Source organism: Oscillospiraceae bacterium MB08-C2-2, from assembly GCA_035621215.1.
In the GTDB taxonomy this organism is placed as follows: domain Bacteria; phylum Bacillota; class Clostridia; order Oscillospirales; family Ruminococcaceae; genus WRAV01.
In genome coordinates, this window is sequence record CP141729.1 from 1,614,428 (window position 1) to 1,672,098 (window position 57,671).

The window sequence follows — 57,671 nt, forward strand, 5'->3', positions numbered from 1 at the left end:
ATGAACTTCATCACAATAGTAATATATTTTCCTATTGTTGTCAATACGTTTTATAATGTTAAACAAAATACTTCTTTATTTGCTTGTGTAGGTTCAAGTCATATTTTAATGGATTGGACTTTTTGATACATATGAAAAAGGACTTTCTGAAATCAACTTCAGAAAGTCCTTTAGGCCGTTTGCGCAAAGGCTTTGAGGGCCCTCCATACAAACTAACTATTCTTTTGGTGGAGGAGATGGAAATTGAACTGCTCCGGCTTCCATTCCACTTCATGATATCCAGCCTTGCCCTCTCACCTATTTTCCTTATTAGTGTGCCAGTTTTCTGTAGGTTATCTTCGAATGGCTACCTAATAATTCCAGACTGGTTTATAGCGTATCTTTTGGTTTGTGCAACTTTTTATGCAGCTAATTATCTCGGCCATTTTGACCAAATTTTTATAGGAACGCTTCTCCTTATAAGTACCTGAGGTATTCTGTGCAGCATGAAGGATATGAAAAATACAAATAACATTTTCTCTCTCATGAACACGAGGGTATGATCACTCTTAATAATAACTCTGGTGTAGGTTTTCCGCATATTTTGAAAAATCTATCGCATATTCAAAATGTGGTAGGTTAAGATTTGGCTTCACCTCAAAAAACTGCATATACACTTTCTGCTGTTGTTTTGGATCGGAAGGCATTGTAAAGCCGTAAATGAAAGTTATCGTAACCGCTTTAACCACAAATGCAGCAGTTCTCCTTGATTTTTTATACCGAGTTTTTTGTAGATACTGGTCTTTTGATTGGCAATCGTTTTATGGGATGAGAGCGTATAGGTATCGTTGTCGATAATAGCATCAAATACAGTACGCTCAGCGGGGGAAAGCTGTGCCAATATCAGTGAATTAATCAAATATAGCTGCGGTGTATGCCCATTTAGGGTTTTACGGATCGTTTCCGCTATAATATTAAACTGGCTTTTAAAAATATAACCCGATGCCATGCTTTTTACGCATGAATCCACCACGATGTGCGGGTTTTCATGGGATGTCAAGATAATGACTGCGGCGTCTGTCCGGCGACATATTTCACGCGAGATTTCAATGCCTTCCAATCCAGCGGTTGAAAGACACAGATCCATCAATACGATATCCGGCTGCAGCTCAGAGCAAAGCTGGAGTGCATCCTCTCTGCCGCCGGCACAGCAAACCAGCTCAAGATCCGGTTCACACTCGGCCAGGCGCCTAACCAGGAAAATGAAGTCTTGGTCATCTTCCACCAACATGAAGCGGATTTTATCGCTCATAGAATGCCCCCCATATAGAGCGCCTCTGCTTGGGAAAATACAAGGTGAATGCAGCGCCCTCGCCAATCTTGCTTTGTATATCAATATAGCCGTTGTGCTGCTTCATCACATTGAAGCAGTAGGATAGGCCAAGTCCAAAATGCTTATTGGCTGTTTTGGTGCTGAAATACGGTTCGAATATTCTGCGCAGATCCTCCTGCGGGATACCGCCCCCGGAATCTTTGATAAGAAGTGCCTGATATTTACGGGAGGCATCTCCTTTAAAAACAATGGCAATGGTTCCGCAGTGATTCATGGCGTCAATGGCGTTGTAGATAATATTATTCAGCACTTCTATTAAATGGTCCCTGTCGCACAGGACCATTTCTTCACCGCATAAAACATCGAAGATTATTTCGGGCCCGCCGTACTCCCTACAGATGTGGACAGAGCTTTCAATGATTTCTTTGGCCAGGCATAGTTTTCGATCGAGTACAATATCACTGGCATACAGCTGTGTTTTATAAACAAACTGCTTTAAATGCTCGGTAGAGCGGCCAATAATTTTCAGTTCTTCCGGCGTATCCCCGTTTAGCTGCAAGGTTAAGTACTGCATACACCATTCAATTTTAGTCAATTCATTTTTTAAAATGTGACTTGTATACCGTGCGCCCTTATCAATCTCCTGCTTGGAGATATCCCATTTGTAGGGTTCACCCCTCAGGCGAATACCCATCATTCCTTCGCGGAAAGCAGCTACAAGATAGAATACAAGGATGATACCCATCAGATAGGTGTTCCCTTGCCAAACTTTAAAAAATGCCTGTATCCGCAAAGAATGAATAACGAATATCGTTATAAGCCAGAACCATACAGGCGGCAGCACAACAAAGGAGATGCGCCGTTTTTCACGCCGACTGGCTGACCATTTTTCACCCAATACCGATTTGATCATCAGAACCGTAACCAGCACACCATAAGTAAGATTATATACAGTGACGGTGTACCAGAATATCAAACTTGTTTGCTGAAGCTCCCGTGTTCTGAGCGGTGGAAAGATCAGCATCAGTATCAGCGGAAAGCACAGCGCAACAGCTTTAAAAAGCCGAAAGCGCTTGGGCAGTATGGGATGCGCTTCATAAAAATACAGCGCAAATACAAACAGACAGGGCATGACATAGTGATACAGCACCGATGTCATAAGACTGTAGACACAGGCGGCAATGATTTCGAGACGGGGCGCACGTGTTGTGAGCATCAACTGTGGGAGAACATCGTAAAACAGAACCTCTTTCAACGTTCCCAAGCTGAAAACAAGGCCGCTGACAGCAAGCCAACGGTTTGTTTTGCTGCACCTGTCCGAAAGATATATGATCAGAGAAAGTAACCAAAGGACTGCTGTAAATGCCATATTACTCATCACTTTCATGTCGCTACATTATAGGTATCATACCATAAAAAAACACTGAAACCTACGAAAATCTTGTGCCTATATTCCTAATATTTTTAGGAACACAGCGTGGTTTAATCGTGCTATGATGGCTTCAAACAAGTCTTGGGGATGGTTTGACATGACAAGCGATTATAGGGGTATTGAGTATCGGCTACACGAAAATTTGGTGCAACTGCAAGAAATGCTCTGCACACTGGAATTTGAGCAGTGTTTGATAGACCGCATTGCCGATTGTAAAGACCTCATTAAAAGCAAACAATATAATGTGGCGGTTATGGGTGAGTTCAAGCGGGGAAAGAGCTCTCTGATTAATGCCCTGCTGGGGGCGCGGATTTTGCCTGCTGATGCAACGCCCACCACCGCAACGGTGAATCGCATTACCTACAGCCCATCTCCCCGGGCGGTGGTTACCTTTCGGGATGGTTCATCGCAAGAGATACCCATCGAAAATCTAACTGACTACGTCACCAAGCTCACGGCCGACGGGGAAGCACGGGCCATGCTTGTCCGGGATGCCACGGTATATTTGCCCGCTGTGATTTGCCAAAACCACATCGATATTATTGACACGCCAGGTTTAAACGACGAGCCGCATATGACGCAGATTACCATAGATATGATCTCCAATGTAGATGCGGTGGTGGTACCCATTCATGCGCGTATCCCATTTAGCGATACCGAAAAGAAATTTGTTTGCCAGTTGATGGAAAGTGACAGCATTCATCAACTGATCTTTGTTGTTACGTTCATGGATCAACTGGATGAGGACGACTACGAATACAGCGGGTTTATAGAATATATTCGTGAGCGCATTCAATCCGGTGTGATGGAGGAGCTTGTACAGCGGCAGAGTTCAGGAGCGGTGCAAAGCAAGGCCAAGCGAATTTTGGAGGGCCTGCATATCATCGGCATATCATCGTCCCAAGCGCTGGAGGCTTTTGTATCAGGCAATCAGAAGTTACTGGAAAAAAGCCGTTTTGAAGATTTCCGCAATATGCTTCTGCAGGTTGTCACAGCGAAGCAATTGGAAAATGCAGTACAAAAAACGGTGGATACCATGTGTTCCGTTGTTGCACAGTTCAGCGAACAGGATCTGCAGCGCAGGGCAGCTTTTGACGCTGAGAGGCTGGAAATCGAAACACATGAGGAACGGTTCCGTCGCTACAGGGCCGATGGGGCCAAGATGCTGGACGCTGTTTTTGCAGCCGATTATGATGGGCTTGTAAGTCTTGCAAACGGTTTGAACAACTACAAAAATCAGATTGTGAACGAGTTTATCACTAGCCTTTCTCAAGTACGGGAAAACAGCCACGCTGCCATACTTGCTGCGTTAAACTGCGCCGCACATAAGGCGGAACAAGATATGAATCATCGGAAAAGAATTTTACATAAAGAGATTTATGATGTGTTTTTATCGTCCTTTTCTGTTCTGCGCAAACAGGAAACAATGTATTTGGCGTCTGCCGTGGAGTTTGCGGGGATTTCGAACTGGCTTGGTTTTGCCGATGTAGGTATTTCCATGATGCGTCATGTGGAGACTGCGTTAGTCGGAACAAAGTTTTCATGGCGCACGCTGTATGTGCCCCCTGTGCAGGATTTGTCTTCATACAATGTGATAGAAACAGTCATCCATGCCGTGGATGTTCTGATTATGGATTACATCAACCAGATCCATCAGGCGACCGCGGCCATTCGTAAGAATTGGTTTGCGGAATTCTCCGTTCATACAAGAGCTTTGCTGCAGGCAGCCGCAGAGGTTATTCCCCCCAGATACGAAGCCCATGATTTGCGCCAGAAGGCCTATATACGCAACTATCAGGTGTTTTCGGATGGAGCAAGAGAAATTCTCCGTGGTTGTGAATCGATTCAAAACGAAGCAAGGTAGGGAGGGAAATTATGAACAACTGTCCAAAATGTAAAAGCGTAGTGAGCGATGATTTGTTTTTTTGCAGCAAATGTGGCGAGCGGCTTCTGTCCCCAAGTACATCTTCTGTCTCTGTGGGTGCGGATTCGAGGACTAGGCTCTTGGTTGTAACCAGAGCATCGCAGTTTCAATGTGTTATGAATACCTACCGTGTTGTTGTGGATGGCAATCTGCTGGGAAACGTAGCCTCGGGATCATCCCTTACGTCCCACGTATCCAACTGGGCAACGGTAGATATTATCTGTACCACGATAATGGTCAGTGCAAAGCGGAGGCTGGTTTTAAAGGTGGGAGAAAAGCCTATCGTTTCTTTTAAGGTGCAGTGGCCCGGGAGTATTCTGGCCTCGGTGCAGGATGCGGAAATAGTAGAGCAAAAAACAGATTGGTGAGGACGATGCGGTTCAGGAACCGTATCACCGATACCCAATTCACAGCGGGATGAACAGTGCAGTGCAGCAATTTCCAGGTTACAAGCGTTCTGCGCTGTCTGCGGTAAGCGGCAGCAAAATCGGAACGGTAACGGTGCTTTGCAGCAAAGGCAGTAGAAGGGTTTCAACATTTAAAATACAACCATTAAGGAGCGTAGAATATGGCTTTTTGTCAACAATGTGGTGCGCAATTGCCGGAAGGTTCTGCTTTTTGCGGAAATTGTGGAGCTGAAGTTTCTGGAACGCCTCAACAAAAGGTTTGCCGCAGCTGCGGGCATTGGATGCCGTTGGATATGCTTTTTTGTGATAAGTGCGGCAACCGCTATGTTTCTCAGGAACCTCAGCTGCCATTTCAATCCAGAGTGAATGAAGTCGACAGGGGTGGCATGGGGGCAAAAGACTTTTCAGGTGAAAGTATAACGGCAAACTATTTCAAGGGGATAGGCGCTTTAGGCGGAACACTGGTCTTCGATCAGACAGGTATGACTTTCTGTCCTCATCAGATTCATGTTCTGAGCGAAAAAACGCGAATCCAATATCAGGACATTTGTCATGTTGCAGCACGCAATACAATGGGACTCGTCCCAAATGGCATGTCGGTTTTCACACGGGACGGAAAAGAGCACAAATTTGTTCTTTTCAACCGTGAGAACGTCATCGCTTATTTGAATCAAAAACGGGGGTAATCAGAATAATGGTTTTTAAGTTGAGTTGGGTTCTTCCTTGGCTTCCGTATGTCATGCTGATTGTCGGACTGTATAACTTTTTTATACAAGAAGAGGATGCTGCTTGGGGATTGATTTGTGCAGTGGTCGGGGGTGTCTGGATATACTTCAGGCACCGTAAACCGCGTACTGACCAAAATGCAGACCTTACAGGCGGCAGTTCCAATGACAGTGCTGCCCAGCCCTCCACACCTGCTGCAATGCGTTGTGCTCAGTGCGGTACCACGATTTTCAACGGTCAGGCGTTCTGCTCCGGTTGCGGTATGAAGCAAGAGGAAACAATATCTTCCCATCATTGCCCATCGTGCGGAAGTCAAGTGGAGCCTCAGGTGTTGTTTTGCAGACAATGCGGTACAAAGGTTCGCTGAATGGTGCTTTCACCCTGTCTGGAAGGGCGTGTCGGCTCAATGGGGCATGGAGGCCACCGGAATCTGCTTTCTTATTTGTTCCTTGCTACCGTTATCATAGTTCCAAGTAATCGTTATTAATCGTTGGAGTAAGTGACGCAAAGAGGAGATAAATGCCATGTCAGAAGCAACGTTCAACAGCTTTTCAAACTACAACCATACCATCACCGCGCTTACAGGCGATCTTAAAAAGCTTGGTGACTACAGCCGCCGTATGCAGCTTAGCGGCAATCTTTCCGCTATTGAAGAAGTGCTGAAACGCTTAAAGGAAGACAGCTTCAACATTGCTATTGTGGGGGAGTTTAATCGCGGGAAAAGCTCGCTGATTAATGCCCTGCTGGAAAAGGATGTGCTGCCTACCGATTTGCTTCCCACCACGGCCACACTAAACCGGGTTACTTACAGTGTGACATCCTTTGTGCAATTAGAATACCATGACGGCAATATGGAAGAAATAGAGATTGACCAACTGCCCCAATACGTTACCAAACTGACGCGTGAGGGCGAGCAGAGGGCCAAATCCATTAAGATCGCCACCGTCTATTATCCTGTCAACTATTGTAAGAACGGCGTGACAATTATCGATACGCCGGGGCTGAACGATGATACGGCAATGTCTGACGTTACCTTTTCTGTTCTGCCGCAGGCAGATGCGGCGATTATGGTAATGATGGCCGGAGCTCCCTTTTCCCAATCGGAGTATGAATTTTTGGAAAACAAAATCATCACCAGTGATTTGGGCCGTGTGTTGTTTGTGCTGACCGGCATTGATCTCTACAGCGACAGCGATGTGGAGCGTCTTTTGTCTTTTATCCGGCAGAAAATCACCGAGTCGGTTCTTAATAAAGCACAAAAAGTTCATGGCAAAGGTTCCGAGGAATATATGGCTATTGAGCGCAAGCTGGGTACGGTGCGTATATACGGTCTGTCAGCAAAAAATGCACTCAAAGCTAAGAAGAAAGGCGACCATGCAGCGCTTGAGAAAAGCGGTTTTCCGGTGTTTGAAACGGCATTGGAGCGCTTCCTGACCGAGGATCGGGGTGCGATACGCCTAAACGTACCCATCAGCCGTATTAAAACATCCTCTGTCGAGCTGATGCGTGCGGTACGGCTACGTGAAAATGCGCTTGCTATGGAGCGTGAGGAATTCGATGCGCAGTATGCCAAAGCCATGAACGAGATACAAAGCATCCGCAATGAGCGTGAAGCGGAGTTCCGTGGAATCAACCATGCGTCTGAAAACGCCTACGCTACCCTTTTGCCCATTATCGAGGAGTATTGGCCCGGTATGGAGCAGGCGGCGGACAATGCCATTGATGAATATGTGATATCAGACGTGAAAGAGTTGGAGGGAGCCGCTGGTGATGCGACACAGGAGGCCATGACTAAGGCTGTAAAGGGAGCCATGGCTAAGGCCAGCCAGAATTTCGGCGAACGCATACAAGCATCCATTAATCGGTCACTGCAAAACGAAGCCGAACGTGTTTCTGATTTTGAACGTCGCTTTTTTGAAGCAACAGAGAGCATACAGAATATGTTCATTCCCAAAAGCAAAGACAGTTCTTCCGAAAGCGATATTGTAATCAGCACTTTGGCTGATGGGTTTCTGCTGTTTGGACTGGGTGGGGCCTATCAGGGGTTTCGGCAGGCGGGATGGAAGGGCGCACTGCTGGGTGGAGCCACCAGCGCAGCAACCGGCATTGCAGCGTCTTTCACATCAGGTCTGCTCATCAGCGCACTTTCCCTTCCGCTTACGTGGCCGGTTGTGCTTGTGGCTGGTCTTGGCGCAGCACTGGCGGGGGCGCTTATGGGCAAGTGGGCCTTGGGAAAGGTGTTTGCCAAAGACAAGATTGACAAGTTTAAGGAAACGTTCAGAGAGGCGATATATGTTGAAATTAAACGCATGAAGACAACGGATAATTTGAGGCAAGCCGTCAGAGGCCAGGTATCGGAAGCATTTGAAGCCCTAAAAACAAAAATCCGTACAGAGACAGAAAATATCCTGGGTGATACACAAAAGCAGTTAACTCAATTGAAAGTGGAGTTGGCGCATAAGGATAGTGAAGACGCACACACAAAGCAGGAACTTCGGGCTATGCTCGAAGATGTGCATGCCATGTGCAGGCGTTCGGATGAGATTGCCGGGCAGCTTAATCAAATTATGGAAAGGCAGGAGATGGTTTCAAAATGAATTTGGTAAACCCGACGGATGGCATTAATACAAGCTTTCCGGAATATGTTAAAAGCCGCAAGATGCTGACACAGGCCCATATGCAAGGCGGCGTGCCAGACTATGCCTATGGTGCAGACTATGTGCTGCGGCAGAAAATCAAGGCTATTCCGGGTTTTTATGCCATAGCCAAAGCCATCACCAATACCACCATTCCCCTTATTAAGCAGCAGCTGAATAGCAGCAGCTTAAAGGTGGGGCCTTCCCAGTTTCCTGATATATACGAAATTGTTGTTGACTGTGCACGGCGGCTGGGCATTGGTATCCCGGCCGTGTATATCAGAAGTAAAGCGGCGGAACTGAATGCCACTGCCTGGTGCGTTGATGATGATATGCCCTTGATTGAGATTACATCCGCCCTGCTGGAACGTTCCACACCCGGAGAGCTTAAAGCGGTGATTGGGCATGAATGCGGTCATATTCACAACAATCACGGTATATTCAATACCGCTGCACAGCTCATACTTAATGCCGCGCAAACCGCTATCCCCGGTGTGCAGCAGATACTCGCGCTGGTCACTATGCCTTTGCAGCTGGCGTTCTCCATGTGGAGCCGCGCAGGAGAGGTTACATGCGATCGTGCAGGGGTTATTTGCTCGGAGGATGCCGGCGACACCATCAGCGTGCAGAGCAATCTGCTTTATGGCGCAGCACTGAACTGCGGGAAAGCCGACATCGATGCCCTACTTAAGCAGTACGATGCGATTCGTGACAAGCCTGTGCGCTTTTTAGAATTGGATAGCACTCACCCCATTGGGGTACGCCGTATATTTGCGGTCAAGGAATTTTTTAACAGTGAGGTATTGTATGCGTGGCGTCCTGAGTGGAGAATGCCGGATATGCATCTTGTTGACAAGCAGACGCTGGACGCGCGTTGTGAAAAGTATATCAGCGTATTAAAAAGTGGAAAGAGGAGTTAGACGCCGTGGATGACAATGTTATGCAGCACCAAATCCGTTTGGATTATGAAGGCGTTTGCGGCGATATTGAGCGCATTTTAGATGATGTAGCACACCTGTGTACAGAACAATACCTCGTAAAATCGCTTGGGGAGCCGGCTGTTTCCAAGGTAAAGGACAACATCGAGGCTGTGCGCAAGCGGTTATACGGTTCGTTCCAGATTGTTGTGGTGGGGGATTTTAAACGCGGTAAATCAACGCTGATCAATGCGCTGTTGGGAGAAGCCGCTGTCCCGACTGCCGTTACGCCGGAGACGGTTACAATTAACAAGCTATCCTTCGCTGAAGTTCCCCGAATCGAAGCTGTATTAAGCAACAAAAAGCGTGTGACACTCACGCAGAGCGAGCTGGAGCGAGATGCACTTTTGGCACTTTTCAAAGGGTTGCCCGCCCCCGTTGATACCGTTGATATTCGCCTGAACAACCATTTTCTCAGAAATGTAACCATCATCGATACCCCAGGCTTAGGAGATTTGACAGAGGGGTTTGACCAGCAGGTTGCTGAATATCTTGTCAATGCTGATGCCATTGTGTATGTTACCTCTGCTCGCGCGCCTTTGTCTTTTACCGAGCAGGTGTTTTTGTCCGCCAGTGTCATGCCGCAGAGCTTCTGTAGGATATTCATGGCTGTGAATATGACTGATACGCTGGAGAGCGAGGAGAATATAGAGAAAGTGCGGGAACTGACGGAGAGTCGTGCCGGTGCTATCAGTGACCATATCTATGTATATATGTTAAGCGCCCTGGATGAGTTTTGCCGTAAGAAAGAATTTGCGCGTCCCGAACCGTTGCTGGCCAATAGCTTGGAAAATCAATTCCTGGCGTTTGAAACAGCACTTGACAGCGATGCAGTGCTGCAGAAAGATATCATTAAATCCATGCGTGGAGTGGCGCTTACCCGGCTGATGCTGGAGGCACTTGCGGGGCGTATAAGACTGGTTCAGGACTCACTCAGAACGGATATGGAAACGCTGAGCAGATCGCAGGATGTGTTCCAAGCACAGGATAACGTATTACGGGCCAACATTGAAAAACACAAAGCTTCCCTCTTGAGCAGCATGTACGACTGGGAAATTGAAGCCAAGGGATGGATGTGCGATTTTATGGATCGGCTTAAAGCTGAGATACAGCAACTGAAAGACGATGCCGATATGGGCGACATTCAACGCTATTTTCAGTTCTATATGATGGACTTAATAAAGAATGCCATGTTTGCCTGTACATGCAAGCATCAAAAAGACATTGGAGATATGCTGCAAAATAGTGTGAGAAGTATATCCGGCGAGATTTCACAAGCACTGTTTGGAGATGTTCAAGCCCGCATTGCGGATTGTATGGCGGATGTAAGCTGGACGCATGTGGATACGGCGTTATTCGCAGGGGAAGCGGTATTGAATATGACCGGACTATCTGCTGTTGTGGGACCATTTTTTTTACTGAGACAGATTATTGGCGGCGCTATTCGTCAGAAAACAGTTTCTAACAAGCAGGCGGATGTGATTGCGCCCGTTTTGCAGGAGTATGATGCCATTACACAAGGTGTGCTCCACCAGGTGGAGAAAATATACGCCCAAATAAAAAAGGATGCCCTTTCCAAGCTGGATGAACTATATCAAGCGGAAATACAGATTTCGTCGGAAGCCATACAAAATGCCCGGCAGCTGGCGTGCGATAAGAATGTGAAGATTCAGGATGTGCAGGCCTTTCTAGAACATACGCTGCATATGATTGCAAATTGTACTGAGCGCATGCGGGAATATGCGATGGATGTCCCTTTTTTATCGTAATCATAGCACAGTAAAAGTACCAATAGAACTATTAAAATAAAACGCCGCATAAACATAATGTTTATGCGGCGTTTTTTGGTGGAGGCGTGCCCTCGCTGGTCGAACTCATCAAACATTAAGTATGCTGAACAATACATAGTAAAATATTATTGATTACAAAATAAACTAAAGTGTCTGAAATAAAATATTGAAATCTATTTTCTTGTACGACCTTCCAACTTATACAATCAAACTCCACTCTTTGTGATGAAGATAATTGTGGAATAACAATAAAATTGCTTTTAGCAATTTCCTTTTTACTTCCAAGATTTAAGTAAAGTAGCCCCATGGCTATTTTATTGATGATACTTACTATCCTATCATGCTCGAAATCAAAATATACACCATTTTTATCGAGTTTGATTGACTTACAGATTCTATCTTCCAAGTTGTCGTTGTAACTAAACCTTACTTCAGCTTTTTTTCTGGTAAAGTCTCCGCCATACAATTCTATAGATAGTAGGTAATCGGACAAATACATGATAAAGTCTTCATCTTTTGAAAAACCATTATTGCATTGCAAACAAGCCGACACAGTTTTTAACTGTGCTGGATACGGTTCATCTAAAAAACACTTTGGAGGCACGTGGTCTCTTGTTTCAGCTGGTTTTCCGCAATATATACATAATTTCTTGTTCATACCATTCCTCGTACAGCAACACATTTATATATCTACATACAGCACAAACCCATAAGAGAAAACGTAAATGTTTCTCTTATGGGTTCGTACAGCGATAACGTTGGTGGAGGAGAGGGGAATTGAACCCCTGTCCGAGAACCTATTCATGCGGCTTTCTCCGAGTAAAGTTTGTCATTTGCATTCCCTTTTCCGCCCGCTGGCAAACAAGCTGACGGAATTGGTATCCCTAATACATTTACAGTGCCGTGGAACTCACCGCAAACGTTCACCACTAATTTGATGCCCTAACCGGCCCGTGGTCCCTCCGACTCGGACAGCTGCTTAATTAAGCAGCAAAAGCTAAATTATCTTCAGCGTTTAAATTTAAAAGTGTCATGTTTTAAAGAGGTCATGCTCCTCTACTCGCTTACCGGACTGCAAAATCCCCGTCGAAACCTTTACTCCCCCATATCAATATAATACTACCGGGCGTTTTCCTTCATGGCCCGGTCAATATCCCGTTTAGCGGCTTTTTTAGCGGCGTCCTCCCGCTTATCATAGAGCTTTTTACCTTGGCAGAGCCCCACCTGAACCTTAACCCGTGAGCCCTTAAAATAAAGAGATAGAGGCACCAGCGTATAGCCCTGGCGAGCCAGCAGAGAAGCCAATCGAACAATCTCCCGCCGATGCATCAGCAGCTTGCGGGAACGCATGGGGTCTTTGTTAAAAATATTTCCGTGCTCGTAGGGGCTGATGTGCATCTGCTTGACAAACAGCTCGTTATCCTGAATATCGCACCAGCTGTCCTTCAGGTTCACCGTGCCCTTGCGTAGGCTTTTTACCTCGGTGCCTACCAGCTCAATGCCAGCTTCAAAGCTTTCCTCCACAAAATAATCGTGGCGTGCCTTTTTGTTTTGGGCTATGGTTTTAAACGCTGATTTTTCCATGCTCATCCCCTCCCCTCTCTGCTATCGCTCTCATATTGTACTACAAAAACGTTTTTAGCGGAACACCCAAAGGCGGTTGATCAAAAAGTTTACAATTAAAACCAAAACAATGGTAATACCCTTGGCTGCCATTTCCACCAGGCCAAACTGTAAGGTAAAAAGGTTGATCAAAACCACACTCAGGCCCAGCATTGAAAGGCTGAGAACCAAGAACTTCACGAGCTGCGGGCTGAGGAACTTCTCCCGGGAGCGGAAGGTCCAGCTCCGATTGAGAATGTAGCTGTTCACAACTCCAGCCGAATAAGAAATCACCTGCGAAAGGGTTAAATCCCATCCCACAACGTTACGCAAAAGGGTAAACACCAAAAAATCCACCAAGGTGTTGACCACCCCAGTGATGCCGAACTTGACCAGCTTGGCAAATTCATCGCTTTTAACCAGCTTGATAATTTTATCCATAAAAATCCTATCTGAGCTAAATCTCACTGCGCCCTTCTAGAGCACGGTATAGGGTCACTTCATCGGCATATTCCAAGTTGCTGCCCACCGGCACCCCATAAGCAAGGCGGGTTACCTTAACCCCTATGGGCTTGAGAAGGCGAGCCAGATAAGCCGCCGTAGCCTCCCCCTCCACAGTGGGATTGGTGGCCATAATAACTTCCGTGACCCCGTTATCATGCAGGCGGCTTATTAGTTCCTTGATATAGAGCTGTTCCGGGCCAACACCATCCATCGGCGAGATCAGCCCATGCAGCACATGGTAAAGGCCGTGGTATTCCCGGGTACGCTCAAAAGCCAAAATATCCCGGGGGTCCTCCACCACACAGATGATGGTTTTATCCCGGTTTTCCTCACTGCAAATGGGGCAGAGCTCCTGATCGGTGAGGTTCTGGCAGATTTTGCAGCGCCGGATTTTTTCTCTGGCCTCCAAAATAGTATTGGCAAATTCCTCCGCTTTAACACGGGGCATATCCAAAACATGGAAGGCCAGCCTCTGAGCGGATTTTTTGCCGATGCCTGGCAGCCGCTCAAACTGTTCAATCAATTTGGTTAAAGGCAATACAGAGTAGCTCATCGCTTAAAACATACCCGGCATATTCATTCCGCCGGTAATTTTCTCCATTTCAGCAGAGGTAACTTCTTCAACAGTGGCCAAAGCCTGATTCATGGCGGCCACAATTAAATCCTGCAGCATATCCACATCCTCCGGGTCAATAACCTCCGGCTTGATGGTTACAGTCTTGACTCTTTTATCACCGGTCATGATGACTTCAACAGCCCCGCCGCCCACAGTCTCGGTAAATTCCCGCGTATTCAGCTCCTCTTGCTTTTCTCCAATAAGAGTCTGCATTTTCTGGGCCTGTTTGATCATAGCATTCATATTCTGGGCTCCGCCGCCCATACCCTGTGGCAATCTTGCTTTCATAAATAGAATCCTCCTATGTTATACAAGTTAAATAATTAAAATAAATGGCTAGGTTTAGCCACAGATACACTTGATAGACTAGATAATTTTCAGCTTTCTTTAACCGGCACACCCAGCTCAGAAGCCTTTTTCAGCAGCAAATCCACTGGACTGACTGCGGAGGCCTTTTCATACTTGGCCTCGTTATAAGGCCCAAGGCGGCAGGTTATACCAGTGACCGCTAAAATAGCCTGACGCAGGCTATCCTTAGCATAAGAATCCCCCCGAACCATCTGCGCAAACAGATCCCCGTTGGCCTCAACCAGCACCAAATCCCCACCCAAATAAGCGCTGGAATCGGAAAGAGCACCATAGAGTGCCTTGTTTTTCTGCTGGAGAATCTGCAAAACCTCGTTCCAGCGCTGGAAAGGCTGAACCTTAATTTTGTCAGCGGCTGTAATGGGATTGGCCTCAGCCGCAGGAACAGCAGGCTTGGCAGGTACCGGCATCTGAACCGGAGCTGTCTGGGGGATGCTCTTGGCCTTTACCTCCAGCTCCAGCTTTTCCAATCGGGTCAGCAAAGCCTCGGGGGCAGTGCTCAGGGCCGGGTCGCACAGCTTGACCAGACACAGCTCCAGCTCGGTGCGGCGCTGTGTGGTGCGGGACATTCTGCCCATGGCGTCCTGCAAGGTTCCAAGGCAAGCCAGAATCTGGCTCATAGAAAGCTTTTGTGCCTGTTCCCGGTACTGGGTCAGCTCCTCCGGCAGGCAGGCCACCAAATCCCCCGGATCATCCAAGGATTTGACCACCATCATATTGCGGTAAAAGCCGATCAGCTGCTGGCAAAGGCGCTCGTAATCCACCGATTGAGCCCAAAGCCCTTCTACCACCTGCAAAACAGCACCAATATCCCCCCCAATCACACCTTGGGAGATTTCAAAAAGATGCCCGCTTCCCGTCAGCCCGGCAGACTGGGCCACCACCTGTGGTGTAATGGAATCGCTGCGGCTCCAGCACAAATCCAGCAGAGAGAGGGCATCCCGCATGCCGCCATCCGAAAGCTTAGCGATTAGAAGGGCAGCTTCTTCCTCGAGAGCAAAGCCCTCCTGCTCCGCCACATACAGCAGACGGTCGGCAATAATCCGGCTGTCGATCCGGCGGAAATCAAACCGCTGACAACGGGATAAAATCGTGGCCGGCACCTTGTGTATCTCGGTGGTGGCCAGAATAAAAATCACATGAGCCGGCGGCTCCTCCATAATTTTCAGCAAGGCGTTGAAAGCGCCGGTGCTGAGCATATGAGCCTCGTCGATGATATAAACCCGGTATTTTGCCACAGCGGGGGTGAAGTTTGCCTCCTCCCGCAAATCCCGGATGTTATCCACACCACTGTTGCTGGCGGCATCGATCTCGGTTACATCCATAAGATTGTCCGCATCAATGCCGGTGCAGATCATGCAGTGGCCGCAGGGGTTCCCCTCATGAGGCTCTAAGCAGTTGACCGCCTTGGCAATGATTTTGGAGCAGGTAGTTTTACCTGTCCCCCGGGTTCCGGTGAACAGGTAAGCGTGAGACGGCTTGCCTGCCGCAATTTCATTTTTCAGGGTAGTGGTAATATGTTCCTGGCCCACAACATCGTCAAAGCTTTTGGGCCGCCATTTTCTGTATAAGGCTTGGTACATGCTCGCTCCCTTATTTCATAAAAACGCAGACAGTAGCATTTTCATAAAAAATGCCCGTTGTATGCTCGGTCACACGGATAAACAGGTGATCTGCGGCGCACCGGGGAAGCCGCTTAATGCTGCTCGGTTCCCCGCCTGACATGGTTCGCAGCGTCCGGTCGCACAGGACCCGCCTATCCGCATGACCGGGCACACACACCCTGCCTGCTTGAGGTTTGTCTCTCTTTGGTTAGTATACAATATTTCTGGCAAAATGTAAATACGCTGATCCCCTTTTCGCTATAATGGGTTTTGGCCGCGGTGAACACTGTCTCTGCTTTTTATTTCAGTCCAGGGTATGGTATAATAACCGCAAAGCGCTTATTATACGTTTCATTTTTATGGCCCGCCTTACGGCGATAGCCAATTATACCATTCACTGCGTTCATGATATAATAACCTTACTCTTTATCGAAACCAGAAATTTGGGTAGAACTGTGACGGACACAACCGAGAGGCAAACCTAAAATTTATATTTGGCTTCAGTTCGGATCTGGGGGGTACCAAGGGGGAGCGCCCCCTTGGCGATTCTTTGCATCCTTTCTCATCGTGGAGAAAGGATGTGCCAGCCGCACGGCATGAGTGCGGAAGTTAACAATATCAACGTTTTAAAGGTATAGAAGACCGTTTCTCATCAGAATACCGCTTCGCTTTTATATGTGAATACACAACAGTCAAGTTTGCAAGGAGGCGCACTTTCTTTGGACATGATTCCGGCTCGCCAGATTGTAACCCGGGTAAGCCACTCACAGGGGTTTTACAGCTCGGATTATAATATGAATATTTACAGAGGCTGCTGCCATGGCTGCATTTATTGCGACAGCCGCAGCAGCTGCTACCGCATCGAGAACTTTGATCTTGTGCGGGCCAAGGAAAATGCTCTTGGCATCATCGAGCGGGAGCTGGCCTCCAAGAAAAAGCCGGGGCTGATCTGCACCGGTTCCATGAGTGACCCCTACAATCCCTTTGAAACCCAGATGGAGCTGACTCGAGGCGCTTTGAAGCTGGTGGAAAAATATGGGTTCGGCATCAGTATTTTCACCAAAGGCACGCTGGTTACCCGAGATATCGACCTGCTGACCCGTATCGCCGCTCAGGCAACAGTCAGCATCCGCATCACCATTACCACTGCAGACGATAGTCTTTGCTCCCGCATCGAGCCCCATTCTCCCCCCTCCTCCCAACGTTTTGAGGCTATCAACGAACTGAGCGGGGCCGGACTTTTTGCAGGCCTAACCGCTGCCCCACTGCTCCCTTTTATCAACGACTCGGTTGAAAATGTGGAAGCTTTGGCCGCACTGGCAATCCGTCATAAAGCCCAGTTTTTCCATATGATGCCGGGAGTCACCCTGCGGGACGAGCAAAGAGAATACTTCTATAAAATGCTGGACAGGCATTTTCCCGGGCTAAGAGGCCGCTATCAGGAAACCTTTGGCCAACGGTATTATTGTTCTTCGCCAAACAGCAGAAAGCTTTACTCCGCCCTCAAAAAGGCATTGGCAGGCAGCGGCATTCCCACAGGGGACGATGCTATTCTGGCCGCCCAGCGGGATCGGAATCCACCTGCCCAGCTTTCGCTGTTTTAAATAAAAAATGCTTATCTTTGCTTGACAAAACACTCTACTGCAGGTATAATAAATGAGCTGTCGTATTTTCCTAAGACAGCAGGCGCCGTTTTTACGGCTGAAATGAGCTTTTGGCTCGGCCTGCCGAGGAAGACATATTATCAGAATAACTGTGGTGAAGGTTCTTTGCCGTTTCTGTGTATGCTCTTTCCAAGGCTTTTGGAGGGGGCAATTTTTATTGCCCGGGCATACCGCCTCTTGTGTATGCCGAAAGCACCACTATAGGAGGTGAAAATTTTGCCAAGTGAAAAAATACTTCTAGAAAAACAGCAAATCGTGGATGATCTGACCAAAAAGATTCAGGCTTCCGTTGCCGGTATTTTGGTTGATTACAAGGGTATCAACGTAGCCGATGATACCAAGCTGCGTAAGGAGCTTCGTGAAGCCGGTGTTGAATACACTGTCATCAAGAACAAGCTTCTCAAGCGTGCTTTGGAAAACGCCGATTTCGGTGATCTGACCGGTGTTCTGGCCGGAACCACTGCTCTGGCTACCCACGAGACCGATGCCGTTATCGCTGCTAAAATCCTGAGCAAGTTTGCCGAGAACAAGAAGAATTTCTTTAATCTCAAAGCAGGCTTCGTTGAAGGTAAGGCTTTGGATTCTGCCGGTGTCGAACAGCTGGCCAATCTGCCTTCCAGAGAAGAGCTGGTTGCTCAGACTCTGCGCGGGCTCAACGCTCCTATTTCCGGTTTGGTCAATGTGCTTAACGGAAATATCCGCGGCCTAGTCGTTGCGCTGAACCAAATTGCTGAAAAGCAATCCGCTTAACGTTTTTACACAAAACTATAACGAAAAAAATTGGAGGATTATTATAATGGCTTCTGAAAAAGTATTGCAGTTAATCGAAGATGTGAAAGCTCTGACCGTTTTGGAGCTGGCTGACCTTGTTAAGGCTCTTGAGGAAGAGTTCGGCGTATCCGCCGCTGCTCCTGTTGCTGTTGCTGCCGCTCCTGCTGCTGCCGCTGCTGCTGTTGAAGAGAAAACTGAATTTGACGTTATCCTGGCTGATGCCGGCGCTTCCAAAATGGGCGTTATCAAGCTGGTTAAAGAAATCACCGGCCTGGGCCTGAAAGAAGCTAAGGATCTGGTTGACACTGCTCCCAAGCCCATCAAGGAAGCCGTCTCCAAGGCTGATGCTGAAGACATGAAGAAGAAGCTGGAAGAAGCCGGCGCCAAGATCGAACTTAAGTAATTTTTTTGCTTTTATAAAAAGGAAGTACAGCTTAGTGCTGTGCTTCCTTTTTTTGCTTTAAGTTGCTTTTGGCTTTATGGAATCTCACCTGAAATATCCTTAAGATTGAGAATATGTGCCTTAAATTTCCTTGTATAACATAAATTGGTGTGCTATACTTTGATTGTGTTCTCTATTTCGACATTTTTCATCAAAATAGATTTTTGCGTTTTGATTGCAGTATGCCCGGAGGAATCCTATTATGCAGGTTTTTACAGCTCGTTCCAGCGAAACCTACGATATGGCTTTTTTATGCACAAATTTGGATAAGCAAATTCAAGAAAATGTAACCTTTGGGATAAATTCTTTGGGAATCCTGATCTGCGATTCCACCATTGACTATAAAGAAGTGGTTGCTTTGCTTTCACAAAAATATACTTTTAAGATCTATGGCTGCACCGCTCTTGCCTTTATCCACGTTGGCAAAGCAGAAGATATCAGCACCAGCTTTATGGTCATTACCGGCGATGAGGATTTGGTTGTTTCCACAGCTTTGACCCAACCGCTCAATGCCCAAAACAGTGAGGATGCGGTTTGTGCTGCTTATGAAAAGGCCCGGGAGCAGCTTCCGTAGGAACCAAGGCTCATTCTCAGCCTAATGCCTTTCAGCAGTCAAATAACCTCCGAGGATATTACCCAAACTGTTGACCGCATCTCTGCCGGCTGCCCTATTTATGGAGCAGTTGCCTCCAATGACCTCGCCACACCAGTTTCCGGGGTTTTTGCCAATGGAGAAATTCACCACGACCGCCTTCTGCTGGTTCTTTTGGCCGGACACCTTCGTCCGCTCTTTTCCACAGCACAGGCACAGCTTGCATTGCCGCTGAATCGAGCCGTTGTTACCCATTCGGAGGGGAATGTGGTCTACCGTGTGGGTGAATACACCTTTTTGGAATTTATGGCTAAAAACGGCCTGGTAACCGAGGCCAGCCATATGTTGGAAAGCTCTCTGGCCTCCTATGCCTCCAGCCCGGTGCTTACCTATGAAAAAGGCGCCCACAGGAGCCAGTGGGTAATCCGCCATATTGTCAACGTTGACTATGCCACGGGAGCGGTCACCTTTACCGGCAAGATGCCCCAAGGCTTTGAAATTGCCATTTCAGTGCTTCGCCGGGAAGATGTTATTGCCACCAACAAAGCCTGCTTTGAGGAAATGGCCAATAAAATTGCCCAAAACAACACAGATAAATATCAGTACAGCACCTTGTTTGTAGCAGCCTGTGGTGGGCGTTACCTGATTATGTCCGGTGATACCAGCGCAGAAGGTGCCTGCATTGCCAGCAGCCCCATTCTAAGCCGACTTTCAGCCTGTGGCTTTTACGCCATGGGTGAAATCAGCCCTCGCCAGACAGGCGAAGGCCCTGAAATGAAGAACTGCGCATTTAACTCTGCTATCACACTGATGGCGGTTTAATTTTGTACTGCGCTTTTATGCTACCCGGAGGTGATACCCCATGTCTCACAGACAAGTGGAGGATGCACTGCGAACCGAGCTTTCCCACCTGAAAAACCTTTACAGCGATTCGGTGCGAGAGGCCGAAAACCTCAGACGGCGCATTATCCGTTTGGAGCGTGACAAGACCTATTCTGCCTTGGTAACCGAAAATATGGAGCGCCTGCGGGATTTTAACGCTGAGGAAAAAGAACTTCAATTCTTTTATAATCAGCTCTTATTGGCTAATTGCCCGGATATGATCTTCGTTTTTGACCAGAGTCTGCGCTTTGTGCTGGGAACCGAGGCCTGCCACCAATATCTTGGCTTTTCAAGCCTTTATGACCTGACCGGGCAAACCATTCAGACCATCTTTGGGCGGAGATTCTCTCCCCAATGGGTGCAAAAAACCTTGCAGCTCTGCTGTGAATGCTATGAGAAAAAGGTTTCTAAGATTTACAAGGAGCGGCTTTCTCAAGAGGATGAACAGGTGCTGCATTTGGATGTGACCGTTTCCCCCGCCATCGATGTGGAGGGACGCTGTATGGGCATTGTGCTGGTGATGCATGATATGACCCAGCTGACCCTGCTTAAGGAGGAGGCGGAGAAATCCGCTCTGACCAAGGGCCGTTTTTTGGCTACCATGAGCCACGAGCTGCGCACCCCACTGAATGCGATTAAGGGTATGTCCGATCTTTTAAAGGCCTCTTCACTGAGTGCTGTCCAAAGAGAATACATTCAAAATATATCGGCTTCCTCCTTTTCCCTGATTCGCATTGTCAACGATCTGCTGGATTTCTCAAAAATAGAGGCCCAGCGAATGGAGCTCTCTGAGCAAAGCTACGATTTTTCTTCCCTGATTTCGGGTATCTCCAACCTGATGGGCATCAATGCGGAAAACAAAAGGCTTTTCTATACAGTTGATATTGCTCCCGACATTCCTCTCACCTTGATTGGGGATGATTTACGCCTGCGGCAGGTGCTGCTGAATCTCCTCAGCAACGCCATAAAGTATACAGAGCAGGGCTGGGTTAGACTGTCCGTTTCGGTTCAAAAGAAAGAGGCCGACTGCATTACCCTTTATTTTGTGGTGGAAGATACCGGCATAGGTATACGGGAAGAAGAAAAGGATAAGATGTTTGAGGTGTTCAGCCAGCTGGATACCATACGCAACCGGCTGCAGGAAGGCACCGGGCTGGGGCTTGCCATTTCCAAGCATATCGTGGAGCTTCTGGGCGGCAGTCTGGAGGTGTGCAGCGCGTATGAAAAAGGGAGCTGCTTTTCTTTTGCTATCCCCCAGAAATTTCATTCTCCCGCTCCGGTTGCCCCTCTTGGCACACCGGAAGATTACCATGTGCTTCTTTTGGCAGATACTACCTTTAAACAAGAGGCCTATCTCACCATATTGAATCGGCTGAAGGTGCAGGCGGAAAGCTGTTCCTCTCCCCAGTTTCTGCAAAGCTTGTCGGATCGGAACTATACCCATGTGTTGTATCTTCTGGAGCCTTGGGAAGAAGTTTTGACCGGGCACGGCGATTGGTTCCCCGGCGCACGCCGGATTCCCATTATCAATATGCTGCGGGATTCTGATTATCAGACTGATGCTTCAAATGATCTTCTCTTTGAGCCTTTGCTGGTTACACAGGTGGCCCACTGTCTGGCCAAAACCCAGCAAACTGCTGAGCAGCCCTCTCCCCCCCATTCTTTGGCGGATTTTTCCGTTCGGGCGGGTCATGTTCTGGCCGTGGACGACAACGAAATAAATTTAATAGTCTGTCAGGAAATTCTCAAGCAGTATGGCTTACAGGTGGATATTGCCTACAGCGGGCAGGAAGCCCTCAAAATGGCCGCTTCCAAAAGCTATGACATGATTTTCATTGATCACATGATGCCGGAACTGGATGGCTTGGAAACAGCCCGGTGGCTGCGTATTACACCGGGGCCTAACCAGAATACCCCTCTTATTGCCCTTTCAGCCAACGCCATAAAGGGAATGCGGGAGGTCTATTTGGAAAACGGTATGAATGATTTTGTTCCCAAGCCCATTGAAATTGCCGATATCAGCCGGGTTCTGCTGGAATTTCTCCCCCATGATAAAATTCTTCCCCACAGCCAATTGGCCCAACAGCCTTCATAAGCATATGCTTTACAGGAGCCACAAAGCCGTTGTGCTGAGTGGCTTTTCTTGACCCGGCAAACAAAGATATGCCCCAATTCCCCGGAAAACAGGGCAAAACTGGGTATTTATAGCGAAATATCTCAGACAGCACTGTGGCAGGCTCAGTTTCTCTTGTAATCTTTGATTATTGTGCTATAATTAGATAGCGAGGGTTGTTCGAGTCGTACCCTGCGACTCTTAGTCCCTTGTTTTTTAAAGCTTTAACCTGCATCTGTAGCTGTAGCCTTTTTTATGGATGCAAATAGTTTTTTAGCCAACCGATTCCCTTAATTCAGATTTTGCGGAGGTGAAACCATGGGCGACCCGGCGGACAGTCCGAGCCGAAAGCGGACAAACCGGCACAACTACAATCGGAACGGCCTGTGGATTTCTGCACGGCTGTATTAAAAGGAGAGGCGGCTCTTGATTCAATATTACAAAACCATAGAAAACCGTATTCGCCCGTTGGAGGCCTTTGAGCGGGGCTGTTGGGTATCAGCCATTAACCCCACGGCGGAAGAAATCAACTACCTGGTAGGCGATTTGGGCGTTGACCCGGATTTTATAAAATCTTCGCTGGATGAAGAAGAAACCTCCCGTGTTGAGGTGGAAGATAACCAAACCCTGATTATCGTGGATGTACCGGTTGCGGAAAAGCAGGAGGAAGAAAACACAGTCCTGTATTACACCATGCCAATTGGCTTTATCATCCTCTCCGGCTGCATTTTGACCGTAAGCCTTTCAGAAAACCCCATTCTCATTGAATTCAGCTCCGGCCTTGTTAAAAATGTGGAAACCAGCTATAAAACTCACTTTCTGCTCACTGTGCTGCTGCGCATATCCTACCGCTTCATTCAGTATCTGAAACAGATCGATAAAGTCTCCTATCTCACAGAGCGGCAGCTTCACAAATCCATGCGAAACAAGGAACTGATCCAGCTGCTGAGCCTTGAGAAATCTCTGGTCTATTTTTCCACCGCCCTGAAATCCAGCGAGGTCACACTGGAAAAAATCTTCCGTGGGCGCATCATCAAGCTCTATGAGGAAGATCAGGAGCTGCTGGAGGATGTGCTTATTGAAGTCAAGCAGGCCATCGAAACCTGTAACATTTATTCCGGCATTCTGGCTGGTACCATGGATGCTTTTGCCTCCATTATCTCCAACAACCTGAATATTGTCATGAAGGCGCTTACCTCCATCACCATCGTAATGGCCATTCCCAATATGGTTTTCAGCTTTTACGGCATGAATGTAACCAATCTGCCTTTCCCCAATATCATCACCCCTCTTGCGCTGACTGTCTGCCTGTGCGGGCTGTGTGCATGGTTTTTGTATAAGAAGGATTTCTTTTAAAAGCATTGCTGCAATCAATATAAAAAAAGCGTACAGGTCAAAGCCTGTACGCTTTTTTTTGTTTTATAGCATTATTCCAGAATAAAAACATCCACATTCTGCGCGCCGTGGCTCACACATTCCCCATAGGTTCCATAGAAAAGGTCTATTCCTACAGTACCATTGAGCAGCGATGTGCCTGTATCCGCTGCAACAGCATAGCCATAAATGAAGCTTCCATCGGAGGCCTGAATAAACAGCTTGCTGCCATAAGGGATCACATTGGGGTTAACAGCAACATGCCCCACCATCGCATCCCGGCCGCTGGCTGTCTTGGAACCGGCAGGTGCATAATAGGCTGTGGATTTGGTGCCCCGTATCACCGATTTATAGGAAACCGGCTCCACATTATCGTCAAAATCCACCTCGAAATTCAAAGGAGAAACAGGGTGGGAACCCATGCCCAGTGTAACCTCTTCGGTAACGGGCTTGCTTTGCACAACCTCTTCCACAAGCTTTTCTTCCACGACCTCGCCATCGATCAGCTTCATTTCGTATGTACGAACCCGCTTGCCGTCAGAACCTTCTTTGGTAACCTTGCGCTGGCCCCGAGGCAAATCGCCGGAGGGCACAGTTTTCACCTCATGGGCAATGGTTTCTTCATCCACCCATACCTCATGCGTAACCCGCCGCACGGTAACAACATCGTCTTCTTTAAGGCGGGTATCCAGAGCCGGTTCAAAAAGATCCTCTGTCTCTACAAAAACCTTGGCCTTATACAGCGCATCCGAAACAGTATCGCCCGTGCTCATCAAAATAGTGGAGGTTTCGCCATCGGCCACCACATGCACTGAAAAAGTGTCCGAATCTGCGAAAGCGGTTAGAGTCATGCCGCAGATCAGTGCACCAAGCAGAGCCAGCAACGCAAAAGGACGGCCGAGATGGTTACGGCGCAGAGCCTGCTGCCCTTCAATCAGACTATTCATAGAATATCTCCTTATACTCAATTTCAGCCCTGCCCTAACGGTGGCAGGAGGAATGTTCAGCCGCTAATATACAGCTAATGAAAACAACGCCATTATAAAATTCGCCCTGCTATTTGTCAAATTTTCAGGAGAGGCCCTAAATAGCCTGATTCCCCATTATTCTTCATTTTTCTCGCTTGTTTTTTAGTAAATAATAAGCATTATACCCCTAGTACAAGAATACTTTTGTAGGATTCCACAAAAATTTACAATCAGTGAGTGGAGCAGCAGTTAAAGGGTGGATTTATCCTTTCCCAATAGGCTTAATCCGCCATAATAATAAGATCTGCCGGCACCCGAGTATCCAAGCCTTGCGTATCTGTGATACAATATCTTTATAGATTGTTAGGATGATCAAGGGAGGCTTTCTTAAATGGCAGATATTTATATTGGTTATGGCAGCAACATGCAGGAAATAACCCGGCAGTTGATGGAAGAAGCGAATGTTTACAGTCAGATCGAACCTTCTATGAAAATAGGCATTAAGCCCAATCTGGTGGTTGCCAAAGAAGCCTCGGGCGGTGCCACAACGCATCCCGAAATCGTGGAGGGCATCATTCAATATTTGCAGGGCAAGGGCCATAAGAATATCACCATTTTGGAAGGTTCTTGGGTGGGCGACCGCACCAAGCGTGCCTTTGAGGTCTGCGGCTACAACCAGCTGGCGAAGCAGTATGGGGTTAAAATCGTGGATACCCAGCAGGATACCAGCCGAAAGGTCAAAGCGGGAAAAATGGAGCTGGCGATCTGCCAATCGGCGCTGGAAATGGACTATCTGATCAATGTTCCGGTGCTCAAGGCCCACTGCCAAACCGATATGACCTGCTGCCTGAAAAATATGAAGGGCTGTATACCCGACAGTGAAAAGCGGCGCTACCACACCATGGGCCTGCACGGCCCCATTGCGGCTCTGGCTACAGTGCTCAAGCCTTCACTCCACATTATCGACGGCATCTGCGGCGATCTCACCTTTGAAGAGGGTGGCAACCCTGTGGCCGCAGGCCGAATACTACTGGGCTTTGACGGTGTTCTTATGGATTCCTACTGTGCCGGCTTATTGGGGTATCACCCCGATGAAATCGGCTATTTGCAAAAGGCTCATCAGGCCGGTGCCGGTGCTTATGCAGACAGCTCCACACAGGTGCTGGAGCTAAACCCTGAGGAGCGTCCGGTGGGTCTGCCTCAGGCCAGCAACATTGCCCGCCGCCTTGCTAAACATATAGAAGAAGACAGTGCCTGTTCCGCCTGCTATGCCGCCCTGATCTTTGCCCTCAACCGGGTGGGCGACAGAGGTCTTGCTCCCGGCGAAAAAATCAAGATCGGCCAAGGTTTCCGAGGCAAAACAGCCGAGGGGCTGGGTGTGGGCAACTGCACCCGTGGCTGCACCCAGTTTGTAAAGGGCTGTCCCCCCAGCGCTGTGGATATTGCAGAGGCTCTGCAACGGCGCTAAGCCAATAACATCTCCCCTTCCTTAAACAACAAAGGCTCCCGCCATCCTGACTACACAGGAAAGCCGGGTGCCCTTTAATGTTAGCAACTATAGCGTTCCCACAACAGAATGCCAAAAAAGCGATTCTCCCCCCGCCTTCGGCGGGGGGAGAATCAATTCCTAAGCTTAATTTGGATTGCGGTAGATAATGCGTTTAAAGGCAGGGGCATGTTTCTATCGTTAAACAAATACAGGAAACAAGCTTACAGTATATTCCGGGTTATCTTTCTGCTTGATTTTCCAGCACAAACTGCACAAACAAAGCCGCCGAAATGGTCAGCGCCTCTTCGTCAATATCAAACCGCTCATGGTGATGGGGCCAGCATTTTCCCTGTTCCTCGTTGCGGCAGCCCACAAAAGCCAGAACACCCGGCTTTTTCTCCTGATAATAAGCAAAATCCTCCGCACTGGTAATGGGCGCATAGGAATAAACGCCATCGGCACCCAGCAGCTTTTCCACCGCTCCCCGTGCAATTCGGCTGGACTGCTCATCGTTGATGACAGCAGGTGTGCCCAAAATCAGCTCAAATTCCAGCTCAGCCCCATGGGTCTGGCAAACACCCCGGGCAATCTCCTCCACCCGCTTGGGCAGATGCTCTCTCAGTTCACGGTCAAAGGAACGGAAGGTGCCCAGCAGCTCCACTTCGCCGGGTATTACATTAAAGGTACTTCCGCCCTTGATGCTGCAAACGCTGACCACAGCCGGTTTCAGAGGGTCAGTCTCCCGGCTGATCAGGTGTTGGAGCTGGCTGACCACCGAGCATGCCACCGGTATGGGGTCAATGGTGTGATGGGGCATGGAGCCATGGCCGCCCTTGCCTCGAACCGCCATACGAAAAGAATCCGAAGCCGCCATACGAGGGCCTGCATCCACCGAAACCTTGCCCACCGGGATCAGGCTCCAAACATGAATCGCCATATACCGCTCCACCGCATCCAGCAGCTGTGTTTCGGAAAGAATGCGTGCCGCACCCTGTGCCACTTCCTCGGCTGGCTGAAAGATCAAAAACACTCTGCCGCCCCAATGGGCCCGGTTCTCAAAAAGGATACGGGCAGTGCCCAGCAGAATAGCGGTGTGGGCATCGTGGCCGCAGGCGTGCATAGTCCCGGGAATACAGGAAGCATAAGGTGCCTTACTTGCCTCCTGCACAGCCAATGCATCCATATCCGCCCGCAGGCCAAGGGTTGGCCCCGGCTGATCGCCCTCAATTAAAGCGATCACACCGGTTCCTGCAACCCGCCTGGGTTCAAGGCCCATTTTTTCCAGTTCTTCTTCCACCACCCGGGCTGTTTCAAGCTCCTGCCACGCCACCTCCGGGTTCCGGTGAAAATGCCGCCGCATTTCCACTATATAATCCTTATATTCCTCTGCCAACCGATAAGCATCCATATTCAAGTGTTCATCCCTTTCGCCTCTATAGCGTGATTACTGAATCAGTATACCTTATATCCCTCAGGCAGGCAACCTCACCAATCATTTTTCTAAAAAATCTGGTCACAAAACTGTGGGATTTGTTTCAAGATTGTCTTGACTTTATCTTCACTAAGCTATAAAATGTAGGTGGGTATATATTGCATTTTTATTCAATTCGCCCAGATAGAACCTTTTAAATTTAATAGCAAAGGAGGTCTAAAAAGCCTTATGAATTCACAAGCTGTCATCGCATCCCTTGTTACAGGTATTTTCGCATTTGCAATTGGAGCTGCTATCGCCTTCTTTTTAGGTGTTCAGTATAGAAAACGTGTTGCTGAATCAGAACTTGGTTCGGCCGAAGAAGAAGCAAAACGAATTGTCAGTGAAGCGATCAAATCATCTGAAAGCAAGAAAAAGGAAGCTATTGTGGAGGCTAAGGATGAAATCCACAGAATGCGCAGCGAAGCCGATAAAGACCTAAAGGATCGCCGCCAAGAGGTCCAGCGTATGGAACGCCGGGCACAGCAAAAGGAAGAAACCCTTGATAAGAAAACCGATAAGCTGGAAAGAAAAGAAGAAGACCTGCAAAGAAAGCTCACCGATGCCGAAAAAACACTGGAAGAAGCTGAGCTGATCAAGCACCACCAATTTGAGATGCTTGAGAAAATCTCCGGGTTCACCGGCGAGCAGGCCAAAGAATATCTGCTGGCTAATTTGGATAACGAACTGGTTCACGAAAAGGCTCTGCGGATTACCGGCATTGAAGCCGGCCTGCGGGAAGACGCTGACCAAAAAGCTCGTGAAATTATTGCACAGGCCATTCAGCGCTGTGCCTCGGATCATGTGGCCGAAATCACCGTTTCGGTTGTGCCCCTGCCCAACGATGAAATGAAGGGCCGCATCATTGGCCGTGAGGGCCGCAACATCCGTACATTGGAAACTCTCACCGGGGTGGATCTAATTATTGACGATACCCCCGAAGCGATTACTCTTTCAAGCCACGACGCTGTAAAGCGTGAGGTGGCCCGTATCGCTCTTGAAAGACTGATTCAGGATGGCCGTATTCACCCCTCCCGCATTGAGGAAATGGTGGAGAAGGCACAGAAGGAAGTGGATGCCAAAATCAAGCAGGACGGTGAACGTGCTGTTATGGAAACCGGCATTCATGGCATGAATTTTGAGCTGGTTCGCCTTTTGGGGCGGATGCGTTACCGCACCAGCTATGGCCAGAATGTTTTGGCTCATTCCATCGAGGTTGCCCAGCTGGCCGGTGTTATGGCTGCTGAACTGGGAGCGGATGTGGCACAGGCTAAGCGTGCCGGTCTTCTCCACGATATAGGCAAATCCATGACCCACAAGATCGAAGGCTCTCATGTGCAGATCGGTGTGGACATTGCCCGGAAATACAAGGAAAACAACCAGATCATTCACGCTATCGAGGCACATCACAACGATGTTGAGCCCCAGACCGTGGTTGCTTGTCTGGTTCAGGCGGCAGACGCCATTTCCGCTGCCCGCCCCGGCGCCCGGCGTGAAAACATTGAAAACTACATCAAACGCCTTGAAAAGCTGGAAGAAATCACCAACTCCTTTGAGGGTGTGGAAAAATCCTTTGCCATTCAGGCGGGCCGTGAGATTCGTGTTATTATCCGCCCTGAAATCATCAGCGAAGATCAGATGGTGATTACAGCCCGGGAAATTTGCAGAAAAATTGAAGCTGAGCTGGAATATCCCGGCCAGATCAAGGTTCACTGCATCCGTGAAAACCGTGCTATCGAATACGCTAAATAGTTCTGCCCCACGGGTAAACACTTTCCCTGCCTTTTATGATGAACTGCAAAATAATACGCCCTGCCTTGTAACAAAGGCGGGGCGCTTGTTATTTTCGGGGAGAAACAGCACAGCGCGGTTTTTTCAGGCTTAACCGGCTGATTTTCTTTTAAGCTGGGTGGAAACCGGGGTCAGACACCCTTCTGCATCCACAATAAAAAAACTCTTTTCCGGGAACTGCTCCCACAGCTTATAGAGAACCGATTCCGATCCGCCGGGCATGCCGGTGATGATATTTACACTATCAAACTGCCCCACGGTTTTGGTCATATGTTCCAGACGGTTGGGAGAAAACAAAAAGGTTGCGCTGGCCCTACTCTTTTTTGCACGATCATATAAATATTCAATGGCCTGAGGGTTCAGGTCATACTCTGAATCCAGAAAAGAGAGAATCACAAGTTGTGTTTCGGTTTGATCCGCAACCTCACGGGCTGCCTGAATAATACGGTCACAGCTGAATTGGTTGGTTATAAAAACAACCGTTTTCTCCACCGACTATCATCCTTTCACCTTATACTAAACAATCATTAATAGCCAAGAAGGTTCATGGCTGCGTAAAACACAAAGTTGGAGCCAAGCCCCAGCGGCACCTCACAATCAAGATGCACAACATTTCAATGGCAGATTGACTCCGCTGGAGACAGCTGCCTGAATCTGCGGCTGCGAAAAAACAGAGTCGATGACTGAGCAGCTCCGATCCCGACTCCCTGTGGCCTGCCATTGGTTTGCAGACCAATATATTTCAAAGTGTATGCCTTAAGTTTACTCGATAATTATGAACAATCTGTTATTGCAACACTAATATTTTGGCAATTAAAAACACCATATTGGCCTTGAATCCGGTGGATATTTGTATATAATAGATATTATGGGGATTTTACCCTGTTTATTTTGGAAGGATGAAACGCAATGGCAGGAAGAACCGATGCACGAAACGTCTGGTATCAGCTGGATAATGCTGCCCGGATTTTTCCGGCTGTAAGCGATGAGCGCAACACCAATGTATTTCGCCTGACCTGCGAGTTTGTGGATAACGTGGACAAGGTTCTCCTGCAAAAAGCGGTGGATCAAAGCCTTGTGCATTTCCCTTATTTTCAGGTGGTGCTGCGCCGGGGGCTTTTCTGGTATTATTTGGAGCGCACCACACAGCGGCCCCTGGTCACGCTGGAAACTCGCCGCCCCTGCGATGCCCTTTTCTATTCCGGCCAAAAAAATCTGCTTTTTTCGGTGACCTATTACCGCCGCAGAGTTAATTTGGAGGTATTCCATGCTATTTCCGACGGCAGCGGTGCCTATCAGTTCCTGCGCACCATTGCCTATAACTATATCAGAGCCACCTACCTGCTGCTCAAGGAGCCTTCCGCTTTGCCTCCGCTGGATGTAGAAGCCTCCCCGGCCCAACAGGCGGAGGATAGCTTCCAGAAATATTACGATCCCAGTGAAAAGAAAAGCTTTTTCGGGGAGAAGGCCTATCACATTGGCGGAACCCTCCTGCCCCGTGGCAGTCTGCGTATTATTGAAGGCAGTGTGGATACCAAAGAGGTCTTGGCCCTGGCCAAATCCAAGGGCGCTACCCTGACAGCCTATACCGCCGCCTTGATTATCTGTGCCATTTATGATGAGCTGATGCCCAAACGGGCGGTGAACCGGCCTATACGCGCCACCATCCCGGTGGATTTAAGGGGTCATTTCGGCTCGGCCACCAGCCGCAACTTTTTCACAGTTGTGGAGGTGGGCTATAACTTTCACGGCCAGCCTGCCGATTTCGATGCCGTTCTGCAATCGATAGTGGGCCAGATGAAAGCCGCCCTAACTCGGGAAAACTTAGCCCAGCGCTTTAACTACACCATGTCGGTGCAAAATAACATTTTTGCCCGGCCTGTTCCACTGGTGCTGAAAAACTTCGTTCTGCGCATGGCTTACAATCAGGGAGAAGCCGGCACCACTTTTGCCATATCCAATCTGGGAAGGATCACCATGCCGGAGCTTTTCTCCGATTATATCACCGGCTTTGCCACACTGCTGAACCCCACGCCCTTTCACCGGCTCAAGCTGGCTGTCACCTCTTATGGAAGCCGCCTGATTTTCAGCTTTTCCACCTCCATTGAAGAAACGCAAGTGCAGAAGAGCTTTTTCCGCCATCTGACAAAGAACGGTTTGCACGTTTGTATCACAAGCAACGAGGAGAACCGCAATGAAATACTGTAACAAATGCAAGGTGGAAGTGGATGGCATGGTGGAGCGCTGCCCCCTTTGCTATGCGCCTTTAATCCAGCAGAATAACCAGCCGGAATCCCAGCCTTATCCTGTTTTGGAGGATCTCTCTCAGCGCTACAACATTGCCGTGCGCATTGCTCTGTTGCTTTCTCTTACAGCAGGCGCTGTCTGCCTGATCATCAACATCATCACCTTCCGCACTGTGTGGTGGTCTTTTATTGTCATCAGCAACATTCTATACATCTGGGCGGCTGTTTACACCGCCTTCCGCAAGCGGGGGCGAATCGGGGTTAATATTATGACCCAGTTTGTCATTCTATCCCTTTTGCTTATTGCCATTGATCGTTCCACCGGAAGTGTTAACTGGTCACTGAACTATGTGGTGCCTCTTCTGGCGATAACTGCTTCTTTAAGCAACACCATCATCATTATTTTCAAGCGGATGGCCTTCCGGGATTTTTTTATTTATTTTTTCATTACCGCTTTGCTGGGCTTTGTCCCTATTATTTTGATGGCCTTCCAGCAGGTTTCAGTGCTGTGGCCCTCGCTGACCGCCGCCCTCTATTCCGGTATTTCACTGGTAGGGATGTTTATCCTAGCAGATAAAACCACCAAAACTGAGCTGAAAAAGCGCTTTCATATTTAGGGCCCCTGTATAGTACACAAGAAAAAGCTCCCTGCCGCATTCTCATGCGGCAGGGAGCTTTTTGAGTGCACAGCGATTAAAGGGCCAGCTGCACCTTGTATTCCTTCATCCAGCAGTTGATCTGATAAAAGTAGGCAAAAATCTGGGGGGCATTCATCAGCTGCCCATACCACGGAACGGTAAAGGCCGCCGCATCGCTTTCCAGCAGCTCCCGCAGCTGTGCGGCGCTGACTAGCTCCAGCAGAGGGGAATTTGGTTCCTCCAGAACCGCTGTCAGCATTTCTTTAACCCGGGCCAGATAAGCGGGGTTGTGGGTTTTGGGGTAAGGGCTTTTTTTGCGGTGTATGATTTCATGGGGCAATTCCTTTTCGAAGGCACTGCGCAGAAGGCCCTTTTCCCGGTCACCTAAGCTTTTCATCTGCCACGGAATATTATAGGCGTATTCTACAATTCTGTGATCGCAGAAGGGTACCCTCACCTCAAGGCCGCTGAACATACTCATGCGATCCTTCCGATCCAGGAGGGTTTGCATAAACCAGCGGAAATTCAACATACTGATTTCCCGGATACGGGCATCCTCCCGGCTTTCTCCTGCCAGCTTGGGGGTTTTCTCCACTGTATCCCGGTAGCGCTCCAGCACATATTCCTCCGGATCAAAGGGCAGCAGCCCCGGGCGAAGCAGACCTGACTTCAAGCGTGTGTTGCCGCTCCAAGGGAAATCCGCTTTATCCCGCACAGCCGGGTTGCGGTACCATGGGTAGCCGCCGAAAATTTCATCCGCACACTCACCGGAAACCGCTACCGTATGCTCTTTTTTGATTGCACGGCAAAAGAGCAGCAGGGAGGAATCCACATCCGCCATACCGGGCAAATCCCGGGCCGAGACTGCCTCACCCAGCGCCTCTGCCACATCCATATGATCCAGCACAATATTCTGGTGCCGGGAACCGATGAAATTCTGCATAATTTCAATGAAATGGCTGTCGCTGGTCTGCTGAAACGCATTGGCTTTGAAGTATTTATCATTCTCAATGTAATCCACACTATAGGTGGTCAGAGGCCCACGGCCCTCTTGCTCGAACAGCTGGGCGGAAACAGCGGATATGATACTGGAATCCAATCCCCCGGAAAGCAGTGAAGCAATGGGAACATCCGATACCATCTGCCGCCGGATCGAATCGCTGACCAGCCAGTTGATCTTTTCCCGGGTCTGCTCCAGTGTATCCCGGTGCTCAGCGGCCTCCAGCTTCCAATAGGGCTTTATGTGAAACCCTTCCCGGCTGAAAAAGCCGCAGCAGCCCGGTTCCAGCTCCAGAATATCACGGAAAGGGGTGTGTCCCGGTGTTCGCCCCGGCCCTATAAGAAAAATCTCCCCAACGCCCTGTGCATCCACGGTAGGGGTAATGCTGGGGTGAGCCAAAAGAGTTTTGATTTCGGAGCCGAAAATAAGCCCCTGCGGGGTTTGATGATAAAACAGCGGTTTAACACCCATTCGGTCACGAGCTAAAAAGAGCTTTTGCTCCCGGCTGCTGTAAACGCCAAAAGCAAAAATTCCATTGAGGCGCGGGAGGCAATCTTCCCCCCATTCGATATAGGCACACAGCAAAACCTCGGTATCCGAATGGCCGGTAAAGCGGTGCCCGCGGGCAAGAAGCTCCTGCCGCAGCTCTTCGGTGTTATAAAGCTCACCGTTATAGATCAGCACATACTGGGTCTCCCCCACAGTTTTGCTCATGGGCTGCCGACCGTTTTCCGGGTCAATAACCGCCAGCCTGCGGTGCAAAAGCGCTGCATGGGTATCCAGATACACGCCCGAATCATCCGGCCCCCTGCGGCTCAGTGTTTGGGACATGGCCGTGCAAATTTTCTCCTGCTCTTTCATGGATACACCAAAATCAATCCAGCCTGCAATGCCACACATACTTAAGAATCCTCCCTGCTACTATAGAGTCGATACAGCTTTTATAGTAGCCAAGCTTGAAAACAAGCACACTTGTTTTCAAGAACACAGCAGGATGCTGTGTCCTCTCGCTTTTTTAAAGCGGGAGAATGGCATACTAAGAGGCAAAAACTGCGCCTTTGGTGCAAAGCAAGCTTTGCTTGCTTTTGAAAACGATGGTTTCGTTTTCAAGTTTATTGACTATAAAACAACGCAAAGCGCCCTTGTCATAGTTCAATAACAAGGGCGCCTTTGACCTTATTTTTGCCTTTCTCACTCAGTATATGCGGCAAATAGAAAAAAATTGTCACCGTTTCGGTGTCTCTAGGCTATCCGGGTATGCGCTATTCCAGAACAATCTGGACATGCTCCCCTTTGCTCTCATCGTCCACATCCACCAAAGCATAGGGCAGAGTAATATCCCCCTCGCTGAGAGCGGACATGATTTCATCAATGTCAATGGTTTTGAGCATTTCAAGAGCCGCCGCATTTTCCGGAGAGAGCTTTCCGCTCATAGCACCGGCCGCCTGACCCAATTTCAGACCCACCCGCACCAGTGAAAAGGGCACCTTTACGTTAACCTTGCTTTTGCCGCCCTCTGTTACTTTTATGAGAATTCGCTTGGGGGTTTGCCCCTCGGGCTGTTTGTGCAGCTCCAGCGCTGTGTTTTCAGTGGATTGGCGTGTGTCCTCGGGAACTGCATCCATAAGGCGCTGTGCCTCCTCCACGGAGATATCCCCATCCCGAAGCATTTCAAGTATAACTTTGCGTTCTTCAGCCATTGCCGTTTCCTCCTTGCAATAAAGTGAGTGCTTCTTCTGTTGTAATCTGACCAGCCTTCAGCTGACCCAAAATCTCAAGCCGATAGGCGGTTGCACTTTCCCGTTCTTCAAAACCCAAGGCTCCAATTAAAGCATCCAGCCTGTTCCGGGCTGTGGGATAGGAAATCCCCATTTCAGTACACACATCCTTAAGGCTGCCACGGCATCGGATAAAGGTTTCAAGAAATATCCGGTGCTCATCCTGAAGCAGTGAAAAGCGATCCAAAGCAAAATTCCCCTGTACCTCGGTCTGGCAAGCCGGACATTTTAAAACACGTACCTGCATATTGTGGGAGCATGCCGGACAGTTTTTTGGCATATGCCCATTCATCCAATCACCTCTGTCATGATAATAGCATCCAGGATCAAAAAAGTCAATATAAAAATCAATATTATTTATTTTTATATTAATAATATTGATTTTTATATTATCATTCTCGTAGTTTACAGCCAAATCTATGGCATTGCCGGGTATAACGCGGCTGTTTTTTATGTTTTGGAGCCGATTACCAATGGACAGCTGACGTTGAATTCCCTAAGATTGAATACAGCTCTGCTGCGACATGGCCTTTTCCCCATAAAACAAATCCAACAATATCCAGAATACGCACGCAGTAGTCTGGATGCACAGGCTCATTAAGTCAAAACCTCCGGCTAAGCCGGAGGCTTGAATAAGCCCTAGAAGGGCACAATACAGACAGTACCCCTAAAGGGGTCCCGAAAGATCTGCCATCCGCATTGCTTTCTCGGGCAACCCCTAAAGGGGTACGTTTTTATGCCTTGGTGTTCTTGCTACCCGTAAACGGGTCAGTGTACTCCTTGAGACTCATCTGATCGGATAGCTCATCTTCCTCCAATTGCTTTTTGATATACTCCTGTATCTGCTTTTTATTCCGCCCTACTGTATCCACATAATACCCTCTTGCCCAGAAATGCCTATTTCCATATTTGTACTTCAAATTTGCATGACGGTCGAATATCATTAAGCTGCTCTTCCCTTTTAGATACCCCATTATCTGCGATACACTAAACTTTGGTGGTATACTGATTAGCATATGGATGTGATCTGGGCATGCGTTCGCTTCTATAATTTCTACCCCTTTTTGATCACACAATTTCCTTAGGATAAACCCTATGTCTGCTTTAATTTCCCGATATATTACTTGTCTCCTGTATTTTGGTGCAAATACTACGTGGTATTGACATCTCCACTTGGTATGTTCTAAACTGTTTATGTCTTTCATTTAAAGACCTCCTCGATCTTTTAGTTAGGTTGGCAGACCTTAACTTTTAATATATCGGGGAGCTTTTTTCTTGTCCATACCTATAAGGTCTTTCTCCACCGGCAAAGCCGGTGGTTCTTAAGCAAAACAAATCGTCCGACCCCATTTAAATTATGGGATCGGACAATTAAATTCCAGCAAACCACAGGTTTCAACATTAAGGGGAGTGTAACAACCCGAAGAAAGAAATACCGCAGGGAAGGTCTGGCCGTTTCCCCCGGCGATTTTCCTGCAAGGGATAAAGCCCCAAGCCGTAAATAATCTATACAGTTTCCGGCGCCTCTTTTAAAAAGGGAAAGAAGCGGACATCCTCCTTTAGCAAATGCCCAACAATGACCTCATCCAGCAGAAAGGAGAAAACCGCACCAAAATACAGGCTTTTGGCCTGATACTGCTCTTGAAGGGATTGGATAAACTGCCAAAGACCTCTATGAATTTCTGCATGCTCCTGTGTCTCCGGGTAACCAAGCTCTGCCAGAATTCGTTCCTCTGCCTCAAAGTGCAGACGAATATGCTCCATCAATTCTTCTAGTGCCTTTGCAGTCTCTGGGCCTTCATTGCTGGCCAAGACTGCATCCAGCAATCTATTGCCCCAATAGACCAGCATTTTGTGCTGATCATCGATTACAGCGTTTCCACATTCCCACTGTGCCTTCCATTCCAGTCTGGCCTGAACCAGCGGCACCGCTTCCTCCCAGCTAATGGAAGTCACACAGTTTTTGCCCTTGTTCTTGGAGTTAAACAAAGCGTAATCCACCCGCCTGAACCAACTTTCTGTGGTTTCGCCCCGCATAAACTCGGTAACCCCAAAGCTGACAGTCACCGGGTGATCAACTTCCGGGTGATCAATGTTTTCAATGGCTATTCGCAGCTTTTCCGCAACCCGGGCCGCATCGCTGAGGCGGGTCTGAGGCAAAAGGATTACGAACTCCTCCCCTCCCCATCTGGCCAGAACATCCTGCTTTCGAACCAATTGGCTGACCGCCTCAGAAATTCGGATGAGAATCTCATCCCCTATCTGGTGGCCAAAGGTATCGTTTACCTTTTTGAAATCATCTATATCAAAAAGAACAATGGATAGGGGCTGGTTGTAGAGCCGGCTCCTGTCCGCTTCCTCTAGTATTTTTTGGTTAAAGCTGTATCGATTGAAAATTCCGGTCAGGTTATCCTTAATAGCAAGATTGCTGAGGATCGCATTCTGTTGGTTCAGCTTATCGGTTAAAAGCTTGAGAGCCTTTTCTGATTTGCGCAGACGATTAATCATGTCATTCTTGGTTTTAATCGCTTGGTTCAGCTGCTCTTCAAAGCGTTTTCTCTCGGTTATATCCCGGGTAACGCCTATAATCTCCATGGCGCCGGTTTCAGCGTTTTCAAGCAGCTTCACGCTGATTTCCACCTGCTTGATAACAGCATGCCTGCAATAAAGCTCATAATCCCCTGTTTTGGTGAGCATGCTTTCCCGGCGCTCACCTTTCATGTAACGCTCCAAAAGCAGGCGGGATACATTTTGTGCCTTTGCCAGTGAATCCGGCGGCAGGAGCTCTTCAAGAGTCTGCTGTAAGGTTTCCTGCGCTGTAAAGCCTCTCAGCTTTAACACAGAGGGGCTCACATAAGTAAATTTCAGGGTTGCGATATCAAAATGCCAAATACTCTCCAGAGCGCTTTCTGCAAGGAGGCGGTATTCACCTTCAAGCTGCTTGAAATGTTCATCCATTGAGTTTTTTGCCATGATCACCTCTCCTCGCTTCATGACTGTTGATTTCCTGCAAAAATACTATGAAATGCTTATGTATGGTATCATACCATACAACTGTTTTTTCTTCCATACACCGCTAAAAAAAGTATCGCTGCCTGTATGCGGTCAGCGATTCATCCGTTTTGGCACCTGCCCTACAGCTGCTTTTTTCAGAGGAAATCACCGCTTAGAAAACAGGAGGCGGCTGTATCCCCAAGGCCTACACCCTGAACCCGGGCTTTTTCCGCCCAGAAAAGGAAAAAACGCATCAGGTATAAACACATTGCCCATGCATAAAATAACCACGAGGTGATTAACGATGAACCATAATCCCAGCAACCATGCAGATATACCGGTAGGGCTTACAATGGCCTTAGCTCAGAATCTGAACGCACTCAATAAATTTTCCCATATGGATGCTCCTCAAAAGGAACAGTTTGTGCAGGGTGCGCATCAGGTTAATTCTAAGGAAGAAATGCAGGCATATGTCAACAATCTGTTGCAGGGCTAAAGGCCCTGCTCAGACTGCAGACATAGCTGCCTTTAATTTGAAGGCTTTATAATTTTGATGGGTAATTCTTCCGAAGTCCAATTGATTTCGACGCAGGAATCCCATTTTTTTCGCGCCGGAGCGGCGCAATCCGGGGGGAATATGGAGGACATTAGATGCCCCCCATAGAGGGTGTAGACTTTTGTCTACACCCTCTGCAGGGCTAAAGGCCCTGCTTTTTTTCTGTTCAGTATGGCATTCTCAAAGGCACAGCGGCCACTGCTTCATAAGCAGCCATCTTTGCGCATATATTCACTATAGTAGAATGCGTGCCGTAAACCGCTGTTAGGGTCTCATTTATTCTTCAAGCTTGTAGGGCAAAAAGCACCAAAACATAAGTATAGATGACTTTGTGAGTAAATGGATGTGCTGATGATGAATGCTATTTGGACAACCGCTTTTTACGGATTGCTTTCGGGCACCGTGGGCACAACAGCCGGAGGGCTGCTGGCCTGCTTTCTGCCTGCCGAAGGCAAAAGGCAGGGTGCTTTTATCTTGGAATACTCCGCTGGTCTTATGCTGGTGGTGGTGTGCCTTGATCTTCTGCCCGGCGCCTTTACATATGCCTCGGTGTGGCATGTTCTTTGGGGCCTTCTATTGGGAGTGCTGATCATGATCCTGTCGGAATCTCTCCTCAAATCTCATAAAAGCCTCTCAGCCGGTGTGCCCTCCCGGCAGACCGGCCTCGCCATTGCTCTGGGGGTGGCACTGCACAATTTTCCAGAAGGTCTGGCTGTGGGTGCGGGGCTGGAAGCAGACCCGGCCTTGGGCATGGCTCTGGCTCTGGCCATTATGCTCCACGACATTCCGGAAGGAGCCGCCATTGCCATACCGCTGCAAAACGGCGGCGTAAGCCGATGGAAGGCCCTGTGGTATACCATTGCCTCCGGATTGCCCATGGGGTTGGGGGCACTTGTGGGAGCATGGGCCGGGCAGCTTTCTTCCACTGTTATTTCCCTTTGCCTTGCAGTTGCAGGCGGAGCCATGCTGTATGTTGTGTTGGGCAATATGCTTCCGGAAACTTTTCGAATGCGTGCAGGGCATATGAACCCAGTGGGTTTGCTGCTGGGCATTCTTTCGGGTACAGCCATAATCCTTTTGCTGTAAATATTAGCACTCATATATTAAGAGTGCTAATATTTACAAACTGTTCATTCATATTGCAAGGTTTTTTCACAGCCCCGGAGTATACTGTAAACAACGGATGAGGGAAAGAAAGCCTAGGCACTCTCCCTTACATCTGAAATAATAAAACAACAAACTGTGATATGGAGGTATTGTGTATGTTTGACCTGATTCCCATGAGCGGACGCGAAAAAAACATTTGGAATTTCTTTGATAACTGGGAGAAAAATATGTTCCAGAATGCATTCCCCGCAGGGAGTATGCAGCTGCGCACCGATATCACGGATGAAGGGGATCACTACCGGCTGAGCGCCGAGCTTCCCGGTTTTAACCGTGAGAATATCCAAGTGGATATTGATCGCGGCATTCTCACCATCTCCGCGCAGCACAACGAAGAAATAGAAGATAAGCAGGATAACTTTATCCGCCGGGAGCGCCGCTTCGGTACTTATTCCCGCAGCTTTGATGTCTCTGAGGTTCACACCGATGCCATTGCCGCAAAATATGAAAATGGTGTGCTGACCCTCAATTTGCCCAAAAAGGAGACCTCTCCTCTTCCACCGGCACGCCAAATTCAAATTCAATAACGCAGCACCCCGAGCAAAGGGTACCGTTGCTTAAGCGGTTTCCACTAAAGCCACCTTAATTTATAAGGTGGCTTTTTGCTGCGTTCAAACCATCCCTTCTGCCAAAATACTGGCTGGAGGGGTGGTTTGCTTATATTGCTGACAATGCTTAACCCTCTAAGCCTTTGTATGTATAAAGACTTCACTCATTTAACGGAAGCTGGGCTGATTCTGCCGGAAGGCCCTTCCACAGGCTCCGGTTTCTTGTATAGATGACATCGACGCCGTTTTGGATCAAGCTGTGCAGGCTTTCCTCCGTTTCATTATAAAAGCCTGCGATTCCAATATAGGCATCGGTGATACTGCGCAAACGCTGATAAACAAAGGGAAAAGATATACCCGGTATAATATCGATAGCATAAGGGCGGCATTTCTCTATGTTGCTGATGGCTGTGTTCAGCGAAAGTATATCGTATAGAAAGGTTTTCCAGACACACCAGATATGGCTTTGAGCGTCTATGATGATATTGCGATGTCTTGTGATCAGGCAATCGGCTTTCACTTCATTCACAAGAAATCTTACAGCAGAAATGTCGTTATCGATCCCCCGCACCAAATCCATATCAATAAAAGCTTTTTTGCCCGCCTCATGAGTAGCCTGCACAATACGCTTAATATTCATAATATTGAGCACATCTCCAAAAACCAAGGCTGTGCTTCCTGCTGCCTCAATTGCCTCGTTGAAATACCGCATACTGTCGATGGACATTAGAATGTGCTCATCCTGGTATATCTTTTTAATTGGTTCAAAATTGGAATGCATTGTTACCCCCATCTGTTTTATCTGTGCAGTTTTCGCCGTAATAGCAGGCACTTCGAATATTGTTATTATAGTATATATTCAGTTTGGAATGCAATGCGAAGGGCAAAATTTAAGCTTTCTTTTATATATTAAGTTTTTGAAAAAACATATTGACTTATTGTGATATTGGTATATAATTAATCAATAAAACAGAATAATATTATTTGTTTTGGAGTAATTGGATTAGAGGTGACACCCTCTACTTTTGATTGCTCTTTTTTATTTTTTCTCCTATATGAAAATCCCAGCTATAGCCACGCAATACTATTTTCACGCAGGCTTCTGATCTATTGTCAATCAAGAGCATCGTGTGCTTTTGAAAATAAAAGGAGGATTACGAGCATGAAAAAGTTTTTAGCACTATTGGTGGTTGCCTTACTGGTTTTGCCAATGTTTGCCTGCGGACAATCGGCAAACCCGGCAGCATCCCAACCACAAGCGGCAGCATCCGGCCAGCCCTCACAGGGTGAGCCATCTGGCGGTGGCGGAGAAAAAGTTGGCGAAACGCTCAAAATCGGCGTTGTCTGCCCTATCTCCGGGCAGGGTGCCGCCGCCGGAAAGTACATAACAAACGGTGTTAAATTAATTGAAGATAAGCTTGCTGCCGAAGGCGGCCTCCTTGTGGGCGATACCCGTTACCCGATTCAATTCGTCTATGAAGACAATGAAGCCAAAGAAGAAACCACTGCCAATGTATTTCAGAAGCTGATCAATCAGGATAATGTCATTGCCATTGCTGGGCCGGATATGTCCAAATGCATTCTGGCCGCTGCTCCCATCGCACAGCAGGCCGGGTGTGTGGCAGTGGGAACCTTCACCACCAACGAAGCGGTTACACAGGTTGGCGACTATATCTTCCGTGCATGCTTCATCGATTCTTTTCAGGGCTGGGTTGCGGCAACCTATGCTTGGGAAGAAGGCTATAAAACAGCCGGCATTATCTACAACAACGCCGATGCATATTCCAAGGGCCTTTACGAATCCTTTAAGGAATGTTTCGAAGGCTTTGGAGGCCAAATTGTAGAAGTGCAGGCATACAGCGGCTCGGATGTAAAGGACTTTAACGTGCAGCTGACAAAAATTGCAGCCGCCAACCCTGAGGTCTTGTTCATCCCCAATATGTTTACAGAAATTCCACTGCAAATCCAACAGGCACGTGCCGTGGGCATCACCTGCCCCATTGTCGGCGGCGATTCCATGGATACACCCGATGTGCCGAATCTGGCCGGGTTTGAAAACATCAAGGGCACTGCCTATGTATCCGCCTTCTCTGCCGAAAACCCTGAGCCTATCGCACAGGAATTTGTCACAGCGTTCCGTGATGCTTACGGCATGGAGCCAAACTCCAATGCTGTGCTGGCTTATGAATCAGTTGCTATGATTCTTGATTCCATCCAGAGGGCCGCCACTGTTGACCGGGCCGGTGTGCGTGATGCCATGGCATCCATCAAGAATTTGCAGCTTCCTTCGGGTATTATCACCGTGGGTATGGATAGAAACCCCATCAAGGGCGCCGCTGTTTTAATGTATGACGAAAAGGGCGCACCCCAGTTCGTGAAAATGATCAATCCGTAAAAGGCGAAACAATTGGCGGGTTATCGGGTATGCAAATGTTCTGTGCATACCCGGTTGACTCTGGTGAGATACAGATAGGAGGGACCTATGGCAACGGTTATACAACTACTGGTTTATGGCTTGCAGTTAGGCAGTGTGTATGCACTCCTCGCCTTGGGCTACACAATGGTCTATGGCATTGTGGGCATGATCAATTTTGCCCACGGTGATTTTCTCATGTTAGGCGCATTGGGTACCGTTTTTTTGGCGCAGGCATTTTCCTTTATGATGGTGAACGGCACATATCCCCTTGGCACTGTATTGCTGACGATCCTCATTGCCATGCTTTGCCTCGGTTTTCTTGGCGTTTTGGTTGAAGCAGTCGCATACAAGCCACTGCGCAATCGCCCCCGCATGACAGCCTTGATCACGGCTGTGGGCATATCCATGTTCCTTCAAAATTTTCCCCGTGCCCTTCCCTTTGTCGGGCCGAACCCACGCCCTTTTCCCAAGCTTTTTACAGTGGTGCAATATAATATCGGAGGTGTGGCGATTACCTCAACACAAATCATTATGATCGCTTTGTCTCTGATCCTGATGGTTGTGCTCTATGTTTTTGTAAACAAAACACGCTTGGGGAGCAAGATGCGTGCGGTCAGCATGGATAAAGAAGCGGCAGCCTTGGTTGGCATTAATATCAATTTCATCATATCCCTTACCTTTTTTATCGGTGCTGCCTTTGCGGCCGCCAGCGGCATTTTCTATGCAAGCATCTATCCGCAGGTTGAAGTTTATATGGGCACCTGGCTGGGCACAAAATCTTTTATCGCCGCAGTTCTGGGCGGCATCGGCGATATTCGCGGAGCAATGCTGGGGGGCATCATCATGGGTGTTACAGAGATATACGCCACCTCTATCAATTCCGACCTTGGGTATGCGATTGGCTTTATTATTCTGATCGTAATCCTGTTGGTCAAGCCCGCCGGAATCATGGGCAAGTTCACCATCGAGAAAGTTTGAGGAGGTAATCATGAAAACCAAAGCACTGCTGAAAAAATATTTGCCTTTGGTTTGCGTTGTGGTGTTGTATATCGTCATCGCACTCGTTCGTCAGGCCAAAATAGTCAACAATTATCACATACAACTCTTGATGTTTGCAGGAATCAACATCATGATGACCGTCAGCCTGAATATTGTAAACGGGTTCACCGGCCAGTTTTGCATCGGCCATGCCGGGTTTATGTCACTGGGTGCTTATGGTGCCGCTGTTGTCTCAACGCTGGTCTTTAAAGGCTATGCAGTGGCTCCGGGGCTACAAATTCCCATTTTTCTGCTCAGCTTGCTCTGCGGCGGCATCATTGCGGCGTTTATCGGCCTGCTGATCGGCCTCCCCACACTCAAGCTCAAGGGCGATTACTTAGCCATCGTGACCTTGGCCTTTGGCGAAATCGTGCGGGCCATGCTCCGCCTCATTGAGCCTATCGGTGCCGCACGTGGCATGATTGGTATCCCCACCTACAGCAACCTTGCCTGGATACTTACTTTTGTGGTTCTCACCCTTTGGGTGGCACGCAATTTCATCTACTCCAAATATGGGCGTGCGTGTATTTCCATTCGGGATAATGAGATTGCGGCAGATGCCATGGGTGTGCAGACCACCCGCTACAAGATCATTGCCTTCTGCTTTGCAGCGTTCATTGCAGGTGTTGCCGGCGGACTATATGCCCATGTGATCTCGTTCATTCAGCCGGATAGCTTCAGCTTTTCAAAATCCTCCGATTTTCTCGTTTATCTCTATGCCGGGGGTGCCGGTTCTCTGAGCGGTTCCATTATTGGTGCACTGCTGCTGACCATACTGCCCGAGGCACTGCGCTTTATGAGCAATTGGCGCCTTGTCATCTATTCACTGGTGCTGATCTGCGTGATGCTCTTCCGCCCAAGCGGCCTGTGCGGCGGCAAAGAACTGCCCTGCCTGCGCATCAACCGTCAGGAACTGTATCCGAATACAGTTTTCAAGCAGAAGCAAGAGAAAGCACTCAGTATAGAAGAAAGGCGGTGAGCAATTTATGGACAATATTATGGAGGTAAGCAATCTTTCCATCGAATTTGGCGGCCTTAAAGCAGTGGAAGACTTTAACCTGCATGTAAAAAGGGGTGAAATCATCGCCATTATCGGCCCAAATGGTGCAGGCAAAACCACTGTGTTCAATATGTTAACCGGCATTTATGCTCCCACCTTTGGCTCTATTCTGCTTGAAGGCAACAGCATGGCAAAGAAAAAGCCCTTTCAATTCGCAGCCGCCGGCATTGCAAGAACATTCCAGAATATACGCCTGTTCCACGGGGCCTCGGTGGCTGATAATGTCAAAATGGCTTATACCTGCCACAACAAGGAAAGCCTCCTCGCCTGCCTTTTGCGCACCCCGGCCATGAAAGCGCGTGAACGTGAGCTGGATGAAAGGGTTATGGATTTGCTGGATATATTCAATCTGGCGGATAAGGCCGATGTGCTGGCAAGCAATCTGCCCTATGGAGATCAGCGCAGGCTGGAAATTGTGCGTGCCCTGATGCTGGAGCCCAAAATTTTGCTGCTGGATGAGCCTGTCGCCGGGATGATCACGGCAGAGCAGGACGAAATGGCGGCGCTGGTGAAAGAAATCAAGCAAAGGTTTAACCTGACCGTCATTCTGATTGAACACCATATGAATTTCGTTATGCCCATTGCCGACCGGATCAAGGTGCTGGATTTTGGCAAAACCATAGCCGAAGGCCCCCCCGACGAAATACAGCGGAACCCCGATGTTATCGCAGCCTATCTGGGAGGTGGCAGTCATGCCAATGCTTGAAGTAAAAGATTTGTATGTATCCTATGGTGCTATAGAAGCGGTAAAGGGTGTTTCTTTCCATTTGGAAAAAGGCGAAATTGTGGCATTGATCGGCTCCAACGGTGCGGGCAAAACCACCATTCTCCGCACAATTTCAGGTCTGGAGAAAGCCAAATCCGGTTCAGTAAAATTCCTTGATACCGAGCTGACTTCCAAACCATCCCACAGCATTGTGCAGCAGGGCATCGCTCACGTTCCGGAAGGGCGCAGAGTATTCAATCGGCTGACTGTGCGTGAAAACCTGATATTGGGTGCCAACATCGTGAAAGACAACAAGCTCATTGAAAGCACACTGGAGCAGGTATTTGATATTTTTCCCCGTTTGAAAGAACGTGAGAAGCAGCAGGCAGGGACTCTATCCGGCGGCGAGCAGCAAATGCTTGCGCTGGGCCGTGCACTGATGACCCGTGGCAAGCTGCTGCTGCTGGATGAACCCTCTATGGGGCTTGCACCGATCATTGTCGAGGATATTTTCAGAGTAATCAAAAAGATCAACGAAACCGGCACAAGTATCTTGCTCATTGAACAGAATGCATTTCTGGCTCTGAACACAGCCAAACGTGCCTATGTTTTGGAAACCGGTGTCATTACCATCGAAAACGAAGCCAAGGTGCTTCTCACCGACGATCGTGTTCGGGAAGCCTATCTGGGCGCATAACACAAGGTTTTGCGCCAATTGACCCCACGCTGCCGCTCAATGCGGCACCATCGTTTTTCGAAGTTTCACTCCGAAGCGTCACGGAGTGAAAAGCTTCTCCCCGCTTACAGTCTGTTGTGGAAGATAAACAGGAGAATAACCACCTGAACAAAGGTAGTTACACCTACTGTTCAGCAGCTAAAACACCTTGACGCTTGCTTTGCTATGCCCATTTTCACCGGAACCGGCCTTCGGCGCCATCCGAAGCCCTATCCGATCGATTTACCATAAAAATATCCAGTGGAAAAGGGAGCTATTTGAGGAGACATTTTTAGATTATAAGGGAGGAATCAGCTATGCCACAGTTATCCGATATTGCCCGCAACACCCGGGCGTCGCTCATCCGCGTTATGTTCAACGAGGCCTTGAAAATCCAAGATAAAATCAGCTTCACAGTTGGTGAACCGGATTTTATTACACCCCAGCCCATTATAGATGAGGCTTGTGCCGCTTTGCAGAAGGGGCTTACCCATTACACCCCCAACAAAGGCGTTCCTGAGCTGATCAGTGCGATTGCAGATTATCATAAAAACGATCTCAGACCCGATCCGCAAACGGAAATTATGTGCACCTGCGGGGCTATGGAGGCATTGCAGCTGGCGGTGCTCACTTTAATCGATCCCGGCGATGAGGTGCTCCTCGTAACCCCCACTTGGGCCAATTATTTCGGGCATGTTGCCATGTCCGGCGGCATTGTAAAAGAAGTCTGCGCACGGGAAGAAAACGATTTTATCCCAACTGTGGAAGACTTTAAAAAGGCCATTACACCCAAGACAAAGCTTGTCATCCTGAATTCTCCCACCAACCCCACCGGTGCTGTTATAGATGCACAGACACTCCGGGAGCTTGCCGCCTTGTTTGTGGAGCACGATCTGTTCGTGATCTCCGATGAAATTTACTCCAAGCTTGTATACGACGGCATCACCTGCACCAGCATTACCTCCTTCCCCAATATGCGGGAAAGAACCGTGTATATCAGCGGGTTTTCCAAGATGTTTGCCATGACAGGCTGGCGCCTTGGCTATGCCATTGCGCGGCCGGATATCATTGCAGCCATGACAAAGCTCCACGAAAACAGCGCCTCCTGCCTGCCCGCACCAACACAGCTTGCAGCCGCAAAGGGGCTGGCATACTGTCTTGAAGATGTGGAGATCATGCGCCAATCCTATGAGCGGCGCCGCAATCTGATCTGCGGCTTGCTAAACGATATCGATGGCATTTCCATCCGGGTGCCCAAAGGAGCCTTTTATGCCTTTGTCAATATCAAAAACACCGGCATGCCATCTATGGATTTCTGTATGGATCTTCTCAGAAAAACCGGCGTCGTGATTGTTCCCGGAACCGCTTTTGGTGATGCAGGTGAGGGCTATGTTAGAATCACCTATGCAACCTCGGACCAAAACATCACAGAAGGTATGGCACGCCTCAAAAAATATATGGAAGACCGGTAATCACCCAGCATAACATCATTTTTCAGTTAAGGGTCAATTCACATGATTGAGATTTGGAGGAGAATAACCATGCCAAATAAAACATACAACCCTTATCAGAGTATGCTGACTGTTTTGGAACAAGCGGCAAAGATGCTGGAGCTTCATCCCAACGATTACGAGGCGATCAAATACCCCGAAAGAGAATTGAAGGTTTACATACCCGTAAGAATGGATAACGGCAGCATTCAGGTGTTTGAGGGGTACCGTGTGCAGCATTCCAGCGACCGGGGCCCCTGCAAAGGCGGTATCCGCTACCACCAGAGTGTGGATATGGATGAGGTTAAAGCACTGGCCGCATGGATGAGCCTGAAATGTGCTGTTGTCAATATCCCATATGGCGGAGCCAAGGGTGGTATCAACGTGAACCCAAGCACCCTTTCCTGCGGGGAGCTTGAGCGCCTTACCCGCAGGTATACAGCCATGATTCTGCCGATCATTGGCCCTGACAAGGATATTCCCGCCCCGGATGTAAACACCAACGCACAGGTTATGGGCTGGATTATGGATACCTACAGCATGATTAACGGGTATACCATCCCCGGCGTTGTAACCGGCAAGCCCCTTGAGGTAGGCGGTTCCTACGGCCGGCCAGAAGCAACCGGGCGGGGTGTCAGCTTTATTACACAAAAAGCCTTGGAAACCTTTGGCTTTCCCGAGGGCCCTGTAAACATTGCAATTCAGGGAATGGGCAATGTTGGCGGCATAGCGGCAAAGCTCTTACAGGAGCAGGGACATAAAATAGTGGCCGTATCCGATATTTCGGGCGGCTATTACAAGGCAGAAGGGCTGAACATCCCCGCAATGCTTAAGCATATACGCAGCAGCAAAAACAGGAGCCTTGCAGGCTATGCGGAACTGGGCAGCACCAAGCTTGACGGCATGGATGTATTGACCTGCGACTGCGACGTGCTGATCCCCTGTGCCCTTGAGAACCAAATCACCACAGAAAATGCAGGGAGCATCCGGGCAAAGCTGATTGTGGAAGGCGCCAACGGCCCTACAGCAGCGGATGCAGACTCCATCTTGGAGGAAAAAGGCATTGTTGTGGTTCCCGATATTCTTGCCAATGCCGGCGGTGTCATCGTCTCCTATTTTGAGTGGGCACAGAATATCCAGCGCCTGATGTGGGAAGAAGCCGAAATCAACGAGATGCTCCGAAATATTATTTTGCGTGCCTTTGATGAGGTTTTCGCCATTGCTTCCGAAAAAAGAACCACCATGCGCATGGGCGCTTATATAAGCGCATTGGGCAGATTGAGCAAGGCTAAGAAAATCCGTGGTGTATTCCCCTGATGCCTCGGGCTATGGACTGTATTTGCTGCCACACACCCCAGCGATCCCAAAGCCGGTTTCACACCCAGTGGAGGTATCAGGCCGCGGTTCAAATTGCCTCTGAACTGGATATGGAACGGCTTGGTGTGCAGGGCATCTATCTTTTCGGAAGCGTTGAATCCGGCAAGGCAGGCACAGGCAGCGACATTGATTTGATTTTCCATATAGACAGCAGCGAAAATCAAAAAAGGGCTCTGCTGGAATGGCTTAAGGCTTGGGATTTAAAGCTGTGCGAAATTTTCAAAATGATTACCGGGAAAAGCACCAGCTATATGCTGGACATTCACTTAGTGGATGACTCGGATATTAAAAGGAAAACATGCTTCGCACAAAAAATCCACTCCGTCTATGAACCAGTTGAGCCTTTGCGCAAACGCTGTGAGCCACTTTAATATGCCAATCTGTGAAACGCTGCCATACCTCTTCACGGTATGACGGCGTTTCATGGCTGAGAAAGGCTTTCTCTTGCGCTGATAACATGGTTTCACATTAGGAAAAGCATTCATAAACAATAGTAAGAAGGCACATTAACCCCCCCACCTGAATTTGGAACTATACAACTAATGGCAGAACGAGACGTTCTCTCTATTCGGCAACAACGGCTGCTCCAATTGGAGCAGCCGTTGTTGCTTTGCATATTCAGCCTGCCTTAGCCTTCGGGTCCACAAGTTGTCTTTATGACTACTCGTATATAAGGCAGGGCCCTTTTCATGGTGTTATCACCGAGAAAAGAAGAAGGCTTTCAGATAAACGATACTTGTGGCTGGGTTATCCTCTCACTTACGGGATCACTCGGATGGTGATCTGAGCGGCTTTGCCGTTGTGGGCAGTTGCCACGATTACTGCAATGCCGGTTTCATTGTTTGCTGTTACAAGGCCGTTTTCATCTACGGTCAGCAGATTGGGGGTCAGAGTCGACCAAGTCAGCTCCTGGTTCGTAGCATTTTCAGGGGCAACGACTGCTGTCAGCTGAATGGACTTGTTCCGCTTCAGGTTAATCATGGCGGAGCCGGTGATGGAGACTTTTTCCACCTGAATCTCTTCTTGGTCTTCCTTCTCCAGCTCAATTCCGATGGTGTCTGCTCCGGTTACCGTAAAGCTTCCGTGGGCGGTTTTATAGCCGGTTGCACTGGCGGTATAAGAATATTCGCCTGCCCCAAGCTGGTAAACCAGAGGGTTCTCGGTGGAGGGAACGACCACCGCAGGGTTGCCCTGCTCTACAGCAATGGTCAGATCCGGGGCATCCGCAGGCGTTATGTTGAAGGTAATGGTGTGTTTCTCCGAATCTTCCTTCTCCAGTGCAATTTCGATGGTATTCGCTCCGGTTACTGTAAAGCTTCCGTGGGCGGTTTTATAGCCGGCTGCACTGGCGGTATAAGAATACTCGCCCGACCCAAGCTGGTAAACCAGAGGGTTTTCGGTGGAAGGAACGACCACCGCAGGGTTGCCCTGCTCTACGACAATGGTCAGATCCGGGGCATCGGGAGGCGTTATATTGAAGGTGATGGTGTGTTTTTCCGATTCAGCGCCTTCGTCTGTGGTTACTGCATAGGTGGCTTTCAGGGTGTCGCCGCCCACGGTAACAGTGGCGGTGATCAAAGCCGTACCAGCCAGACTCTGGTTGGTGATGACACCTTTTTCGTCTACAGACGCTACGGCAGGATTGCTGCTGCTGTAAACTACAGTTGCCTGTTGTGGGGTAGGATTCACAATGCAGGATTCATCGTTCAGAGAGATGGTAAGCTGTGTATTCACCTGGACATCATTGGTAACTTTGATCTTATCACCGGTCAAGGTTACGGCAGTCAAGCGAGGCGCAGCTACACCGGAAACCTCCAGCTTCCAATCTTTTTTGATATCGTTGGAGGAGCGGCCCACGGCCACGGTGTATTCGCCCTCCGAAACAACCCGCTTGCCGTCTTCGTTAATAAACCAAAGATCATCGGCCTTTACGGTAACGGTAACCGTTTGTTTTTCGCGAGCAGCAAGCTCCACACGCTGGAAGCCTTTGAGCTGTTTGATGGGCATTTCGCCATTTCCAGCGCCGGGTGCACTTACATAAACCTGAACGACATCTGCACCGGCAACATTGGATTTGTTTTCCACATCCACCGAGACATCGAAGGTTCCGTCTGTTGCAACGGTGCGCTCGCTGATTTGGAAGTTAGAATACTCAAAATCAGAATAGCTCAGGCCGTAACCGAAGGGATAGAGCACGTCACCTTTAAAATACTGATAGGTGCGGCCTAATTTCTCGCCTTCGGGGCGAATGGAATAGTCGAGGATATTGGGGAGCTGAGCCTCGTTGGCATACCAGGTAAAGGAAAGGCGTCCGTTGGCGTTTTGGTCGCCCAAGAGAACTTCCGCCATGGCCTGCCCTTGGAACTGGCCATTGTAGCTGGTATACAGTATTGCTTTGGCGTCATCCGCGAAGTCGGAGATATTCATGGTACCTACGGCTTGAATGGCCACCACTGTGTTGGGATTGGCTTCCATGACTTTTGCGATTTCTTCTGTCTGACCGGCGGGGAAATTCATGTTGGAGCGATCCCGGTTCTCGCCAGCCACGTTGAGGCCGGAGCTGGTGCCGGTGCCAGCCATATAAATGGCCATGTCGGCTTTCTCAATTTCTGCCAGGGCAGTATCGCTGCCGGAGGAGGACTGGTTGGTAGTGAATACCAGATAAATATCTTTTTTACCTTGATACAGGTTGGCAATATCGGTGGCCACTGTTCCGCTATTGGTGCTGTAGCTGCTCCAAGAGCCGGTGCGGTCGCAGGTTGCCGTTGCGATAACCGGGCCAGTGGGACTATCTACGTGCAGCTCCACCACCGGCTTAACGTTTCCACTGGTGCCATTGGTGCTGATGCTGACAGCAAATGACTCAATGCCGGAGCCAAGGTCAAAGCCCTGGTAAACCGCATAGCCACCATCGTTAATATAACCGATGTTGCTGGTCTCAGCTCTGCAATCACTGTAGCGGTTGGCGCTTACAGCGGAAACAACATTGTTGTTGTAGGTAAAATCGCGGATGTTAAAGATATAGCCGGATACTTTGCTGCCGCTGAGGTTATAGAACTTCAGGTTATTAGCAGTATCAAAGCCCTTGCCGTTCAGCGCATCCGTAAGTCCCTTCTGGAAGCTGACTTTTGTGGAAGGTGAGCCTGCGTAGTTGGAATCGCCCAACTCGCAGATATCGTTAAACTTGCCCACAACCGCAATGGATTTTACGGTATCGGTTTTAATAGGAAGGGTATTTTCACTGTTTTTGAGCATGACAATCGCATTGCGGGAAGCCTTCAGAGAAGTTGCCACGTTATAGGGTGTTTCCACGCGGTTGGCAACCGTATAGCTTCTGTAGATGTTGTCTTCCGCATTGTCGAACTCGCCGATCTTCATGCGGGAAGTAAACAGCCGCACCAGAGCGCGGTCCACAATGTCTTCGGTCATTACGCCGTTATCGGTGAGAACACCGTCTTGAATAGCCGCAGCTACGTTGTTGCTGTAGTCGCCGCCATAATTGCCGCCCTGGGTCCAGTTGCAGGCCAAGTCGGTGCCTGCCATCATGGCAAACGCAGTAGCCTGCGGCATGGTGACCTGCTGGGTATAGCCTTCTGGATTGGAGGGAATCCATTTGTGGCCACTGCGCATCCAGTTGATGCCCTCACAGTCGGATACGACATATCCGTTAAAGCCCCAGGTCTTCCGCAGCAGCGTATCCAGCACATAGGTGTTGGCCGAAGCGGGAATACCATTGATTCTGTTATAGGAGCTCATAACCGATTCCGGGTTGGCGGTCTCGGTGATATGGCGGAAGGGAGCGGTATAATATTCCCGCAGTGACCGATCGTCCACGTCAGAGGAGCCGGTGTAACGGTTTTGCTCGCTGTTGTTGGCAGCATAGTGCTTGAGAGTGGCAATGGTTTTTAAGTATTGTTGACCGGAGGGGCTAAGATTGTCCGTATCAGAGCTCCCCTGTACACCGTGAATGTATTGCTCGCCCAGGATGGAAACCAGGAAGGGGTCTTCGCCGTAGCCTTCTTCGTTGCGGCCCCATCGGGGGTCTCTTTGCATGTTGATGGTTGGCGAGAAATTGCTCAGCGGCCTGCCGTTGGTGGTGTTGTAGCCCCGGCTTTCATCTCCTATGATAGAGGCAGAATCAAGCAGCAGCTGGGGATCCCAGGTAAGAGACATGCTCAGGCTGGAGGGGAAGGACACAGCCCTGCTCCACGCCACACCGTGCAGTGATTCCTGCCACCAGTTGTTTGCCTTGATGCCCAGACGGGGAATGGCCGGTGCACTGGTATTCAGCTGAGATGCCTTTTCCGCCATGGTCATGCGGGAGACCAAGTCGGTGGCCCGTTCCTCAAAGGTGAGGCTGGTATTTTGATAGGGCAGAACCTCTGCCTCAGCGGCGGAAACAGTGGTGGAAATGGGTGGAAAAGCCAGCGAAGATAGGCATAAAATACCGGCTAGTATCACACTAGATTTCTTTTTTACTTTTGCATACATCTTCATATTGATCCTCCTTTTCTGCTTTTGTTTATTTGTTCAGCCACACCTCATGGCTAAGAAAATTAAATAGTAGGCAAAGGCCACTATTCGACTGCGTAGGGCCAATCCGAAAATTTGCCCAGATTATACACCCGCTGATACCCCAGCTCCAGCGCTATTTCCAGAGCTTTCTGCGATCTTACACCGCCCGCGCAATAGAAAATCAGCTTGGTATCCCGGGAGGGCACTTCTGTTTGAAGCTTTGCTTTAATTTCATCCAGCGGAATGTGGATGCACCCCAGCACATGCCCTTCGCTGTATTCCTCTTGGGTACGCACGTCAATAATAACACCCATGCCACTCAGCATGTCCTCATAGGCCTGCTCCGGCTTGATTTGGTACTGCCGGGCAGCACCGGCATCCAGCACCTGATAGGAGTAATCCTCACCAACGATAACCAGCTTACCCGCACCCAAGGCCAGACCCTTCAGGTCAAATTCGCCGAAAGACTCCACCTTGTTGCACTTGGAGCAGTCCGAGATCGTTAAAATCTGGCCATCGTTGCAGGCCGCTAGGATTTGATCTGTCTCGAAATCTATGGCGTTAATCTTAATGGAGCGGGGTTGTTCTGGATCCACTCCCTCGATTTGCTCCAGCGACCGAAAGATCCAAACCTCACCGGTATCCGACATCATCATATGAGGAACACCCGGATCGGCCGATAGATAGCCTGTAACACAGAATAGCTGACCAATGGCTTTAATATTGGTGAACACAAAGGGCTCGTAATATCCCTTGTAGACTTCGTTGAAATCTTCAATTTTCCAATTTACCCCGTCTGTACTGGAAAGAATATCACTTTCAGAAGTTATGGCCATAATGTATCGGTCGGTTGCCGCAATGGATACAATGTTTTTATTCAGGCCTGTCTGAACCGCTGCCCAGTCGGTTCCATCAGGAGACCGCAAAATCACGCCGTTATCCGTGCATGCGTAATAGCTCCCCTGAAAGTATGCAATCCCCCATATGGTTGATGCAATGCCTGTATCTGCGGATGTGAAGCTATCTTTGCCGGTGCTGTATAATAAGGTTCCACCTGTTCCACCCACCAGGATTTTGCCTTCGTGGGCCAAAACTTGCAGCAAATCTTCCTGCGTGGGCACTGGTATACTATGGGCTTGTCCCTGTGTGTCGATCCGATCCAGACGCCCCCCTGTGCCTGCGGCCAAAAAGGATGCCCCATCATACAATACACACTGATATCCTTGGGTGAGAAGTGGCTTCTGTCGTGTCTGCGCCACTGTCAAAGCAACATTGCCCGCAGGCTGGCAGCCCACCAGCACAGCTCCGATTAGAGCAGCAAACAGAATAAGAGGTTTCAGACGCATGTCGGAGCTCCTTTCAAAATAACGGCGGTAGCCATATGCTCGTGCACAATTTTAATAAATCATATATAAATTAGGTTTATATATGATTATTTTAATATTTAAGTGCTCGAGCACATTTTTTGATCACAAACAACGCTGTTCCTTAAAAACCATTTTGTTATTGCAAAAAGATACAAAAGAATTATCTTTTATCTAATATTAACTATTTCGACAGCTGCTTTCAATAGCATTTCTTCACCAAATTATTGGGAATTTTTGTCAGAAAAATACAAAATATAGGATATTATCTTTCGCTGGGATAAGCATAACACAATGATAAAATAAAATATAAGCTTGGCCACATAACTAAATAACAGGAACATTTTTGTGACAATGCGGAAACGCAGCATACAGCAACTTAAAGGTACTTAAGCAATACACTGCATGTTAGAAAACGCAGAGAACGCCCCAAGCGGTACGTGAAATTGAGTAGCATATGCAAAAGGGTAAATCGTGGGGCAAAAACGAGTGAACTTGCACGCGGGTTAAATTTAGCTCTAATGTGTTATTTTAAAAAGTAAGTCCCGCAAAACAAAATGTTAATGCGGGACTTACTGGCTGGGCTAGATGGGTTCGATCCATCGAGTGACGGAGTCAAAGTCCTAACTGCTTGGTGAGAGCGGATGAGTTTGAATATGCAATGAAAGGAAGCCACGAACTGCGGCCTCCTTTCATTGTACTACCAGACTCCAAAAGGCCTTTGGCTTTTTTGAAGTCGCTTAATTGCAGTAATCAATATGTCACATATCACTGCTGATGACCGCTTCCATCTCAGTCTGGAAACGGCGACAGGCGGCTGTTATGCCATCTTCTTGGTTAAACACCGTATAAATGCCTGTAACAAATATTTCCGCCCCGCGGGCAACGCATTCTTTTGCATGGAAAAAATCTACACCGCCATCAATGGAAATGGGGAAGCTGCAACTGTGCTTTTCTTTGAGCCGCACCAGCTCATCCAGACGGCCCAGAGAATCCGGCATAAATTTTTGGCCTGCATAGCCTGGTTCAACAGTCATCAGCACGGCATAATCCAAAAACTGAATAATCGGCTCGATCAGGTCAATTCGCTGGGAAGGGTTTATGACCACGCCCGCCTTCATATCCTGTGTTCGGATATCTTCCAGTATTCTTCTTGTAAAATGAGTGCCATCCATATGAAAGCTTACATAGTCTGCACCGCTTTTTTTCAGTGGTGCAATATACTGGGCCGGGTTGGTTACCATAAGGTGCACATCTGCTATGCAATCGGGGTATTGCGCCTTTAGGTCCTGCACAAGCTTTAGCGAAAAGCAAAGATTCGGCACATAATGCCCGTCCATAATATCGATATGAAAAAAGTTTACGCCGGCGGCGACTAACTGCTGTATCTGACTGCCAATTGTAAGCAGGTTGCAGTTTGCAAGAGAAGGTGCATTTATAATTGTTTGTTTTGGCATCATTTTACTCCAATTTATCACCATATATTTTTTGTGTGGTTAAATCCATAAAGTTGCGGTCATCCTCCGTTGTGGAAACCATACAATATACATAGGAAATCGCCCCCGCCGGACAGCCGCAGTTGGGATGATAGCCTGAGGGAATGCTCACCAAATGTCCCTCCTGAATAAGCGCTACATCGTGAGGATTATCCAGTTCGTCGTATACGAATTGAGCCCCAAAGGCATTGGCCATATCAAAATATACGTAGGTCTCTTCGCGTTTCTCTGCATGTTCATGGGGAGGCCACGCAGTCCAACCGCCGGGGCAGCCTTTGCAAAATCCAACCAAAAATCTTGCGGAATCAAATGCTTCATCAATACAGTTCCACACATCGCGTTTGGTACCGTTTTCCTGCTTTCCGTATACCTTGTGTCGGCTATCGCCGTCCACCTCTTTAAAGACAATGTGCGCAAATGTTGTTTTGCGGGTGCACGGTGCCCCGAAGCGAATAAACACAGCGCTCTTACTTTTCAAAACCACCTGTGCATCCGTTGGCAGATAGAGAATATCCCGCAGCACAGCTTCTCCGCTTTGTGCATGATAGGTGTAATCTGCCTGACCGGAAATACAAACAAGGCAAACTTCTTCGTTTCCACTTTCAACTATAACTTCTGTATCCTTTAGCTCGATCCGCTGAGCAGAGGTATAGGTTAGCTGCATTGCCTTAGGCTCCAACCGCTGCAATAGTTCTTCCGGCTTAAAATGTATTTGTATCATGGGGTCTGCTCCTATTCCTGAATTTCATAGCACGCCAGCCACGTTTACGCCAGCACCGCCAACAATTTCCGAACCATTTCCTCATACTCAGCTTCAGGCAGAAAGGTTTTGTTGGGGTTCATCGTAAAGGTGCCCCCCCATTCTTCTCCATCTTGGTATTTGGGCACCACATGAAAATGCAGGTGTCCCATCTTATCCGAATAATAGCCGTAATTTACTTTTGCAGGCGCAAAAACCGTGTCTATCGCTTTGGCCACCTTTGCGACATCCTGCATATAAACGGACAGCTCTTCTTGGCTGAGTTCAAAGAGTTCTTTGTGGTGGCCAGTTTCGGCAACAACACACCGGCCATAATGGGTTTGCTCACGAAACAAATATACGGTAGATGCGTTTAAA

At 48.5% G+C, this 57,671-nt stretch carries 51 protein-coding genes, 2 other RNA genes and 1 other annotated feature (2 of these 54 running past the window's edge); of the genes, 28 read left to right on the plus strand and 25 right to left on the minus strand.

Features of this window, described 5'->3' with window-relative positions:
• The 3 genes from U6B65_07125 to U6B65_07135 all read right to left on the minus strand — a co-directional run.
• On the minus strand, positions 1-66 hold the 5' end (the start) of the coding sequence (locus U6B65_07125; GenBank protein ID WRS26132.1) for a basic amino acid/polyamine antiporter. 1,500 nt of this gene lie to the left of the window's left edge; only the first 66 of its 1,566 coding nucleotides appear in the window; the start codon lies at positions 64-66; its stop codon lies beyond the left edge, outside the window.
• 640 nt (positions 67-706) lie between these two features.
• On the minus strand, positions 707-1,291 hold the full coding sequence (locus tag U6B65_07130; GenBank protein ID WRS26133.1) for a response regulator transcription factor: 585 nt from the start codon (positions 1,289-1,291) through the stop codon (positions 707-709).
• On the minus strand, positions 1,281-2,681 hold the full coding sequence (locus U6B65_07135; GenBank protein WRS26134.1) for a HAMP domain-containing sensor histidine kinase: 1,401 nt from the start codon (positions 2,679-2,681) through the stop codon (positions 1,281-1,283). The genes U6B65_07130 and U6B65_07135 overlap by 11 nt, the downstream gene beginning before the upstream one ends.
• Positions 2,682-2,841: 160 nt before the next feature.
• Here U6B65_07135 and U6B65_07140 point away from each other — a divergent pair, with 160 nt between their 5' ends.
• The 6 genes from U6B65_07140 to U6B65_07165 all read left to right on the plus strand — a co-directional run bounded on the left by U6B65_07140 (position 2,842) and on the right by U6B65_07165 (position 11,183).
• Complete coding sequence (locus U6B65_07140; GenBank protein ID WRS26135.1) at positions 2,842-4,608, plus strand: dynamin family protein; 1,767 nt, start codon at positions 2,842-2,844, stop codon at positions 4,606-4,608.
• Between the two features lie 11 nt (positions 4,609-4,619).
• The gene (locus tag U6B65_07145; protein ID WRS26136.1) at positions 4,620-5,036 is read left to right on the plus strand and encodes a hypothetical protein; all 417 of its coding nucleotides are present in this window, start codon (positions 4,620-4,622) and stop codon (positions 5,034-5,036) included.
• A gap of 200 nt (positions 5,037-5,236) precedes the next feature.
• Positions 5,237-5,761 (plus strand): zinc-ribbon domain-containing protein, encoded by a 525-nt coding sequence (locus U6B65_07150; protein ID WRS26137.1) that lies wholly within the window; start codon positions 5,237-5,239, stop codon positions 5,759-5,761.
• Positions 5,762-6,325: 564 nt separating this feature from the next.
• The gene (locus tag U6B65_07155; protein ID WRS26138.1) at positions 6,326-8,398 is read left to right on the plus strand and encodes a dynamin family protein; all 2,073 of its coding nucleotides are present in this window, start codon (positions 6,326-6,328) and stop codon (positions 8,396-8,398) included.
• On the plus strand, positions 8,395-9,357 hold the full coding sequence (locus tag U6B65_07160) for a M48 family metallopeptidase (protein ID WRS26139.1): 963 nt from the start codon (positions 8,395-8,397) through the stop codon (positions 9,355-9,357). Before U6B65_07155 ends, U6B65_07160 begins: the two co-directional genes overlap by 4 nt.
• Before the next feature lie 5 nt (positions 9,358-9,362).
• Positions 9,363-11,183 (plus strand): dynamin family protein, encoded by a 1,821-nt coding sequence (locus U6B65_07165; GenBank protein WRS26140.1) that lies wholly within the window; start codon positions 9,363-9,365, stop codon positions 11,181-11,183.
• A gap of 115 nt (positions 11,184-11,298) precedes the next feature.
• Here U6B65_07165 and U6B65_07170 read toward each other — a convergent pair whose 3' ends face one another.
• The 8 genes from U6B65_07170 to ffs form a co-directional block, all read right to left on the minus strand.
• A complete protein-coding gene (locus U6B65_07170; protein WRS26141.1) occupies positions 11,299-11,862 on the minus strand; it encodes a hypothetical protein in 564 nt (187 codons plus the stop codon).
• Positions 11,863-11,963: 101 nt separating this feature from the next.
• Positions 11,964-12,309: a transfer-messenger RNA gene (gene ssrA / locus U6B65_07175) on the minus strand.
• A gap of 14 nt (positions 12,310-12,323) precedes the next feature.
• Positions 12,324-12,788: an SsrA-binding protein SmpB gene (gene smpB, locus U6B65_07180; protein WRS26142.1), complete on the minus strand. Its 465-nt coding sequence runs from the start codon at positions 12,786-12,788 to the stop codon at positions 12,324-12,326.
• A gap of 54 nt (positions 12,789-12,842) precedes the next feature.
• On the minus strand, positions 12,843-13,247 hold the full coding sequence (locus U6B65_07185) for a GtrA family protein (GenBank protein WRS26143.1): 405 nt from the start codon (positions 13,245-13,247) through the stop codon (positions 12,843-12,845).
• Positions 13,248-13,263: 16 nt separating this feature from the next.
• Positions 13,264-13,863 carry a recombination mediator RecR gene (recR, locus tag U6B65_07190; GenBank protein ID WRS26144.1) on the minus strand — a complete coding sequence of 200 codons (600 nt, stop codon included), beginning with the start codon at positions 13,861-13,863 and terminating at the stop codon, positions 13,264-13,266.
• Between the two features lie 3 nt (positions 13,864-13,866).
• Positions 13,867-14,214 (minus strand): YbaB/EbfC family nucleoid-associated protein, encoded by a 348-nt coding sequence (locus tag U6B65_07195; GenBank protein WRS26145.1) that lies wholly within the window; start codon positions 14,212-14,214, stop codon positions 13,867-13,869.
• Positions 14,215-14,303: 89 nt separating this feature from the next.
• Complete coding sequence (gene dnaX / locus U6B65_07200; protein ID WRS26146.1) at positions 14,304-15,875, minus strand: DNA polymerase III subunit gamma/tau; 1,572 nt, start codon at positions 15,873-15,875, stop codon at positions 14,304-14,306.
• 76 nt (positions 15,876-15,951) lie between these two features.
• Positions 15,952-16,050, minus strand: an RNA gene (gene ffs / locus U6B65_07205) — signal recognition particle sRNA small type.
• 571 nt (positions 16,051-16,621) lie between these two features.
• On the opposite strand from ffs, the gene U6B65_07210 reads away from it, so the two are divergent.
• From U6B65_07210 to U6B65_07240, 7 genes are all read left to right on the plus strand, one after another.
• On the plus strand, positions 16,622-17,500 hold the full coding sequence (locus tag U6B65_07210) for a radical SAM protein (GenBank protein WRS28922.1): 879 nt from the start codon (positions 16,622-16,624) through the stop codon (positions 17,498-17,500).
• A gap of 51 nt (positions 17,501-17,551) precedes the next feature.
• Positions 17,552-17,724: a sequence feature (ribosomal protein L10 leader region), on the plus strand.
• Positions 17,725-17,776: 52 nt separating this feature from the next.
• On the plus strand, positions 17,777-18,310 hold the full coding sequence (gene rplJ, locus U6B65_07215; protein WRS26147.1) for a 50S ribosomal protein L10: 534 nt from the start codon (positions 17,777-17,779) through the stop codon (positions 18,308-18,310).
• Between the two features lie 46 nt (positions 18,311-18,356).
• Entirely contained in the window at positions 18,357-18,734 is a 378-nt protein-coding gene (rplL, locus tag U6B65_07220) for a 50S ribosomal protein L7/L12 (GenBank protein ID WRS26148.1), read from the plus strand.
• Positions 18,735-18,975: 241 nt separating this feature from the next.
• A complete protein-coding gene (locus U6B65_07225; protein ID WRS26149.1) occupies positions 18,976-19,347 on the plus strand; it encodes a hypothetical protein in 372 nt (123 codons plus the stop codon).
• A 24-nt stretch (positions 19,348-19,371) separates the two neighbouring features.
• Positions 19,372-20,187 carry an FIST C-terminal domain-containing protein gene (locus tag U6B65_07230; protein WRS26150.1) on the plus strand — a complete coding sequence of 272 codons (816 nt, stop codon included), beginning with the start codon at positions 19,372-19,374 and terminating at the stop codon, positions 20,185-20,187.
• Positions 20,188-20,227: 40 nt separating this feature from the next.
• Positions 20,228-22,342, plus strand: a complete 2,115-nt coding sequence (locus tag U6B65_07235) for an ATP-binding protein (protein WRS26151.1) — start codon at positions 20,228-20,230, stop codon at positions 22,340-22,342.
• A gap of 444 nt (positions 22,343-22,786) precedes the next feature.
• Positions 22,787-23,716 carry a magnesium transporter CorA family protein gene (locus U6B65_07240; protein ID WRS26152.1) on the plus strand — a complete coding sequence of 310 codons (930 nt, stop codon included), beginning with the start codon at positions 22,787-22,789 and terminating at the stop codon, positions 23,714-23,716.
• A gap of 71 nt (positions 23,717-23,787) precedes the next feature.
• On the opposite strand, the gene U6B65_07245 is transcribed toward U6B65_07240, so the two are convergent.
• Positions 23,788-24,681, minus strand: a complete 894-nt coding sequence (locus tag U6B65_07245; GenBank protein ID WRS26153.1) for a G5 domain-containing protein — start codon at positions 24,679-24,681, stop codon at positions 23,788-23,790.
• Positions 24,682-25,093: 412 nt separating this feature from the next.
• Here U6B65_07245 and U6B65_07250 point away from each other — a divergent pair, with 412 nt between their 5' ends.
• Positions 25,094-26,170 carry a DUF362 domain-containing protein gene (locus U6B65_07250; GenBank protein ID WRS26154.1) on the plus strand — a complete coding sequence of 359 codons (1,077 nt, stop codon included), beginning with the start codon at positions 25,094-25,096 and terminating at the stop codon, positions 26,168-26,170.
• Between the two features lie 259 nt (positions 26,171-26,429).
• On the opposite strand, the gene U6B65_07255 is transcribed toward U6B65_07250, so the two are convergent.
• A complete protein-coding gene (locus U6B65_07255; protein ID WRS26155.1) occupies positions 26,430-27,599 on the minus strand; it encodes an amidohydrolase in 1,170 nt (389 codons plus the stop codon).
• Between the two features lie 252 nt (positions 27,600-27,851).
• On the opposite strand from U6B65_07255, the gene rny reads away from it, so the two are divergent.
• Positions 27,852-29,414 carry a ribonuclease Y gene (gene rny, locus U6B65_07260; protein ID WRS26156.1) on the plus strand — a complete coding sequence of 521 codons (1,563 nt, stop codon included), beginning with the start codon at positions 27,852-27,854 and terminating at the stop codon, positions 29,412-29,414.
• A gap of 129 nt (positions 29,415-29,543) precedes the next feature.
• On the opposite strand, the gene U6B65_07265 is transcribed toward rny, so the two are convergent.
• Positions 29,544-29,945 (minus strand): hypothetical protein, encoded by a 402-nt coding sequence (locus U6B65_07265; protein ID WRS26157.1) that lies wholly within the window; start codon positions 29,943-29,945, stop codon positions 29,544-29,546.
• A 417-nt stretch (positions 29,946-30,362) separates the two neighbouring features.
• On the opposite strand from U6B65_07265, the gene U6B65_07270 reads away from it, so the two are divergent.
• Both U6B65_07270 and U6B65_07275 read left to right on the plus strand, forming a co-directional pair.
• Positions 30,363-31,661, plus strand: a complete 1,299-nt coding sequence (locus U6B65_07270; protein WRS26158.1) for a hypothetical protein — start codon at positions 30,363-30,365, stop codon at positions 31,659-31,661.
• Positions 31,648-32,316 carry a DUF6320 domain-containing protein gene (locus U6B65_07275; GenBank protein ID WRS26159.1) on the plus strand — a complete coding sequence of 223 codons (669 nt, stop codon included), beginning with the start codon at positions 31,648-31,650 and terminating at the stop codon, positions 32,314-32,316. The genes U6B65_07270 and U6B65_07275 overlap by 14 nt, the downstream gene beginning before the upstream one ends.
• A gap of 76 nt (positions 32,317-32,392) precedes the next feature.
• On the opposite strand, the gene asnB is transcribed toward U6B65_07275, so the two are convergent.
• From asnB to U6B65_07300, 5 genes are all read right to left on the minus strand, one after another.
• The gene (gene asnB, locus U6B65_07280) at positions 32,393-34,237 is read right to left on the minus strand and encodes an asparagine synthase (glutamine-hydrolyzing) (protein WRS26160.1); all 1,845 of its coding nucleotides are present in this window, start codon (positions 34,235-34,237) and stop codon (positions 32,393-32,395) included.
• A gap of 362 nt (positions 34,238-34,599) precedes the next feature.
• A complete protein-coding gene (locus U6B65_07285) occupies positions 34,600-35,037 on the minus strand; it encodes a hypothetical protein (protein ID WRS26161.1) in 438 nt (145 codons plus the stop codon).
• The gene (locus tag U6B65_07290) at positions 35,030-35,395 is read right to left on the minus strand and encodes a DUF2089 domain-containing protein (GenBank protein WRS26162.1); all 366 of its coding nucleotides are present in this window, start codon (positions 35,393-35,395) and stop codon (positions 35,030-35,032) included. Before U6B65_07290 ends, U6B65_07285 begins: the two co-directional genes overlap by 8 nt.
• A 454-nt stretch (positions 35,396-35,849) precedes the next feature.
• Positions 35,850-36,320: an IS200/IS605 family transposase gene (tnpA, locus tag U6B65_07295; GenBank protein ID WRS26163.1), complete on the minus strand. Its 471-nt coding sequence runs from the start codon at positions 36,318-36,320 to the stop codon at positions 35,850-35,852.
• Positions 36,321-36,621: 301 nt separating this feature from the next.
• A complete protein-coding gene (locus U6B65_07300) occupies positions 36,622-38,088 on the minus strand; it encodes a diguanylate cyclase (protein ID WRS26164.1) in 1,467 nt (488 codons plus the stop codon).
• 325 nt (positions 38,089-38,413) lie between these two features.
• Between U6B65_07300 and U6B65_07305 the strand changes: the two genes are divergently transcribed.
• The 3 genes from U6B65_07305 to U6B65_07315 all read left to right on the plus strand — a co-directional run bounded on the left by U6B65_07305 (position 38,414) and on the right by U6B65_07315 (position 40,356).
• On the plus strand, positions 38,414-38,605 hold the full coding sequence (locus U6B65_07305) for a hypothetical protein (GenBank protein WRS26165.1): 192 nt from the start codon (positions 38,414-38,416) through the stop codon (positions 38,603-38,605).
• A gap of 411 nt (positions 38,606-39,016) precedes the next feature.
• Positions 39,017-39,751 carry a ZIP family metal transporter gene (locus tag U6B65_07310; GenBank protein ID WRS26166.1) on the plus strand — a complete coding sequence of 245 codons (735 nt, stop codon included), beginning with the start codon at positions 39,017-39,019 and terminating at the stop codon, positions 39,749-39,751.
• A gap of 176 nt (positions 39,752-39,927) precedes the next feature.
• Positions 39,928-40,356 carry an Hsp20/alpha crystallin family protein gene (locus tag U6B65_07315; protein ID WRS26167.1) on the plus strand — a complete coding sequence of 143 codons (429 nt, stop codon included), beginning with the start codon at positions 39,928-39,930 and terminating at the stop codon, positions 40,354-40,356.
• A gap of 181 nt (positions 40,357-40,537) precedes the next feature.
• On the opposite strand, the gene U6B65_07320 is transcribed toward U6B65_07315, so the two are convergent.
• Positions 40,538-41,158 carry a glycerol-3-phosphate responsive antiterminator gene (locus tag U6B65_07320; GenBank protein WRS26168.1) on the minus strand — a complete coding sequence of 207 codons (621 nt, stop codon included), beginning with the start codon at positions 41,156-41,158 and terminating at the stop codon, positions 40,538-40,540.
• Positions 41,159-41,539: 381 nt separating this feature from the next.
• On the opposite strand from U6B65_07320, the gene U6B65_07325 reads away from it, so the two are divergent.
• The 8 genes from U6B65_07325 (at position 41,540) to U6B65_07360 (ending at position 49,550) form a co-directional block, all read left to right on the plus strand.
• Positions 41,540-42,772 (plus strand): ABC transporter substrate-binding protein, encoded by a 1,233-nt coding sequence (locus U6B65_07325; GenBank protein ID WRS26169.1) that lies wholly within the window; start codon positions 41,540-41,542, stop codon positions 42,770-42,772.
• Between the two features lie 87 nt (positions 42,773-42,859).
• A complete protein-coding gene (locus tag U6B65_07330; protein WRS26170.1) occupies positions 42,860-43,771 on the plus strand; it encodes a branched-chain amino acid ABC transporter permease in 912 nt (303 codons plus the stop codon).
• 10 nt (positions 43,772-43,781) lie between these two features.
• Positions 43,782-44,810 (plus strand): branched-chain amino acid ABC transporter permease, encoded by a 1,029-nt coding sequence (locus tag U6B65_07335; GenBank protein ID WRS26171.1) that lies wholly within the window; start codon positions 43,782-43,784, stop codon positions 44,808-44,810.
• Between the two features lie 7 nt (positions 44,811-44,817).
• Positions 44,818-45,597, plus strand: a complete 780-nt coding sequence (locus U6B65_07340; GenBank protein ID WRS26172.1) for an ABC transporter ATP-binding protein — start codon at positions 44,818-44,820, stop codon at positions 45,595-45,597.
• Positions 45,584-46,294: an ABC transporter ATP-binding protein gene (locus tag U6B65_07345; protein WRS26173.1), complete on the plus strand. Its 711-nt coding sequence runs from the start codon at positions 45,584-45,586 to the stop codon at positions 46,292-46,294. The genes U6B65_07340 and U6B65_07345 overlap by 14 nt, the downstream gene beginning before the upstream one ends.
• Positions 46,295-46,629: 335 nt before the next feature.
• Complete coding sequence (locus U6B65_07350; GenBank protein ID WRS26174.1) at positions 46,630-47,784, plus strand: pyridoxal phosphate-dependent aminotransferase; 1,155 nt, start codon at positions 46,630-46,632, stop codon at positions 47,782-47,784.
• Positions 47,785-47,853: 69 nt separating this feature from the next.
• Positions 47,854-49,119 carry a Glu/Leu/Phe/Val dehydrogenase gene (locus U6B65_07355; GenBank protein WRS26175.1) on the plus strand — a complete coding sequence of 422 codons (1,266 nt, stop codon included), beginning with the start codon at positions 47,854-47,856 and terminating at the stop codon, positions 49,117-49,119.
• Between the two features lie 11 nt (positions 49,120-49,130).
• Positions 49,131-49,550 (plus strand): nucleotidyltransferase domain-containing protein, encoded by a 420-nt coding sequence (locus U6B65_07360; GenBank protein ID WRS26176.1) that lies wholly within the window; start codon positions 49,131-49,133, stop codon positions 49,548-49,550.
• Positions 49,551-49,938: 388 nt separating this feature from the next.
• Here the strand turns inward: U6B65_07360 and U6B65_07365 are convergent, their stop codons facing one another.
• From U6B65_07365 to U6B65_07385, 5 genes are all read right to left on the minus strand, one after another.
• Positions 49,939-53,676, minus strand: coding sequence for a glycoside hydrolase family 3 C-terminal domain-containing protein (locus U6B65_07365; protein ID WRS26177.1), 3,738 nt, complete (start codon positions 53,674-53,676; stop codon positions 49,939-49,941).
• A gap of 80 nt (positions 53,677-53,756) precedes the next feature.
• Positions 53,757-55,040, minus strand: coding sequence for a rhodanese-like domain-containing protein (locus tag U6B65_07370; protein ID WRS26178.1), 1,284 nt, complete (start codon positions 55,038-55,040; stop codon positions 53,757-53,759).
• Between the two features lie 779 nt (positions 55,041-55,819).
• On the minus strand, positions 55,820-56,515 hold the full coding sequence (locus U6B65_07375) for a ribulose-phosphate 3-epimerase (protein WRS26179.1): 696 nt from the start codon (positions 56,513-56,515) through the stop codon (positions 55,820-55,822).
• A 4-nt stretch (positions 56,516-56,519) separates the two neighbouring features.
• Positions 56,520-57,275 carry a 5-deoxy-glucuronate isomerase gene (locus U6B65_07380; GenBank protein WRS26180.1) on the minus strand — a complete coding sequence of 252 codons (756 nt, stop codon included), beginning with the start codon at positions 57,273-57,275 and terminating at the stop codon, positions 56,520-56,522.
• Between the two features lie 44 nt (positions 57,276-57,319).
• Positions 57,320-57,671, minus strand: partial view of an HIT family protein gene (locus tag U6B65_07385; protein WRS26181.1) — the 3' portion only. It continues 62 nt past the right edge of the window; only the last 352 of its 414 coding nucleotides appear in the window; its start codon lies beyond the right edge, outside the window; the stop codon is at positions 57,320-57,322.

Bases quoted from the DNA above. Each gene is read 5' to 3' on its own strand.
- U6B65_07305 (WRS26165.1), top strand. From the start codon at position 38,414: ATGAACCATAATCCCAGCAACCATGCAGATATACCGGTAGGGCTTACA.
- U6B65_07225 (WRS26149.1), top strand. From the start codon at position 18,976: ATGCAGGTTTTTACAGCTCGTTCCAGCGAAACCTACGATATGGCTTTT.
- U6B65_07145 (WRS26136.1), top strand. From the start codon at position 4,620: ATGAACAACTGTCCAAAATGTAAAAGCGTAGTGAGCGATGATTTGTTT.
- U6B65_07345 (WRS26173.1), top strand. From the start codon at position 45,584: ATGCCAATGCTTGAAGTAAAAGATTTGTATGTATCCTATGGTGCTATA.
- U6B65_07245 (WRS26153.1), bottom strand. From the start codon at position 24,681: ATGAATAGTCTGATTGAAGGGCAGCAGGCTCTGCGCCGTAACCATCTC.
- U6B65_07210 (WRS28922.1), top strand. From the start codon at position 16,622: ATGATTCCGGCTCGCCAGATTGTAACCCGGGTAAGCCACTCACAGGGG.
- U6B65_07275 (WRS26159.1), top strand. From the start codon at position 31,648: ATGAAATACTGTAACAAATGCAAGGTGGAAGTGGATGGCATGGTGGAG.
- U6B65_07320 (WRS26168.1), bottom strand. From the start codon at position 41,158: ATGCATTCCAATTTTGAACCAATTAAAAAGATATACCAGGATGAGCAC.
- U6B65_07370 (WRS26178.1), bottom strand. From the start codon at position 55,040: ATGCGTCTGAAACCTCTTATTCTGTTTGCTGCTCTAATCGGAGCTGTG.
- U6B65_07250 (WRS26154.1), top strand. From the start codon at position 25,094: ATGGCAGATATTTATATTGGTTATGGCAGCAACATGCAGGAAATAACC.
- U6B65_07230 (WRS26150.1), top strand. From the start codon at position 19,372: ATGCCTTTCAGCAGTCAAATAACCTCCGAGGATATTACCCAAACTGTT.
- U6B65_07160 (WRS26139.1), top strand. From the start codon at position 8,395: ATGAATTTGGTAAACCCGACGGATGGCATTAATACAAGCTTTCCGGAA.
- U6B65_07270 (WRS26158.1), top strand. From the start codon at position 30,363: ATGGCAGGAAGAACCGATGCACGAAACGTCTGGTATCAGCTGGATAAT.
- U6B65_07195 (WRS26145.1), bottom strand. From the start codon at position 14,214: ATGAAAGCAAGATTGCCACAGGGTATGGGCGGCGGAGCCCAGAATATG.
- U6B65_07350 (WRS26174.1), top strand. From the start codon at position 46,630: ATGCCACAGTTATCCGATATTGCCCGCAACACCCGGGCGTCGCTCATC.
- U6B65_07150 (WRS26137.1), top strand. From the start codon at position 5,237: ATGGCTTTTTGTCAACAATGTGGTGCGCAATTGCCGGAAGGTTCTGCT.
- U6B65_07155 (WRS26138.1), top strand. From the start codon at position 6,326: ATGTCAGAAGCAACGTTCAACAGCTTTTCAAACTACAACCATACCATC.
- U6B65_07375 (WRS26179.1), bottom strand. From the start codon at position 56,515: ATGCCAAAACAAACAATTATAAATGCACCTTCTCTTGCAAACTGCAAC.
- U6B65_07330 (WRS26170.1), top strand. From the start codon at position 42,860: ATGGCAACGGTTATACAACTACTGGTTTATGGCTTGCAGTTAGGCAGT.
- U6B65_07360 (WRS26176.1), top strand. From the start codon at position 49,131: ATGGACTGTATTTGCTGCCACACACCCCAGCGATCCCAAAGCCGGTTT.
- U6B65_07310 (WRS26166.1), top strand. From the start codon at position 39,017: ATGATGAATGCTATTTGGACAACCGCTTTTTACGGATTGCTTTCGGGC.
- U6B65_07255 (WRS26155.1), bottom strand. From the start codon at position 27,599: ATGGATGCTTATCGGTTGGCAGAGGAATATAAGGATTATATAGTGGAA.
- U6B65_07365 (WRS26177.1), bottom strand. From the start codon at position 53,676: ATGAAGATGTATGCAAAAGTAAAAAAGAAATCTAGTGTGATACTAGCC.
- U6B65_07290 (WRS26162.1), bottom strand. From the start codon at position 35,395: ATGCCAAAAAACTGTCCGGCATGCTCCCACAATATGCAGGTACGTGTT.
- U6B65_07340 (WRS26172.1), top strand. From the start codon at position 44,818: ATGGACAATATTATGGAGGTAAGCAATCTTTCCATCGAATTTGGCGGC.
- U6B65_07235 (WRS26151.1), top strand. From the start codon at position 20,228: ATGTCTCACAGACAAGTGGAGGATGCACTGCGAACCGAGCTTTCCCAC.
- U6B65_07135 (WRS26134.1), bottom strand. From the start codon at position 2,681: ATGGCATTTACAGCAGTCCTTTGGTTACTTTCTCTGATCATATATCTT.
- U6B65_07130 (WRS26133.1), bottom strand. From the start codon at position 1,291: ATGAGCGATAAAATCCGCTTCATGTTGGTGGAAGATGACCAAGACTTC.
- U6B65_07185 (WRS26143.1), bottom strand. From the start codon at position 13,247: ATGGATAAAATTATCAAGCTGGTTAAAAGCGATGAATTTGCCAAGCTG.
- asnB (WRS26160.1), bottom strand. From the start codon at position 34,237: ATGTGTGGCATTGCAGGCTGGATTGATTTTGGTGTATCCATGAAAGAG.
- U6B65_07315 (WRS26167.1), top strand. From the start codon at position 39,928: ATGTTTGACCTGATTCCCATGAGCGGACGCGAAAAAAACATTTGGAAT.
- U6B65_07335 (WRS26171.1), top strand. From the start codon at position 43,782: ATGAAAACCAAAGCACTGCTGAAAAAATATTTGCCTTTGGTTTGCGTT.
- recR (WRS26144.1), bottom strand. From the start codon at position 13,863: ATGAGCTACTCTGTATTGCCTTTAACCAAATTGATTGAACAGTTTGAG.
- smpB (WRS26142.1), bottom strand. From the start codon at position 12,788: ATGGAAAAATCAGCGTTTAAAACCATAGCCCAAAACAAAAAGGCACGC.
- U6B65_07140 (WRS26135.1), top strand. From the start codon at position 2,842: ATGACAAGCGATTATAGGGGTATTGAGTATCGGCTACACGAAAATTTG.
- rny (WRS26156.1), top strand. From the start codon at position 27,852: ATGAATTCACAAGCTGTCATCGCATCCCTTGTTACAGGTATTTTCGCA.
- U6B65_07285 (WRS26161.1), bottom strand. From the start codon at position 35,037: ATGGCTGAAGAACGCAAAGTTATACTTGAAATGCTTCGGGATGGGGAT.
- U6B65_07170 (WRS26141.1), bottom strand. From the start codon at position 11,862: ATGAACAAGAAATTATGTATATATTGCGGAAAACCAGCTGAAACAAGA.
- U6B65_07355 (WRS26175.1), top strand. From the start codon at position 47,854: ATGCCAAATAAAACATACAACCCTTATCAGAGTATGCTGACTGTTTTG.
- tnpA (WRS26163.1), bottom strand. From the start codon at position 36,320: ATGAAAGACATAAACAGTTTAGAACATACCAAGTGGAGATGTCAATAC.
- dnaX (WRS26146.1), bottom strand. From the start codon at position 15,875: ATGTACCAAGCCTTATACAGAAAATGGCGGCCCAAAAGCTTTGACGAT.
- U6B65_07325 (WRS26169.1), top strand. From the start codon at position 41,540: ATGAAAAAGTTTTTAGCACTATTGGTGGTTGCCTTACTGGTTTTGCCA.
- rplL (WRS26148.1), top strand. From the start codon at position 18,357: ATGGCTTCTGAAAAAGTATTGCAGTTAATCGAAGATGTGAAAGCTCTG.
- U6B65_07380 (WRS26180.1), bottom strand. From the start codon at position 57,275: ATGATACAAATACATTTTAAGCCGGAAGAACTATTGCAGCGGTTGGAG.
- U6B65_07300 (WRS26164.1), bottom strand. From the start codon at position 38,088: ATGGCAAAAAACTCAATGGATGAACATTTCAAGCAGCTTGAAGGTGAA.